The following is a 57,671-nucleotide window of genomic DNA, read 5'->3' as shown; positions in this document are numbered from 1 at the left end:
CCGTTCGCCAACCCCCGCAACGCCGCCGCCGGTTCGCTGCGCCAGAAGGACCCGCGGGTCACCGCCACCCGTCCGCTGCACATGGTCGTCCACGGCATCGGCGCCCTCGAGGGCTTCACGGGCATGACCCGCCTCTCCCAGGCCTACGACCTGCTCAAGACCTGGGGCCTGCCCACCTCTCCGCACAACCGCGTGGTCGACGACCTCGACGGCGTACGCGAGTTCATCGCCCACTACGGCGAGAACCGCCACTCCGTGGAGCACGAGATCGACGGTGTGGTCGTGAAGCTGGACGAGATCCGCCTCCAGGGGCGCCTCGGCTCCACCGCGCGTGCGCCGCGCTGGGCGATCGCCTACAAGTACGCGCCGGAAGAGGTCAACACCAAACTCGTCGACATCAAGGTGGGCGTCGGCCGCACCGGCCGGGTCACGCCGTACGCCCAGGTCGAGCCGGTCACGGTCGCCGGCAGCGAGGTCGAGTTCGCCACCCTGCACAACCAGGAGGTCGTCAAGGCCAAGGGCGTCCTCATCGGGGACACGGTCGTGCTGCGCAAGGCCGGTGACGTCATCCCGGAGATCCTCGGCCCGGTGGTCGACCTCAGGGACGGCAGCGAGCGGGAGTTCGTGATGCCGAGCGAGTGCCCCGAGTGCGGCACGGCGCTGCGGCCCATGAAGGAGGGCGACATCGACCTCCGGTGCCCCAACGCCCGTACCTGCCCGGCCCAGTTGCGCGAGCGCGTGTCGTACCTCGCCGGCCGCGAGTGTCTGGACATCGAGCACTTCGGCGCGGTGGCCGCCGCCGCGCTCACCCGCCCGCTGGAACCGGCCGACCCGCCGCTGGTGGACGAGGGCGACCTGTTCGACCTGACGGTGGAGAAGCTGCTGCCCATCAAGGCCTATGTCCTCGACCCCGACAGCGGTCTGCCCAAGCGGGACCCGAAGACGGGCGAGGAGAAGGTCGTCACGGTGTTCGCCAACCAGAAGGGCGAGCCGAAGAAGAACACCCTCGCGCTGCTGGAGAACATCGAGGCGGCCAAGTCCCGCCCGCTCGCGCGCTTCCTGAACGGCCTGTCCATCCGGCACGTCGGACCGGTCGCCGCGCAGGCGCTCGCCCGCGAGTTCCGTTCCATCGACCGCATCGAACAGGCCACCGAGGAAGAGCTCGCGACCACCGACGGCGTCGGCCCGATCATCGCCGCCGCCCTCAAGGAGTGGTTCGCCGAGGACTGGCACCGCGAGATCGTCCGCAAGTGGAAGGCCGCCGGAGTCCCGCTGGAGGACGCCTCGACCGGCGCGGACGAGGGCCCGCGGCCGCTCGCGGGGCTCACGGTCGTCGTCACCGGCACCCTGGAGAACCACACCCGCGACGGCGCGAAGGAGGCCCTGCAGAGCCGGGGCGCGAAGGTGACCGGATCGGTCTCGAAGAAGACCTCGTTCGTCGTCGTGGGCGACAACCCCGGTTCGAAGTACGACAAGGCCATGCAATTGAAGGTCCCGGTCCTGAACGAGGACGGTTTCGGCGTCCTCTTGGAGCAGGGCCCCGAAGCGGCGGCCGAAGTCGCGCTTACGACCGAGTAGTAGCGGTTGAAGGCCACCCGATCGGCGCATATCAGTTGCATACGGGTGGCCCGGGCGCTTTCGGGCAACCGTCGACGACCGGTGCCCGTGGAAGCCTTCCGCGGCCTACTGTTGAGATGTGCACCTGCCGTGCCCAGCTGCGGTTGGGGCATCCCCGTGCGCTCCCGGCGTGCGGGGAAGGTTTCTTCAACGCGGAGCTGCTGATGGCCGTCGGACATCGGGCCGCGTGGCGTGGGCACCGCCGGCTGTGAGAGGGACGGGAATGGAACCGACCGAGAGCGTCGCCCCCGACTCACGGCTGCGCCTGCGCCGTCGCGCGGGCACCTGGCGCGCCACCCGATGGACGGCGCGGGGCCACGGGCGCACGGGCGGCCAGGCCCGCGCGGCCGGACCGGGCACCGCCACCGACGCCCACCCGCCCATACCCGTGGCCATCGAGCCCGTCCCGGCCCTGACCGGTGCCGACGCCGATCCCGAACGGCACCTGACCTGGCCCACCCTGCCCGCGGTCGTCGTGGCCGCCTCCGCGTTCGTCCTCGGTGCCGGTTTCTACCGCGCCTTCACCGGCCACCACGCCCTCTTCCCGAGCGGCACCGTCGGCTGGTCGCTGGCCCTGCTCACCGGTGTCATCGTCGGCCACCTGGTCATGCTGGGCCGCGCCCGCTGGTGGCGCGGCACCGGCTCCGGCGCCGCCCTCACCCTCGCCGTCCTGCTGCTCTACGGCTGGGTGCCGGCCGGCATGGTCAGCCTCACCGTCGTCGTCCTGGTCGGCATCGCCCGGCGCCACCACGTGCGGCAGGGCGTGCTGCACGGCGCGGTGGACATCCTGGGCATCGGCACCGGCGCGCTGCTGCTCGGCCTGTTCGGCCGCGTCCCGAGCGTCGAGACGCCCTGGCGGCCCGACAGCTGGACCTTCGCCACCGCGCCCGAGGTGATCCTCGCCGCCGTCGCCTACCTCGCCGTCAGCCGCGGCCTGCAGTGGTACCTGTACGCCCCGCGCGTCGGCAAGGTGCCCACCGTGGCCCGCACCGCCCTGGTGAGACAGGGCCTGGTCGCCGTCGCGCTGCTCGGCATCGCACCGCTGCTGTGCGTCGTCGCCGTCGCTCAGCCGGTCCTGCTCCCGCTGTTCGCCATCCCGCTCATCGCCCTGGACTCCACCCTGTGGATGGCACGCGCGCGTGCCGAGGAGCAGCTGCGCGACCCGCTGACCGGGCTGCCCAACCGGCAGTGGCTGCTGGAGCGGATCTGGACGGCCCTCGACGACGCCGAACGCATCGGCGCCCGTTCCGCCCTCATGCTGATCGACCTCGACCGTTTCCGGTCGGTGAACGACACCCTCGGCCATCTCGCCGGTGACCGGCTGCTGCTCCAGATCGCCGACCGGCTGCGGCTGGCCCTGCCGCGCGGAGCGGAGGCCGCGCGGCTCGGCGGCGACGAGTTCGCCGTCTTACTGCCCGTAGCCGACTCCACCACGTCGGCCACCCGCGTCGCCCGCGGCCTCGTCGCCGCGCTCAGCTCCCCGCTGGACCTCGACGGCCTCACGCTCGTCCTGGAGGCCAGCGCCGGCGTCGCCGTCTTCCCCGACCACGCCCTGGACGCCGAAGGGCTGCTGCGCCGGGCCGACGTAGCGATGTACCAGGCGAAAAGGGACCGTACGGGCGTCGAGGTGTACGAGTCCAAGCGGGACTCCAACACCCCCGACCGGCTCGGTCTGCTGGGCGATCTGCGCCGGGCGCTGGACGCGCACGAGGTGCAGCTGCACTACCAGCCCAAGGTCCGCTTCGACGGTCAGGTGGCCGGCCTGGAGGCGCTGGTGCGCTGGGTGCACCCCGAGCGCGGGAAGGTTCCGCCGGACGAGTTCATAGCGATCGCCGAATCCTCCGGCCTGATGCCCCATCTCACCGAGTACGTGCTGGAGACCGCGCTCGGGCAGGTCGCCAAGTGGCGCGCGCAGGGGCTGCGGGTCCCGGTCGCCGTCAACGTCTCCCCGCGCGATGTCCACACGCCCGGCTTCGCGGGGTCGGTCGCCGCGCGACTGGCCCGGCACGGGGTCCCCGCGGGGGCCCTGCAGCTGGAGATCACCGAGCATGTGCTGCTGGAGGATCCGCAGCGGGCCGCGGACACCCTCGCCGGGCTGACCGGGCACGGCGTGAAGATGTCGCTGGACGACTTCGGCACCGGGTATTCGTCGCTGGTGCATCTGCGGCGGCTGCCGGTGAGCGAGCTGAAGATCGACCGGTCGTTCGTGGCGCGGTTGGCGGTCGACACCGAGGACGCGGAGATCGTGCGGTGCACGGTGGATCTCGCGCATTCGCTCGGTCTTCTCGTCGTCGCCGAGGGCGTGGAGGACGACGAGACCTGGGAGCGGCTGCGGGACCTCGGGTGCGACGCCGTTCAGGGGTGGCTCGTGGCCGCGGCGATGCCGCCCGAGGAGACGACGGCGTGGTTGCGGGCGCGGGGGTCCCGTGGCTGGCAGCGACCGCGCGCCGCGTTGCCTGCGGCCGAGTAGTTTTTCCCCACCGCCCGTGCGACTTCGCCGGACAGCGGGCGTCTGCCGCGCGTGGCTCGTCGCCGCCGGCGGGTGCAGGTCCGCGTCTGCCGTAGCTCCGTCGCCATGTCGGCGCAGCCCTGCCCTGGCTTTCGCCGGAGCCCACGCGGAGGCGTGGTTCATGGCCGCCGTGGCACTCGTACCGTTCGGCGACATCGTGACGGTCCTGCGCAACGGCGGCACGAAGGCCGTCGCGTTCGGGATCCACTTCGCCACCGCGATCGTTGTACTGATCAGTGCCGGACTGCTCTTCGCGGTCTGACGGCATCCGACAGGGGGAAACGCATCATGTCGCTGTTCGTTCCGAAGTTCGACGACACCGTTCTCGTCCGGGACGCGGAGGCCGAGGTGGTCGGCCGGGCGCCCACCACCGTCAGGCTGCTCGCGGACAGCAGCGCCAGCGGGGGCGCGCTGTCCACCGTCCGGGTCACCCTCGGCGAGGGCGCGGACGGCGCCCACCCGCACGTGCACCACAACTCCGCCGAGATGTTCTTCCTGCTCGACGGCGAGGCGGAGGTGTTGTCCGGCGACGACGTGGTCACCGCCCGGCGCGGCGACCTGGTCATCGTGCCGCCGGACCGGCCGCACGCCTTCGCCGCCGCCCCCGGCAGCCCGGCCGACATCCTGATCGTGATCACCCCGGGCGTCGAGCGCTTCGAGTACTTCCGCCACCTCCAGCGCATCCGCCTCGGCGAGGTCACCCCGGAGAGCATCCTCGAAGTCCAGGACCTGTACGACAACCACTTCCTGAAGAGCGCGGCCTGGGAGGGGCGACACCGTTGAGCGGCGGGGCGCGGGGAAACCGTTTCACGGCCACCCGGCGCTGCCCCATAGGATTGGCCCCAAACCACACACACTCACCCCAGAGGAACGCTGCATGCCTGGCATCACGCGCGAGGAGGTCGCCCACCTCGCCCGGCTGGCGCGTCTGGAGCTGAAGCCCGAAGAGCTCGATCACTTCGCTGGCCAGCTGGACGACATCATCGGCGCGGTCGCCCGCGTCAGCGAGGTCGCCGACCAAGACGTACCGCCGACCTCGCACCCGCTCCCGCTGACGAACGTCATGCGCCCGGACGAGGTCCGTCCCTCGCTCACCCCCGAGCAGGCGCTCTCCGGCGCCCCGGCCCAGGAGCAGCAGCGTTTCAAGGTGCCGCAGATCCTGGGGGAGGAGTGACCACCATGACGGACAGCAACATCATCAGGCTCACCGCCGCGCAGATCGCCGAGAAGATCGCCTCCGGCGAGCTCACGGCCGTCGAGGTCACCGAGGCCCACCTCGCCCGGATCGAGGCCGTCGACGAGAAGGTGCACGCCTTCCTGCACATCGACCGCGAGGGCGCCCTCGCCCAGGCCCGTGCCGTGGACGAGAAGCGCGCCCGTGGCGAGAAGCTCGGCCCGCTGGCCGGCGTCCCGCTCGCGCTCAAGGACATCTTCACCACCGAGGGCGTGCCCACGACCGTCGGCTCGAAGATCCTCGAGGGCTGGATCCCGCCGTACGACGCGACGCTCACCAAGAAGCTGAAGGCGGCCGACGTCGTCATCCTCGGCAAGACCAACATGGACGAGTTCGCCATGGGGTCCTCCACCGAGAACAGCGCGTACGGGCCGACCGGCAACCCGTGGGACCTCACCAAGATCCCCGGCGGCTCGGGCGGCGGTTCCTCCGCCGCGCTCGCCTCCTTCCAGGCCCCGCTCGCCATCGGCACCGACACCGGCGGCTCCATCCGCCAGCCGGCCGCCGTCACCGGCACGGTCGGCGTCAAGCCGACGTACGGCGCCGTCTCCCGTTTCGGCATGGTCGCCTTCTCGTCCTCCCTGGACCAGGGCGGCCCCTGCGCCCGTACGGTTCTCGACGCGGCCCTGCTGCACGAGGTGATCGCCGGGCACGACCCGCTCGACTCCACCTCCATCGACGCCCCGGTCCCGCCGGTCGTCGAGGCCGCGCGCAACGGCAGCGTGCAGGGCATGCGCGTCGGCGTGGTCAAGCAGTTCCGCGGCGAGGGCTACCAGGCCGGTGTCATCCAGCGCTTCGACGAGTCGGTCGAGCTGCTGAAGGAGCTGGGCGCCGAGATCGTCGAGCTGGACTGCCCGTCCTTCGACCTCGCCCTGTCGGCGTACTACCTGATCGCGCCCTCCGAGTGCTCCTCCAACCTCGCCCGCTTCGACGGCCTGCGCTACGGCCTGCGGACCGGCGACGACGGCAGCCACTCGGCCGAGGAGGTCACCTCCCTCACCCGCGAGGCCGGCTTCGGCCCCGAGGTCAAGCGCCGCATCATGCTCGGCACGTACGCCCTGAGCTCCGGCTACTACGACGCGTACTACGGCTCCGCGCAGAAGGTCCGCACGCTCATCACGCGTGACTTCGAGAAGGCCTTCGAGCAGGTCGACGTCATCGTCTCGCCGACGACGCCGACCACCGCCTTCGCGATCGGCGAGCGCGCCGACGACCCGATGGCGATGTACCTCGCGGACCTGTGCACCATCCCGACCAACCTGGCGGGCAACGCGGCCATGTCCCTGCCCTGCGGCCTCGCCCCGGAGGACAACCTCCCGGTGGGCCTGCAGATCATCGCCCCCGCGATGAAGGACGACCGCCTGTACAAGGTGGGCGCCGCCGTCGAGGCCGCCTTCGTGGAAAAGTGGGGACACCCGCTGCTGGAGGAGGCACCGTCGCTGTGAGCAAGCTGTCGAAGGCCAAGGACTTCAAGAAGTCCAAGTCCGGTACGTACCTGTCCATGGCCACCACCGCGTTCGGCGCGTTCGGTGTCGCCAAGCAGATCAAGAAGGCCCGCGCCGAGCACGACACGCTGCGGCTGATCGACGCCACGGTCTCCGCCGTGGCCATCGTGACCGGCCTCGCGATCCTCTGCCGCGAGCTGAAGCGGCTGGGCGACGACGACGTCCTGCTGGGCTGAGAGGGAAGTTTTCACCGTGACCACCACGACCGACCTGGTGTCGTACGAGGACGCGCTGGCGTCGTACGACCCCGTCATGGGCCTTGAGGTCCATGTCGAACTCGGCACCAAGACCAAGATGTTCTGCGGCTGTTCGACGGCGCTCGGCGCCGAGCCGAACAGCCAGACCTGCCCCGTCTGCCTCGGCCTGCCGGGCGCGCTCCCGGTCGTCAACGCGACCGGAGTCGAGTCCGCGATCAAGATCGGTCTCGCCCTGAACTGCGAGATCGCCGAGTGGTGCCGCTTCGCCCGGAAGAACTACTTCTATCCGGACATGCCGAAGAACTTCCAGACCTCCCAGTACGACGAGCCGATCGCCTTCAACGGCTACCTCGACGTCCAGCTGGAGGACGGCGAGACCTTCCGCGTGGAGATCGAGCGCGCCCACATGGAGGAGGACACCGGCAAGTCGACGCACGTCGGCGGCGCCACCGGCCGTATCCACGGCGCGCAGCACTCCCTGCTCGACTACAACCGCGCCGGCATCCCGCTCATCGAGATCGTCACCAAGCCGATCGTCGGCGCCGGCGAGCGCGCCCCCGAGGTCGCGAAGGCCTACGTCCGTGAGCTGCGCGAGCTCATCCGTGCCCTCGGCGTGTCCGAGGCCCGCATGGAGATGGGCCAGATGCGCTGCGACGTCAACCTGTCGCTGATGCCGAAGGGCGCCGAGAAGTTCGGCACCCGCAGCGAGACCAAGAACGTCAACTCGCTGCGTTCGGTGGAGCGCGCGGTCCGCTTCGAGGTGAGGCGCCACGCCGCCGTGCTGAACGACGGCGGCAAGGTCGTCCAGGAGACCCGCCACTTCCACGAGGACACCGGCTCCACCACCTCCGGCCGCACGAAGGAGGAGGCCGAGGACTACCGGTACTTCCCGGAGCCCGACCTCGTGCCCATCGCGCCCTCGCGCGAGTGGGTCGAGGAGATCCGCGCGGCGCTGCCCGAGATGCCGCTGGCCCGCCGCACCCGGCTGCTCGCCGAGTGGGGGATCTCCACCACCGACATGCAGGCGATCCTCAACGCCGGTGCGCTGGAGCCGATCGTCGCCACGATCGACGCCGGTGCCGACGCGGCCTCCGCCCGCAAGTGGTGGATGGGCGAACTGGCGCGCAGCGCCAACGAGTCCGGCAAGGCGCTGGACGAGCTGGCGATCACGCCCGCGCAGGTGGCCCGGGTCACCGAGCTGGTCGCGAAGGGTGACCTGAACGACAAGCTGGCCCGGCAGGTCATCGAGGGCGTCCTCGCGGGCGAGGGCACCCCGGACGAGGTCGTCGACAAGCGCGGTCTGAAGGTCGTCTCCGACGAGGGCGCGCTGACCGCCGCCGTCGACGAGGCGATCGCCGGCAACCCGGGCGTCGCGGACAAGATCCGCGGCGGCAAGGTGGCCGCGGCCGGTGCCCTGGTCGGCGCGGTCATGAAGGCGACCCGGGGTCAGGCCGACGCGGCCCGCGTCAAGGAGCTGATCCTTCAGAAGCTGGGCGTCAGCGAGGGCTGAGCGGCAGCGCGGAGCGATCCCGAGGGGCAGTGCACCGAACCCGGTGCACTGCCCCTTTTCTCGCTTACAAAAACCTTATGAGGCGACAGAGTTCGCCGGAGTGTCCTGTGATGTCGCTCCCACTCCTGTGATTAAGCCCATGATCGTCGCAAACGATCACTTTCGCCTGCAACAGTGTCTTCTGATTGCTCATACCTTCTTTGCGGGCTGTTCAGTTTATGGACGATCGTTCCCGGCCAAAGATCCAAAAATTCGCACTTCTGGGAGCACGTCCGTGGCAGACCTCGCCCGTTGGTGTGTCCGGCATCGGCTGATCGCCGTGCTGCTGTGGCTCCTCGCCTTCGGCGGAGTCACCACGGCCGCGGCCGTGGCCGGATCGTCGTACTCGAACGCCTACGACGTCCCCGGCACCGAGGCGGGCCGTGCCGCGCAGCTGCTCAAGGAGGGCTTCCCGGGCCTGGGCGGGGACAGCGACACCGTCGTCTGGCACACCGCCACCGGCACCGTCCGTGCCGCCGGCGTCGAGCAGACCATGACCCGCACCCTGGACCGGATCGCCTCGCTGCCCGGCGTCGCCTCGGTGACCGGCCCGTACGGCGGCCAGGGCGCCCACCGGATCAGCGCCGACGGCCACACGGCCTACGCCACCGTCACCTTCACGCAGGAAGCCGAGCACATCGGCAAGGCCCAGGCCCAGGCCGTGGTGAACACCGCCAAGGCCGCCGAGAGCGGCGGGCTCCAGGTGGAACTGGGCGGCAGCGCCATCGGGCTCACGGCGTCCCCGCGCGAACACACCGCCGAGTTGGTCGGCGTGCTCGTCGCCGCGGTCGTACTGTTCCTCGCCTTCGGCTCGCTCGCCGCCTCGGCCCTGCCCATCGCCACCGCCCTGGTCGGCGTCGGCACCGCCTACTCCGGCATCGGCCTGCTCGGCCACGCCATGACGGTCGCCGACTTCGCGCCCATGCTCGGCATGCTCATCGGCCTCGGCGTCGGCATCGACTACGCGCTGTTCATAGTGACCAGACACCGGCGCGGACTGAAACGCGGCCTGAGTGTCACCGAGGCCGCCGTGAACGCGGTGGCCACCACCGGACGCGCGGTCGTCTTCGCGGGTGCGACGGTGTGCATCGCCCTGCTGGGGATGCTGATACTGAGGCTGAGCTTTCTCAACGGGGTCGCCGTGGCCGCCTCGTTGACGGTCGTGCTCACCGTCGCGGCCTCCGTCACCCTGCTGCCCGCTCTGCTGTCGTACATCGGCCCCCGGGCGCTCAGCCGCCGCGAGCGGCGCCGGCTCGCCGAGCACGGGCCGAGCCCGGAGCTGCCCACCGGTCTCGCCGCCCGCTGGTCGGCGCTGGTCGAGCGTCGCCCCAAGCTGCTCGGCTCGCTCGCCGTCGCCGTCGTCGCCCTGCTCGCCCTGCCCACCCTCTCCCTCCACCTCGGCACCTCCGACCAGGGCAACGACCCGCGCACCGCCACCACCCGCAAGGCCTACGACCTGCTCGCCGAGGGCTTCGGGCCCGGAGTGAACGGGCCGCTCACCCTGGTCACCCGCGTGGACGGTGCCGCCGACAGGCTCGCCCTGGACAACCTCGACACGACCCTGCGCTCGACGCCGGGCGTCGCCTCCGTCACTCCGGCGACCTACGACACCGGCGGCGGCACCGCCTACCTCACCGTCGTCCCCGACTCCGCGCCGCAGTCGCAGCGCACCAGCGACCTCGTGGACCGGCTGCGCACGAAGGTGCTGCCGCGCGCGGAAACCGGCACCTCCCTCGACATCCAGGTCGGCGGGGTCACCGCCGGCTACGACGACTTCGCGGGTGTGATCGTCGGTAAGCTGCCCCTGTTCGTCGGCGCAGTCATCGGACTGGGCTGTCTGCTGCTGCTCGTCGCGTTCCGCTCGCTCGGCATCCCGCTCAAGGCCGCCGTGATGAACATCGCCGCCGTGGCCGCCGCGTTCGGCGTGGTCGTCGTGGTCTTCCAGTGGGGCTGGGGCAGTGAACTGCTCGGCCTCGGCCGGGCCGGGCCCATCGAGCCGTTCCTCCCCGTGATCATGGTGTCCGTCCTCTTCGGGCTCTCCATGGACTACCAGGTCTTCCTGGTCAGCCGGATGTACGAGGAGTGGCTGGAAACGGGTGACAACCGGCGCGCCGTCCGCGTGGGCCTCGCCGAGACCAGCCGGGTCATCAACTCCGCCGCGATCATCATGATCTCGGTCTTCCTCGCCTTCGTGCTCAGCGGCGACCGCGTGATCGCCATGTTCGGCATCGCGCTCGCCGCCGCCGTCGCCCTGGACGCCTTCGTTCTGCGCACCCTCCTCGTGCCCGCGCTGATGCATCTGCTCGGCGCCGCCAACTGGTGGCTGCCCGCCTGGCTCGAGCGCCGCCTGCCCCGCCTCAGCATCGAGCCGCCCGAGTGCCGCGCCGCGCATGAGAGGCTCGGCAGGGTGTCGGTGGAGGAACTGCGGAAGGAAGAGCAGCGCGATGTACGCGATATCCCTGGGTGACGACGGCGCCGAACTGCGGCCCCTGGAGGTGTGGCACGCGGAGGAGTTCCTCGCCCACCTGGACCGGGGCAGGGAGTTCATCGGGCAGTTCATCCCGTTCGGCTCGCAGGTCACCGACCTGGCCTCGGCCCGGGAGACGCTCCGCCGGTACGCCGATCTGCGCGCCGCCGACAGCGCCTCCTACCACGGCATCTGGCTGGACGGGAAGCTCGTCGGCGGGGTGCTGACGCTGAACTTCGACGCCGAGCGGGGCAACTGCGAGGTCGGCTGCTGGCTGGAGCCCGCCGCGACCGGACGCGGACTGATCACCCGGGCGATGCGCCTGCTCATCGACTGGGCGGTCGAGGAGCGGGGCATCCACCGCGTGGAGTGGCACGCGGCCTCCGGCAACCTGCCGAGCATCAACGTCGCCCGGCGGCTGGGGATGACCCGGGACGGCGTGCTCCGGGAGAACCATCTGCACCGGGGGGTCCGGCACGACACCGAGATCTGGTCGGTGCTCGCCCCCGACTGGCGCGCGGCACGCGCGCGTACCGCGCACGACGCTCGCTGACCATCACTGTTTGCGATCATTAAGGGACCTCTCAGACAGGGTCCGTACGGTGCCGGGCATGGCTACGAAGACAGCGGAAGGCGCCACGGCCGGCACCGGGGCGCAGGGCGACGAGACGGCGGTGGAGGCCGCCACCACCGAGGAGGGAGCCGCGCGGGCCAAGGCCCTTGAGGACGGCTCGGGACAGGCGGACGCCGTCGAGGAGGAGTCCGTCGAGGAGGCAGCCTCCGGGGAGGAAGCCGCCGGGGAGCAGGAACCCGCGCCGGACAAGGCGCCCTCCGGAGTGGGCCAGGGCGCCGGTGCCGTCGTCTCTGCCGCCCTGGGGCTCGTCTCGCTCAGCGGCGGCTGGATCGGCACCGTCGCCGGCGCCCGCGAGCAGCTCATCGGCCAACTGCGGACCTCCTCCACGGCGAGCGTCGCCACCCAGATCAAGGCGGTCTACGGCAACGCCTGGCACAGCACCGCCCTGTGGGCCGGCCTGTTCGCGCTGGCCGCGCTGCTCACCGGCGTGGTCGTGCTCGCCCGGCCCGCCTTCGGCGCTCCCGGCCGCCCGCAGGCGAGCTGGATCAAGTCGGTCGCGTGGGCCGGCGTCGCGCTCGGGGGCATCGGCCTGCTGCTGGCCGTTCTGAAGTACTCCGACGCCCTGCTCGCACTGCCCTCGACCGGCTGAGAAACCGCAGGTCCCAGGGGCCTTAGGGCATCCGAGAGCACCTTACGGATGTCCTAAGGCCCCTTACGCGTGCGTGCGTGCCCGTACGCCGCCCGAAGATGCGGAACTCTCCCGATGTGGCGCACCCCCCTGGGAGACGAAGGTGGAGGCATCGCAGAAAGCGATGCACGACACCGGCTCTCCTCGAAGGACACGTCATGATCGAGTTCGATTACCACAAGATGCGCTCCGCCCAGCTGATCCACGAGGCCGAACAGGTGCGCCTGGCCAGCGAGGCCGTCCGGGCCCGCCGCGCCGCCCGCCGCGAGGGCTCCGCCGGCCACGCCGGCGCGGTCGCCGAGTCCCATACCGCCCGGCCCCGCCGGCGCCGCGTCCCGCGCACCGCGTGAACACCGGACCGACGGGCGGGGCCGGGGCGAACGGGGCCGGGGCGAACGGGGCCGGGACGGAGGGTGGCCGTACGGGGGTCGGCCGCCTTCCGGACCTTCCCAACCTTCCGGACCTTCCTGATCGTCCTGACCTCCCGGACCAGGGTCGTACGACTGCCCATCCCGGCCGTACGACCCTTCCGTCTGTTGGCACGACCTTCCCGGCCACCGGTACGACGATCACACCGGACCTGTGGAAAACCGCTGCCGTGCCGTCCGCACCCCGTGCGATGCTCGGGCCCGTGGAGACCAGGTCCGTCAGCCCCGTGTTCGTCGGCCGCACCGACGAGCTGAACACCTTGAACGACGCGCTCGCCCGCGCCCGCGCCGGCGAGCCCCAGGCGCTGCTGCTCGGCGGCGAGGCGGGGGTCGGCAAGACCCGCCTCGTCGAGGAGTTCGCCACCGCCGCGGGCCGGCACGCCGTCGTCGCCGTCGGCGGCTGCGTGGAGATCGGCGCCGACGGCCTGCCGTTCGCGCCCTTCTCCACCGCGCTGCGCGCCCTGCGCGACGCCCTGCCCGCTCAGTTCGCCGCGGCCGCGCAGGGACAGGAGGAGGAACTGGCCCGCCTCCTGCCCGACCTGGGCGAGGCCGGCGCCGGCCGCCACGACGAGCAGGGCATGGCCCGCCTGTTCGAGCTCACCGCCCGGCTGCTGGAGCGGGTCGCCGCCGAACACCCGGTCGTGCTCGTCCTGGAGGACCTGCACTGGGCCGACGCCTCCACCCGCCACCTCCTCGCCTACCTCTTCCGCACCCTGCGCACCGGCCGCCTCCTCGTCCTCGCGAGCTACCGCTCCGACGACATCCACCGCCGCCACCCGCTGCGCCCGCTGCTCGCCGAACTCGACCGGCTGCGCACCGTCCGCCGCATCGAACTCGCCCGCTTCACCCGCGAGGAGGTGGGCCGCCAGATCGCCGGCATCCTCGCCGCCGAACCGGACCCCGCCCAGGTCGACGAGATCTTCGAACGCTCCGACGGCAACGCCTTCTTCGTCGAGGAACTCGCCGTCGCCGCCTGCGACGGCTGCTGCACCGGCCTCACCGACTCCCTGCGCGACCTGCTCCTGGTCCGGGTCGAGGCGCTGCCCGAGAGCGCCCAGCAGGTCGCCCGGGTCGTCGCCGAGGGCGGCTCCACCGTGGAGTACCGGCTGATCGCCGCCGTCGCCCAACTCGCCGAGGACGACCTCATCGAGGCGCTGCGGGCCGCCGTCGGCGCCAACATCCTCACCGTCACCCCGGCCGGCGACGGCTACCGCTTCCGGCACTCCCTGGTCCGCGAGGCCGTCGCCGACGACCTGCTGCCCGGCGAACGCTCCCGGCTCAACCGCCGCTACGCCGAAGCCCTGGAGGCCGGTCCCACGCTCGTCCCGGCCGACGCCCGGGTGATGCGCCTGGCCAGCTACTGGTACCACGCCCACGACGCCGCCAAGGCCCTGCCCGCCGTCCTGGACGCCTCCGTCGTGGCCCGCCGCCGGCACGCCTACACCGAGCAACTCGGGCTCCTGGAGCGGGCGATGGAGCTGTGGGACAGCGCCCCCGAGGAGGTGCGCTCCGCCCTGCGCCCGGTCGACTACACCGAGGTCTACCCCCCGTGCGGCTGCGACCCGGCCACCACTCCGCTGCGCTATCTCGACCTGATGGCCGAGGCGGCGGTCGCGGGCCGCTTCGGCGGGGAACGCGAACGCGCGCTGAAGATCACCAAGCGGGCGCTGCGTCTCCTGGAGGACGAGCCGGACCCCCTGCGCGCCGCCTGGTTCTGGGTGCAGCGCTCCCGGCTCGTCCAGGCACTGGCCCGCGGCGACGGCTGGCAGGAACTGGCCACCGCCCAGGACCTGGTGCGCGGCCTGCCGCCGTCCGAGGTGCACGCCGAGGTGCTGGCCCTCGCCGCCGGCTGGTCCATGCTGCACCGGCCCGGAAGCGAGGCCTTCGCCGCCGCCGAGCGGGCCGTGGAGTACGCGCGCATGGTCGGCGCCCGCGACACCGAACTGCACGCCCGCCTCACCCTCGGCGGCCTCAGGGTGGACGCGGGCGACACCGAGACCGGCCTGGCGGAGATGCGGCAGGTGCTGCGGCACACCCTCGCTGAGGGTGTGCACCATGTCGCGGGCCGCGCCTATGTGAACCTGCCGTCCGAGCTGCAGAGCATCGGGCGTGACCGGGAGGCCGTCCCTCTCCTGCGCGAGGGCATCGTCTTCGCCCGCGCCCACGGGCAGATGGACGCCGAGTCATGGATACGGGGCAACCTGTCCGAGGCGCTCTACTCGCTCGGCGACTGGGCGGAGGCCGCCGAGACCGCCACCCACGCGACCCGGGTCGGCCACAGTGCCAAGCCGCGCGGCCAGGGCGCCCTGGGCCTGGCCCATCTCGCCCTGGCCCGGGGCGACCTCGCCGAGGCGGGCCGCCAACTCGCCGCCGCCCGCGCCCACTACGGCACCCACGACCCCATGCCCCAGCTCTCCCTGCCCCTGGCCCGGGTCGCCCTCGGTGTCGCCGCCGAGGAGGGCCGCATCGCCGACGCCCGCGCCGAACTGCACCGGGCCCTGGACGACGGCTTCCCGCCCGGCACCCAGCGCTACGGCTGGCCGCTGCTGCGGGCCGCCGCCACCGCGGAGGCCGAGGCCCGTGCCCTGCCCGCCGCCGAACCCGGCCGCGCCGAGACCCTCGACCGCCTGCGTGAAGCCGTACGCACGCTCACCACCGGGGTCCCGCTCTGGCAGGCGTACGACCAGTGGACCCGCGCGGAGCTGCGCCGCGCGGAGGGCGCGGACACGGCCGAGGACTGGTCGCCGGTCGTCACCGCCTTCGAGTGCCTGGACCGCCCCTACGAGCTCGCCCGGGTCCGTCACCGTCTCGCCGGAGCGCTCCTGGCCGGCGGCGGCGACGACGAACGCGACCGCGCGGTGGAACTGCTCCGGCTGGCCGCCGCCGTCGCCGCCCACCTCGGCGCCCGCTCTCTCGCGGACACCGTCGCGCGGCTCGCCCAGCGGGCCCGCCTCCCCCTGACCCGCCCGCCCCGGCAGGCCCTCGCCTCCGCCGACCCGGCCGCGGCCCTCGGCCTCACCAGCCGGGAGCGGGACGTGCTGCGCCTGGTCTCGGCCGGCCGCACCAACCGCCAGATCGCCGAGGAGCTGTTCATCTCACCGAAGACCGCGAGCGTCCACGTCTCCAACATCCTCGGCAAGCTCGGCGTCTCCGGTCGGGGCGAGGCGGCGGCGATGGCGCACCGGCTGGGCCTGTTCCCGGCCGAGACGCTCACTGCCGGAACGGCGGGCTGAGATCTACGCTGAAGAAAAGCCGCAAGGGGGAGAAAGCGGGGGAGGGGCCGTGTTCAACGCCTTCGAGGAACTGTTCGCACCCGGCCGCAAACACACCCGGGACGAACAGAACCGCCTGGAGCTGACCCGCGAGGACGTCGGCGACAACGACCCCGGACGGGGCCCGATAGACCTGGCCTCGGGCAAGGCGGTCATACGTCTGCCGGAACCGGCGCCGGCCGGGACGGAGCCCGATCCGGCGCGGGACAGCGAGCGCCCGGGAAGCGGGGAGGGGGATGGCACCGCCGCGCCATAGTGGTGGCAGGCGACGCGGGAGGAGTCATGTTGTACCAGATCGAGTTCACGGAGCGCGCTGCGGCGCAGCGGGACGCGCTTCCGGAGGAGCGGCGCAAGCTGCTGGAGCGCGGCCTCCTCAAGCTGGCCGAGGACCCGTTCACGCCGGTGTCGCAGGCCGTCAGCGGCGAGGACATCCGCGTCGTGTCCGTGGCCCCCGGGCTGACGGTCGACTACATGGTCCACCGGGCCTTCCTGATCCTCGTCTCGGTGGCGCTCCTCGAACAGTCCCTCATCGAAGCCGAGGACGTGTAACGGCGCTCCTCACCTCACCGCCACCTCCAGCACCCGGTCGTCCCCCTGCTTCGGCCGGCCCCGGCCGTCCGTGTTGCTGGTCACCAGCCAGACCCTGTCGCCGCCCGCCGCGACCACCGTGCGCAGTCGGCCGTACTCGCCGGTGAGGAAGGCCTGGGGTGCCGCCGAGACCTCCGTGCCCTTCAGCGGGATGCGCCACAGGCGCTGTCCCTTCAGGCCCGCCATCCAGATCACACCCTTGACGTAGGCGATGCCGCTGGGGGAGGCGTCGTCGGTGTGCCACTGGGCGATCGGGTTCTGGAAGGCGGCGTTCGCGGACCTGCCCTCGGCCTTCGGCCAGCCGTAGTTCCCGCCCGGCTTGATCGCGTTCAGCTCGTCCCAGGTGTCCTGCCCGAACTCCGAGGCGAACAGGCGCTGTCGGTCGTCCCACGCCAGACCCTGGACGTTGCGGTGGCCGTAGGAATACACCGGGGAGCCGGGGAACGGATTGCCCGGCGCCGGTTCGCCCTCCGGGGTCAGGCGCAGGATCTTGCCGCCCAGGGACTTCCTGTCCTGCGCCAGTCCGCGCTCGCCGCTCTCGCCGGTGCCCGCGTACAGCATGCCGTCCGGGCCGAACGCGATCCGGCCGCCGTTGTGGACCTGGCCCTTGGGTATGCCCTTGAACACCGTGTCCGGAGCGCCCAGTTGCTCACCGGGCGGCTTCCGCTCGTCGTACAGCACGCGGACGACGCGGTTGTCCGAGGCCGAGGTGAAGTAGGCGTAGATCATGTGGTCCGCGGCGTAGTCGGGGGACAGGGCGATGCCCAGCAGACCGCCCTCGCCGGCCGGGGAGACCCCGGAGACCGTGCCCAGCTCGGTCCTGCGGCCCGTCTTCTCGTCGATCCGGGTGATCGTGCCGTCGTCGCGGGAGGAGACCAGGAGACCGCCGCCGGGCAGCGGGGCCAGACCCCACGGTGTCCTCAGGCCCTCGGCCACGGTGCGCAGCACCGTCACCGAGCCCTTGGCGGGCGCCGCCGGGTCGGTGGCGTGGCCGGAGGGGGCCGTGCCCGGTGCCGTACCCCTGGCGGTCGGCACCCCGAAGCCGCCAGGAGGCACTCCCCCGCCCGAGGAGCAGCCGGCCGTCAGCAGGAGGGCGGCCACGGCCAACGCGGCCGGCACAGCTCGTCGTTGCACGATCGCGGTCCCTTCGAGGCGGTCGTCCAGCACCAGGTGCACGTTCTCATACACCGCCCACCCGGGTTCCCGCCCCGGCACAACCGATCCCGGGGAGCCCTCAGTCCCAGGACCCCTGGGCCGCCGGCAGTCGCGACACCTCCCCGAGGTCGTCCTCGGTCAGTCGCAGGTCGCCCGCCGCCGCGTTCTCCACGGCCCAGCGTTCCTGCTTGGTGCCCGGAAGGGCTATCACATGGCGGCCCTGTGCCAGGACCCAGGCCAGGGCCACCTGGGCCGGGGTGACGTGATCGCCGTGGCGGCGCGCTATGCGGCGCAGGCCCGCGACGATCGGCTGGTTGGCGGCCATCATCTCGGCGGTGAAACGGGGGTGCCGGGCCCGGACGTCGTCCGGTTCGAAGCCCTCGCCGGGGGTCAGTGTGCCGGTCAGGAAACCGTTGCCCAGCGGCATGGCCGCGAGGAAACCCACGCCCCGCGCCTCGCACCACGGCAGCAGCGCCTGCAGTGCCTCCGGCGACCACACCGACAGCTCCGCCTCCACCGCGGCCACCGGGAACACCTGCTGCACTCGCCGCAACTGCCGCAACGTACCGTCGTGCAGCCCCGCCCCCGAGCGGCGGCCGCCGCGCGCGCCCACCGCGCACAGGCCCAGTGCCCGCACCTTGCCGGCCCGCACCAGCTCGGCCATCGCGCCCCACGTCTCCTCGATGGGGACCTCGGGATCGGCGCGGTGCAGCTGGTAGAGGTCGATCACGTCCGTCTGGAGGCGACGCAGGGAAGCGTCGCAGGCTCGCTTCACATACCCGGGGCGGCCGTTGGCCACGATGTGCTGCTCGCCCACCAGCAGCCCCGCCTTCGTGGACACGAAGGCCTCCGCGCGCCGCTCCTTCAGCACCCGTCCCAGCAGCAGCTCATTGGTGAACGGGCCGTACATGTCCGCCGTGTCCAGCAGGGTCGAGCCCAGGTCCAGCGCCCGGTGCACGGTCCTGAGCGATTCCTCGCCCCGCTGCCGCGACCCGCTGTACGCCCAGCTCATCGGCATGCACCCGAGTCCGACGGCCCCCACCGCGAGCGCCCCCGCGCCGATCGTCCTGCGCTCCACCTGCTCGTGAACCTCCCTCTGCCCGGCCCCCAACCTAACCTCTGCACGCGCGCGTACCTGACATAGCCTCCATGCCATGAGTGCTGACGTGTGGCTTCCCATAGCGCCGGAGGAGATCGAGGGGCTTCCCGAGGGGCTCCGGTACCTGTTCTGGGACGGCGGCGAGGACGGTGACCAGGACTTTCCCGGCGACCCGGCGGACTGCGTGCTGTACGTGGTGCCGTACATGAAGCGGTGGCCGGTCAAGGTGCGCCCGCTGGAGCACCTGACGAACGTCCGGGTGATCCAGACGCTGACGGCGGGCGTCGACGACGTCACCGCCCGGCTGTCGGTCATCCGGCCGGGCGTGCGGCTGTGCAACGCGCGCGGGGTGCACGAGGCGAGCACCGCGGAACTCGCGCTCGCCCTGACGCTCGCCTCCCTGCGCGGCATCCCCGGTTTCGTCCGTGCCCAGCAGCAGGAGCGCTGGCAGAGCGCCTTCCATCCCTCGCTCGCCGACAGGTCCGTCCTCATCGTCGGTTACGGCGCCATCGGCGAAGCCATCGAGGACCGGCTCGCGCCTTTTGAACTCGCGCGGGTGGCGCGCGTCGCGCGCTCCAAGCGCACCACGGCGCGCGGTCCGGTGCATCCGCTCACCGAATTGCCTTCTTTGCTTCCACACGCCGACGTCGTGATCCTTTCCACGCCCTTGACGGAGGAGACAAGAGGGCTGGTCGACGCCGAGTTCCTGGGGCGGATGAAGGACGGTGCCCTGCTCGTGAACGTCGCGCGCGGTCCCGTCGTGGACACCAAGGCGCTGCTCGCGGAGCTGGACAGCGGCCGTATCACCGCGGCCCTCGATGTCACCGACCCCGAGCCGCTGCCGCCCGGACACCCGCTCTGGCAGGCCCCCGGCGTGCTCATCAGCCCCCACGTGGGCGGGCCCAGCTCCGCCTTCCTGCCGCGTGCGAAGCGGCTGCTCGTCGACCAGCTGACCCGCTACGTGAACCACGAGCCGCTGCGGAACGTGATCCTGACGACAGGGGCCTAGTCCGCTTCCGGCACCCTCCGCAACCCCTCGGACGCGGCCCGTGCCCGCATCCCCGCTGGTCGTCACGGAGCGTAGAGACGCTATGTCCCTGAGTGACGATCCTGGTGTATCGTCCCGACAGGGGCTGCCGCCGAGCGTTCGGCGCCGGGGATGGACATTTCAGATTTGTGAGGGGGGCGACGGGCGATGCACGGCCTATGGACGAACGATCCGACGCGGCGGAGCCGCCGACGACCCTGGCGCACGGCCACGCGCAGACGTGGTCACCACACCAGTCACCACAGCCACCAGCAACGCAGGCCCAGCGGCCGCAGGAGGCATGCACACCCAGCGCACCGGGACCGTCGGGACCCGGGGACGGCGCGGACCGGGAGGCCCCGGTGAGCGCGCCGCCCTCGGTGACGACCGCCCTCGACACGGCGGTGCGAGCACCGCATCCGCAGCAGGCGCCGTCGCCCGGTCGGCCGGCCGCCGGTGACGGCACGCGCACGAAGGAGCAACTCGTTCTCGCCCTGGTCTGCGCGGCCTACGCCGTCGGGGCCGCCTTCGACTGGGGCACGGACGAACTGGCGCTGATCATGGGCGACTTCGGGCTGGCCGCCGCGGCGGGCACCGCCGCCGTCTCCTGCTTCCTGTACGCCCGCAGTCCGCGCATCCGCTTCCGCTCGGCCTGGCTGCTGTTCGCCCTCTCCTCGGCGATGGCGGCCCTCGGCAACGCGGTCTGGGGGTGGTACGAGGTCGTCCTCGGCCGGCCCGTGCCCAGCCCCTCGTACGCGGACCTGTTCTTCCTGTGCTTCGCGCCGCCCGCCATCGTGGGCCTGCTGGTGCTCGCCAAGCGGCCGGTGACCAAGGCCGGCTGGGTCTGTCTGGCGCTGGACGCCTGGCTGATCGGCGGCTCGCTGCTCACGCTGTCGTGGAGCCTGGCGCTCGCCCAGGCGGCCCGGTTCGACGGACCGAGCGTGGCGCACACCGCGCTGTCGCTGGCGTACCCGCTGCTCGACATCGTGCTGGTCAGCATGGTGCTCGCGCTGCACTTCCGGCGCACCCCGGGCAACCGCACCGCGGTGAACACGGCGATCGGCGCGCTCGCCCTGACCGTGATGTGCGACGCGCTGTTCACCTCGCCGCTGCTGCACAGCAGTTACCACTCCGGGCAGCTGCTGGACGCCGGCTGGTTCGCCGGTTCGCTGCTGCTCGCCTACGCCCCCTGGGCCGCGCCCCGCCGCAAGGGCGCACCGGAGGCGCACGTACCGGACGGGCACACGCGCGTGGTCCACGAGCACGTGCCCGGACAGCGCGGCACGAGCCACCACCCTGTGCCCGTGCCCGCCCCGGGAGGTGATCACAGCCGGTATCCGGCCGGCCGGCCGCTCGCCGGCTCCCTCGCCGCCCTCACCCCGTACCTCGCCGCCGCCGTGTGCACCCTGGGCATCCTGTACAACGTCCTCAACGGGCGCCGACCCGACCATGTCGTGCTGATCACCGCGGGAGCCGTCGTGCTCGCGCTCGTCATCCGGCAGGGCATCATGCTGCTGGACAACATCACCCTCACCCAGGAACTGGCGCAGAAGGAGAACCACTTCCGCTCCCTGGTGCAGGGCTCCAGCGACGTGATCATGATCGCCGCCCCCAACGGCGTCCTGCGGTACGTCTCCCCGGCCGCCGCCGGGGTCTACGGCCGCCCCGCCGAGGACCTGGTGGGCACGGAACTGGCCGGCCTCATTCACCCGGAGGACCTGGGCTGCGTGGTGCACGAGGTGCGCCGCTTCCTCGCCGCCAGTCCCCTGGAGGAACCCACCACCCGCATCGAGTGCCGCTTCCGCTCCGGCGACGGCGGCTGGCTCAACGTCGAGTCCACCGTCAACCGCCACCACGGCGGCCTGATCTTCAACAGCCGGGACGTGACCGAACGCGTCCGCCTGCAGGCACAGCTGCAGCACAACGCCGAGCACGACCCGCTGACCGACCTGCCCAACCGCGCGCTGTTCACCCGGCGCGTGCAGCAGGCCCTGTCCGGCCGCCGCGCCACCGACCGGGGCGCCGCCCTGCGGGGCACCGCCGTGCTCTTCATCGACCTGGACGGCTTCAAGGCCGTCAACGACACGATCGGGCACCAGGCCGGGGACGAGCTGCTCGTCCAGGCCGCCCGCAGACTCCAGGACGCGGTCCGGCACGGGGACACCGCGTCCCGGCTGGGCGGCGACGAGTTCGCGGCCCTGATCGTCGGGGACGGCACCCGCGACCGCGCCGCCCGGGAGCGGAACATCCTGGAGCTCGCCGACCGCCTCAGGGTGACCCTCTCCCAGCCGTACGCGATCGACGGCCAGGACGTCCGGGTCAACGCCTCCATCGGCGTCGCCTTCGCCGAGCCGGGCCTCGGCGCGGGCGAGCTGCTGCGCAACGCCGACCTCGCGATGTACCGCGCGAAAGCGGCCGGAAAGGGCCGGGTCGAGCTGTACAAGCCGCAGATGCAGCAGGACGTCGTGCGCAAGGCGGAGCTGGCCACCCGGCTGCGCGCCGCGCTGCACGACGGCGAGTTCACCCTGCTGCACCAGCCGGTGGTGTGCCTGGCGAGTGGCCGGATCACGGCGGTCTCGGCACAGGCGCGCTGGCGCTCCTCGCAGGGGGTGCTGTTCACCCCGGCCGAGTTCCTCCGGGTGGCCGAGGACGGCGACAAGACCGCAGAGCTGGACCAATGGATCCTGCAGGAGGCCGTCGAGCAGGCCGCCGAACGTGCCGCCACCGGGACCGTCGTACCGGTCGCCGTCCGGATGAGCGCCCGGCGGCTGCTGGACCGCTCGATGCCGCTCGGCTCCGTGGAGGCGCTGCTGACCCGGCACGCGCTGCCGCCCGGCGCGCTGCACCTCGAGCTGTCCGGCACCGATCCGCAGATCTCCCTGGACGAGCTGGAGCGGCGGCTGACCGCGCTCAGCCGGCTCGGGGTGCGGATCGCGCTGGACGGCTTCGGCAGCGGCCACGCGGCCATCACCGCCCTGCGACGGCTCCCCGTGGACCTGCTGAAACTCGACCGCACTCTGGTCGAGGGCGTCGTGGAGTCCGCACGGCTGCACAAGATCACCAGCGGTCTGCTGAGGATCGCCGGCGACCTCGGCCTGCAGTCCGTGGCCGAAGGCGTGGACCTGCCGGAGCAGGTCGTCGCGCTGCGCGCGATGGGCTGCACACATGGGCAGGGCATGGCGTTCGCGGGGGCGCTGGACGAGTACCGGCTGCGCCGGGCGCTCGGATCCGGCCATTATCCGGTGCCGCACGCACCGGCCGAGCCGGCGTTCGCCGGGACCGCCAGTGAACCGAAGGGGCGCTCCGGGGTGTACACAGGGGGTGTTACGGCTGTCTTCGGAGGTGGCAGTGCCCTTCGCTCACATTCTGAGACTCCCGTCCCACCCACTTGACACGTGGTGCGCGTCGGGGGGAGGGTCAGTGCCATGCGCACCCGAATTCTCGTACTTGGACAGCGCGTCGGCTGAGCTGGGGCCCACCGGAGGACGATCCGGCAACCCCAGCGACCTCACCGGCGCGCTCCCCTCGCTTGCCCTACGGCACGAGGGGTTTTTTGTTGCACGAGTGCCTTTCGTGCAGCGCTTGAACTCCGTACAAACCTCGCAAAAACCCTCAGCATCGAGAAGAGAATGCCGATGACCGAGCAGGCCACCGGGGCCCATCCGCAGCCGCGGCCCCGATCCGGAGGACAGCAGTCCGCCCCCGTCGAGCACGTGACGGGTGCGCAGTCCCTCATCCGCTCCCTCGAGGAGGTCGGCGCTGACACGGTATTCGGCATTCCCGGCGGCGCGATCCTGCCGGCGTACGACCCCCTGATGGACTCGACGAGGGTCCGTCACGTGCTGGTCCGCCACGAGCAGGGCGCCGGCCACGCGGCCACCGGCTACGCGCAGGCCACCGGCAAGGTCGGCGTCTGCATGGCGACGAGCGGCCCCGGTGCCACCAACCTGGTCACGCCGATCGCCGACGCGCACATGGACTCCGTCCCGCTGGTCGCGATCACCGGCCAGGTCGCCTCGAAGGCGATCGGCACGGACGCCTTCCAGGAGGCGGACATCGTCGGCATCACCATGCCGATCACCAAGCACAACTTCCTGGTCACCAAGGCCGAGGACATCCCGCGGGTCATCGCGCAGGCGTTCCACATCGCCTCCACCGGCCGCCCGGGCCCGGTCCTGGTCGACATCTCCAAGGACGCCCTCCAGGCGAAGACGATCTTCTCCTGGCCGCCCACCATGGACCTGCCCGGCTACCGCCCGGTGACCAAGCCGCACGCCAAGCAGATCCGCGAGGCCGCCAAGCTGATCACCTCCGCCCGGCGGCCCGTCCTCTACGTCGGCGGCGGCGTCCTCAAGGCGCGAGCCACCGCCGAGCTGAAGGTCCTCGCCGAACTCACCGGAGCGCCGGTCACCACCACCCTGATGGCGCTCGGCGCGTTCCCCGACAGCCACCCGCTGCACGTGGGAATGCCGGGCATGCACGGTGCGGTCGCCGCCGTCACCGCGCTGCAGAAGGCCGACCTGATCGTCGCCCTCGGAGCCCGCTTCGACGACCGCGTCACCGGCAAGCTGGACAGCTTCGCCCCGTACGCCAAGATCGTCCACGCCGACATCGACCCGGCCGAGATCGGCAAGAACCGCGCCGCCGACGTGCCGATCGTCGGTGACGCCCGCGAGGTCATCGCAGACCTGATCCAGGCGGTGCAGAAGGAGCACAGCGAGGGCCACAAGGGCGACTACACCGCCTGGTGGAGCGACCTGAACCGCTGGCGCGAGACCTATCCGCTCGGCTACGACCAGCCCGAGGACGGCTCGCTCTCCCCGCAGGCGGTCATCGAGCGCATCGGCCAACTCGCCCCCGAGGGCACCATCTTCGCCGCGGGCGTCGGCCAGCACCAGATGTGGGCCGCGCACTTCATCCAGTACGACAAGCCCGCCACCTGGCTGAACTCCGGCGGCGCCGGAACCATGGGCTACGCGGTCCCCGCCGCCATGGGCGCCAAGGCCGGACAGCCGGGCCGCACGGTCTGGGCGATCGACGGCGACGGCTGCTTCCAGATGACCAACCAGGAACTGACCACCTGCGCCCTGAACAACATCCCGATCAAGGTCGCCATCATCAACAACGGCGCCCTCGGGATGGTCCGCCAGTGGCAGACCCTGTTCTACAACCAGCGCTACTCCAACACCGTGCTGCACAGTGGCCCCGACGACATCAACCCGGAGGCCAAGGGCACGCGCGTGCCGGACTTCGTGAAGCTGTCCGAGGCGATGGGCTGCGCGGCCCTGCGCTGTGAGCGCCCGGAGGACCTGGACAAGGTCATCGAAGAGGCGAACTCCATCAACGACCGACCGGTGGTCATCGACTTCATCGTCCACGAGGACGCGATGGTGTGGCCGATGGTCGCCGCCGGCACCTCCAACGACGAGATCATGGCCGCCCGGGACGTCCGCCCCGACTTCGGCGACAACGAAGACGACTGAGCGAGAGAGACGTAAAAAGACCATGTCCAAGCACACGCTCTCGGTCCTGGTGGAGAACACCCCGGGCATCCTCGCCCGGATCGCCGCCCTGTTCTCGCGCCGCGGCTTCAACATCGACTCGCTCGCGGTCGGCGTCACCGAGCACCCCGACATCTCCCGCATCACCATCGTGGTGGGCGTCGAGGACCTGCCGCTGGAGCAGGTGACCAAGCAGCTCAACAAGCTCGTCAACGTGCTGAAGATCGTGGAGCTGGAGCCCGGTCAGGCCGTGCAGCGCGAACTCGTCCTGGTGAAGGTCCGCGCCGACAACGAGACCCGCTCCCAGATCGTCGAGATCGTCCAGCTGTTCCGCGCCAAGACCGTGGACGTCTCCCCGGAGGCCGTCACCATCGAGGCCACCGGATCCAGCGAGAAGCTGTCCGCCATGCTCAAGATGCTGGAGCCGTTCGGCATCAAGGAGCTGGTGCAGTCCGGCACGATCGCGATCGGCCGCGGTGCCCGTTCGATCACCGACCGCTCGCTGCGCGCTCTCGACCGATCCGCGTAAAGCTGAAGAGAGCCGAAGAGAACTGCAGTACGGCTGAAACCGGGCGGGTGGCGACACGCCGTCCGCCCGGATGCCGAGACCCCGAGACTTCCCTTCCCCTCACCGGCATACGGTGGGACGCACAACCTGCACACCAAGGAGAGAACCCAAAGTGGCCGAGCTGTTCTACGACGCTGACGCCGACCTGTCCATCATCCAGGGCCGCAAGGTCGCGGTCATCGGCTACGGCAGCCAGGGCCACGCCCACGCGCTGTCGCTGCGTGACTCCGGTGTCGACGTGCGTGTCGGTCTGCACGAGGGCTCCAAGTCCAAGGCCAAGGCCGAGGAGCAGGGCCTGCGCGTGGTGACGCCGTCGGAGGCCGCCGCCGAGGCCGACGTCATCATGATCCTGGTCCCGGACCCGATCCAGGCCCAGGTCTACGAGGAGTCCATCGCCCCGAACCTGAAGGACGGCGACGCGCTGTTCTTCGGCCACGGCTTCAACATCCGCTTCGGCTTCATCAAGCCCCCGGCCGGCGTGGACGTCTGCATGGTCGCCCCGAAGGGCCCGGGCCACCTGGTGCGCCGTCAGTACGAGGAGGGCCGCGGCGTTCCGTGCATCGCCGCCGTCGAGCAGGACGCCTCCGGAGGCGCCTTCGCGCTCGCCCTGTCGTACGCCAAGGGCATCGGCGGCACCCGCGCCGGCGTCATCAAGACGACCTTCACCGAGGAGACCGAGACCGACCTGTTCGGCGAGCAGGCCGTCCTCTGCGGTGGTACGGCCGCGCTGGTCAAGGCGGGCTTCGAGACCCTGACCGAGGCCGGCTACCAGCCGGAGATCGCCTACTTCGAGTGCCTGCACGAGTTGAAGCTGATCGTGGACCTCATGTACGAGGGCGGCCTGGAGAAGATGCGCTGGTCCATCTCCGAGACCGCCGAGTGGGGCGACTACGTCACCGGCCCGCGCATCATCACCGACGCCACCAAGGCCGAGATGAAGAAGGTCCTCGCCGAGATCCAGGACGGCTCCTTCGCTCAGCAGTGGATGGACGAGTACCACGGCGGCCTGAAGAAGTACAACGAGTACAAGCAGCAGGACTCCGAGCACCTGCTGGAGACCACGGGCAAGCAGCTGCGCAAGCTGATGAGCTGGGTGAACGAGGAGGCGTAAGCCTCACGTCAGGGGGCCGGGGCATGCTGCTCCGGCCCCCTGTTCCACAACCACCGGCGGGGCTACAAAATGTAGATTCCCGTCCGGGTGATACTTCCGCGGCGGCGCAAAACGGCGACCGCGGCGCCACTAGACTGCTGTACAACAACGCGTCAGGCCCACAGCGTCGTGCGTCTTCCGCGGCTAAGCGACCCCGAGAAATTTCCGGCACACCCCCACGCCGCCCGGCACGCACTCTCGCCGCACCGGCCAAAGGCCCTAGTAGCTCCGCTACGAGGACCTTCGTCCGGCACACCGAGAGCACGCACCGGCTGTGACATACAGCCGCTGCCGCGGCGGGCGCGGGAGCGCACCGGAAATTCCCCGGCGCCGCTCCCCTCCTCCGCCTGCGGCCGTCGGGACGGCCGTCCGCATGCTCTGGACTTGTGAGGACCTCACGTGAGCTCGAAACCCGTCGTACTCATCGCTGAAGAGCTGTCGCCCGCGACCGTGGACGCACTCGGCCCGGACTTCGAGATCCGGCACGCCAACGGAGCCGACCGAGCCGAACTGCTCTCCGCCATCGCCGATGTCGACGCGATCCTGATCCGCTCCGCGACCAAGGTCGACGCCGAGGCCATCGCCGCCGCGAAGAAGCTCAAGGTCGTCGCCCGCGCCGGCGTCGGCCTGGACAACGTCGACGTCTCCGCCGCCACCAAGGCCGGCGTGATGGTCGTCAACGCCCCGACCTCCAACATCGTGACCGCCGCCGAGCTGGCCTGCGGACTGATCCTCGCCTCCGCCCGCAACATCCCGCAGGCCAACGCCGCGCTGAAGAACGGCGAGTGGAAGCGCAGCAAGTACACGGGCGTCGAGCTGGCCGAGAAGACCCTCGGTGTCGTCGGCCTCGGCCGCATCGGCGCCCTGGTCGCCCAGCGCATGTCCGCCTTCGGCATGAAGGTCGTCGCCTACGACCCCTACGTCCAGCCCGCCCGCGCCGCGCAGATGGGCGTCAAGGTGCTGTCCCTGGACGAGCTGCTGGAGGTCTCCGACTTCATCACCGTCCACCTGCCCAAGACCCCCGAGACCCTCGGCCTCATCGGCGACGAGGCGCTGCGCCGGGTCAAGCCGAGCGTGCGCATCGTCAACGCCGCGCGCGGCGGCATCGTGGACGAGGCGGCGCTGTACGCGGCGCTGAAGGAGGGCCGGGTCGCCGGCGCCGGCCTCGACGTGTACGCCAAGGAGCCCTGCACCGACTCCCCGCTGTTCGAGCTGGACCAGGTGGTCTGCACCCCGCACCTCGGCGCCTCCACCGACGAGGCCCAGGAGAAGGCGGGCATCGCGGTCGCCAAGTCCGTGCGCCTCGCCCTCGCCGGTGAGCTGGTGCCGGACGCGGTCAACGTCCAGGGCGGTGTCATCGCCGAGGACGTCAAGCCCGGCCTGCCGCTCGCCGAGCGCCTCGGCCGTATCTTCACCGCGCTCGCCGGCGAGGTCGCGCACCGCCTCGACGTCGAGGTGTACGGCGAGATCACCCAGCACGACGTGAAGGTGCTGGAGCTGTCCGCGCTCAAGGGCGTCTTCGAGGACGTCGTCGACGAGACGGTGAGCTACGTCAACGCGCCGCTGTTCGCGCAGGAGCGCGGCGTCGAGGTCCGGCTGACCACCAGCTCCGAGTCGGCCGAGCACCGCAACGTGGTCACCGTGCGCGGCACGCTCGCCGACGGCGAGGAGGTGTCGGTCTCCGGCACGCTGGCCGGCCCGAAGCACATCCAGAAGATCGTCGCGGTCGGTGACTACGACGTCGACCTCGCCCTCGCCGACCACATGGTCGTCCTGCGCTACGAGGACCGTCCCGGTGTCGTCGGCACCGTCGGCCGCATCCTCGGCGAGGCCGGCATCAACATCGCCGGCATGCAGGTTGCTCGCGCAGCGGTGGGCGGCGAAGCGTTGGCTGTGCTCACTGTCGATGACACGGTGGGCTCCGCTGTTTTGGCCGAGGTTGCTTCCGAAATCGGTGCTACATCGGCCCGGTCGGTGAACCTGGCCTGAGTTGTTGTCCCGCCCGCCCGACTCGGCGGGCTGGAGGGCTGAACTCGTCTGCGAACGCCGGGCGGGCTGACTTTCGTCAGCCCGCCCGGCGTTCGTTCGTGGCCTACCTGTCGTCCCGCACCTCGATCCTCCGCAAGGACACCGCCGCCCCGACCGCTGCCAGCGCCAGCAGCACCGCCCCGGCGATCGCCGCGCCGTGCATCCCGGTGGTGAACGCCGCGCGGGCCGTGCCGAGCAGGGACTCGCCGGCCCGGCCCGGCAGGTGCGCGGCCGTGGCGAGGGCGTCGCCCAGGGTCTCGCGGGCCCGGGCCGGGGCGGTGGCCGGCATCTCGTGGCGGTAGACCGCCGTACCGATCGAGCCGAGGACCGCCATGCCGAGCGCGCCGCCGAACTCGGCGCTGGTCTCCAGCAGGGAGGAGGCCGTCCCCGCACGCTCCACCGGGGCACTGCTCATGGCCAGGTCGGTCAGCTGGGACATGATCGCGACGACGCCGCAGGCCAGGACACCGGCCCCGGCCAGCGCCAGCCACAGCGAGTCGGTGCCGACGAGGGCGAGCATCGCGTAACCGGCCGCCATCGCGGCGAAGCCGCCCGCGACCACGTACCCCCGGTTGACGCCCCGCTGCACGAGCTGTGCGGTGACCGGCCCGGCGAGCCCGATGAACACCGAGGGCAGCAGGCTCCACAGGGCCGCCGACAGCGGGCTGAAGCCGAGGACCGACTGCAGGTACTGCGTGGTGAAGATGGCCGAGCCCATCATGCCGAGGCTGCTGACGAGGTTCAGGACCAGCGCCGGGGTGAAGCCGTGGCCCTTCAGCAGGGCCGGCGGGATCAGCGGTGAGTCGCTGCTGCGCTGACGGTGGACGAAGAGCGCGGCGAAGAGCAGGCCGACGCTGACGGAGACGACGTACAGCGGGTGCCAGCCCTCGGAGGGGATCTCCTTCAGGCCGTAGACGACGGGGAGCACGGCCGCCATGGACAGCGGGACGCTCACCCAGTCGAAACGCCCGGGGTTCGGATCCCTGGACTCCGGCAGCAGCACCGGACCGAGGAGCAACAGCAGTGCCATCGCGGGCAGGTTGACCAGGAAGACCGAGCCCCACCAGAAGTGCTCGACCAGGATGCCGCTCATCACGGAGCCGAGCGCGATACCGCCGGTCATGACGCCGGACCACAGCCCGATCGCCTTCGCACGCTGAGCGGGGTCGGTGAACATCGTGCGCAGCAGCGCCATCGTGGACGGCATCAGGGTCGCACCGCCGACGCCGAGGATCGCGCGGGCCGCGATCAGGGTGTCGGCGCTGCCGGCGTAGGCCGCGAGGAGCGAGGCGCCGCCGAAGGCCGCGGCCCCCATGAGGAGCAGTTTGCGGCGGCCGATGCGGTCGCCGAGCGAGCCCATCGTCATCAGCAGACCGGCCAGGACGAAGCCGTAGACGTCGAAGATCCACAGCTGCTGGGTGCCGCTCGGGTGCAGGTCCGCGCTGATCGCGGGGGTCGCGAAGTACAGGACCGAGACGTCCATCGAGACCAGCAGCAGCGGCAGCATCAGCACGCCGAGAGCGGTCCATTCGCGCCGTCCGGCACGGGTGGCCGGGGTTGTGGTGGTGCTCGTCGCGTTCGTCATGACAGGGACTGTACGCACGTCTTAAACGCTTGTCTAGAACGATTGTATAAGTCACCCGTCTAGGACGCTCGTATGGATCGGCGATAGGGTGGCGCCCATGGGACACCGTGAGGATCTGCTCGAAGGCGCCAAGCGCTGCCTGATGGAGAAGGGGTTCCTGCGTACGACCGCGCGGGACATCGTCAAGGAGTCGGGGACCAACCTGGCGTCGATCGGCTACCACTACGGGTCGAAGGACGCGTTGCTGGTGCAGGCGTACATCGCGCTGATCGAGGGCGTGGGGGAGAGGTTCGACCCGGCGTTCGGCGGCGAGTTCAGCCAGTCGCCGGGTTCGCTGGAGCGCTTCCAGGAGGTGTGGGCGACGATCATCCGCACGGTGCCCGAGTCGCGGGCGGTCTGGCTGCTCAGCTTCGAGCTGATGTTCCAGGGCGACGATCGCATCGCGGAGGTGCGCAAGCTGCTGGCCGAGGCGCAGAAGGAGGGGCGCTCGGGGCTGGTGTCCCTCTTCAGCGGCGTCCCGGAAGCCGACCTCGACGAGGAGGCCACCGAAACCGAGGGCCGCTTCTACATGACCCTCCTCAACGGCCTCATGGTCCAGTGGCTCTTCGACCCGGCCTCGGCGACCAGCGCGGAGCAGTTGACGGAGGGGCTACGACGGATCATCGCGGCTAGCGCGAGTGGGAGTGGGAGTGGGAGCGCGGGCGCTCGGTGAGGTGCTGGGGCGCTGACCCTGACGCCCCGCAGCGGCGACTTTTCAGCTCGGGTCGGCGAAGCCGAAGCCCAGGCGTGCCCGTTTCAGTGCCATGTGCAGCAGCAGGCGGTCCTCGCCGTCGTCCAGGTCCAGGCCGGTCAGTTGCTCGACGCGGGAGAGGCGGTAGTAGAGGGTCTGCCGGTGGATGCCCAGCTCGGCCGCCGTACGGCCGGCCTGGCCGGCGCAGTCGAGGTAGACCTCGGCGGTGCGGGCCAGTTCCCGGTGGGCGGGGGAAAGGAGAGGGCCGGCCACGGGATCGTGCGCGGCCTGCGGCGGCAGCGCGGTCAGCAGCCGGTACGGCCCGATGTGCGCCCACTGGGCGACCGGCCCGAACCGCGGCTCGGCCAGCGCGGCGCGCGTGGCGGCGGCGGCCTCCCGCCAGAGCGTGCCCAACTCGGCGAGGCCGGTGCGGGGATCACCAACCCCGGCGGCGCATACGGCACCCCCGGCGCCCCTGGCCATTCCGGAGGGCCCCACCGCAGCCGCCGCAGCCGCCCGAGCCCCGGCCCCGCGCGCCGCGTCCCCTGGTGCCGCCGCCCCTGTCCCCGCCCCGCCCCCGTGCGGCGCGCCCCCCGGTGTCGGCGTGCCTGTTCCCGCCCCGCCCCCGCGCGTCGCGCGCGGCGCGTCCCCCACCGCGCCCTGAACCCCCTCGGCCTCCTTGAGGAGGCGGGTGGCCGCTGCCAGGGCCGGCGTGGTCACCTGCGGTGTCCGCAGTCGTACCAGCAGGGCGAGGCTCTGTTGCGAGGGGCCCCAGGGAAGCGTGCACAGGGCGGTGGCGTGGGGGATCGTGCGGGCGGCGGGGGCGTCTTCCGGGTCGGCCGAGGGCCAGGGGGCGACGCAGACGAGGGTGAGCGGGCCGTCGGCGCGGGGGCCGAGGGCGGTGCGCAGTTCCGCCACCGCCATGTCCTGCTGCCAGCCGCGCTCGGCGGTGAGCACCGCCCGCAGCTCCCGGCTCAGCCCGGCCCCGGCCTCCGCCTCGTCCGCGAGCAGCGCGCCGATCCGGCCGGCCACCTCCATCGCGGCGGCCAGCTGTGCGTCCGTCGGCCCGGGCTCGCTGTCCAGCAGCCAGACATAGCCGAGGGCGACGCCCCGATGGCGTACGGGCAGGCAGATCCGGCCCCGGTACACCCCGGCTTCCGGGGTCGGCGGGATCCGCACCGGGCCGGTCGCGCGGGTGATCCCGAAGCCCTCGAACCACGCCCGGACCGTGGCCGTGGAGCGCCGGGTCAGGATCGAGCGGGTGCGCACCGGGTCCAGCGCGGAGGGATCCAGCTCGTCGTCGCTGTCGTAGGCGCCGAAGGCGATCAGCTCGAAGTCGCGGTTCTCCAGGGTCGCCGGGGCGCCCAGCAGCTCCGAGATCTCGTCCACCAGTTCCTGGTAGTCGCCCTTGAAGGCTTTGAAGCCCTTGAAATCCGCCGCCACTCGGGCATTCTCCCTCATTTTCCGGCGGCCTTCATACACCTGTCTGAGATCCAGTGCACGGATGCGTGACAGCTGTCGATGGCCCACGATCGGAGAGATCCTTAGGTTTCACGGTGGTTCTCCGTGCCGTACCCGAATCGTCGAGTGACGGCCGAATTGGTGCTTGTCTGTGGAGGTGCCCCGTGCTGGGTCCCGTGATTCTCGCCGCGTCGCGCAGCGACCGGATGCGACGCCTGATCTCGGCGGCCCCGGTGACCAAGCAGGTCGTCGACCGCTTCATCCCGGGCGAGACCGTCGACGACATCGTGCCGATCATCAAGGACCTGACGGCCAAGGGCCTGGAGCTGACGATGGACGTCGTCGGCGAGGACATCACCACCCCCGAGCAGGCCTCCGCCGCCCGGGACGCCTATCTGCTGCTGATCGACCACCTCAAGGAGCTGGAGCTCGGCGAGCGGGTCGAGATGTCGGTGAAGCTGTCCATGTTCGGGCAGGCACTCGACGGCGGGCACGAGCTGGCGCTCGCCAACGTCCGCCCGGTCGTGGCGGCCGCCGCCGCCATCGGTACGACCGTCACCCTCGACGCCGAGGACCACACCACCCTCGACTCGATGTTCGCCATCCACGACGAGCTGCGGAAGGACTACCCGCAGACCGGCTGCGTCATCCAGGCCTACCTCTTCCGCACCGAGGCCGACGCCCGCCGCCTCGCCGCGAACGGCAGCCGTGTCCGCCTGGTGAAGGGCGCCTACAAGGAGCCCGCCGAGGTCGCCTACCAGCAGAAGCACGAGATCGACAAGGCGTACGTCCGTGTCCTGCGGATCCTGATGGAGGGCGAGGGGTACCCGATGATCGGGTCCCACGACCCGCGCCTGATCGCCATCGCCCAGGAGCTGGCCCACAAGGCCGGCCGCAAGCTCGACGAGTACGAGTTCCAGATGCTGTACGGCATCCGCGGCGACGAGCACCTGCGACTGGCCGCCGAGGGCCACCGCATGCGCGTCTACACCGCCTACGGCACCGACTGGTACGGCTACTTCATGCGCCGTCTCGCGGAGAAGCCGGCGAACCTGCGCTTCTTCCTCCGCTCGATGGTCAGCAAGGGCTGAGTCCGAACACCCGCTCACGTACAAGGAGTCAAGGAACCTATGGACGCTGTGACCCAGGTCCCCACCCCCGTCAACGAGCCGGTGCACGGCTACGCCCCCGGCTCGCCCGAGCGTGCCCGGCTGGAGGCCAAGCTCAAGGAGCTGGCCGAGAACCCGATCGACCTGCCGATGACCATCGGCGGCGAGAAGCGGATGGGCGGCGGCGAGCCGTTCCAGGTGGTCCAGCCGCACAACCACAAGGCCGTCATCGGCACCGGCCGCCACGCCACGCAAGCGGACGCGAAGGACGCCATCGACGCGGCCCTGGCCGCCGCCCCGGCCTGGCGCGCGATGTCCTTCGACGACCGCGCCGCGATCATCCTGCGCGCCGCCGAGCTGCTGGCCGGCCCGTGGCGCGAGACGATCGCCGCCTCCACCATGCTGGGCCAGTCGAAGACCGCCCAGCAGGCCGAGATCGACACGCCGTGCGAGCTCGTCGACTTCTGGCGCTTCAACGTCCACTACGCGCGCCAGATCCTCGCCGAGCAGCCCCCGGCGAACTCCCCGGGCGTGTGGAACCGCCTCGACCACCGTCCGCTGGAGGGCTTCGTCTACGCGATCACGCCCTTCAACTTCAGCGCCATCGCGGGCAACCTGCCGACGGCCCCCGCGCTCATGGGCAACGTCGTCGTCTGGAAGCCGTCCCCGACGCAGACCCACGCGGCCGTGCTGCTGATGCAGCTCCTGGAGGAGGCCGGCCTGCCCAAGGGCGTCATCAACCTGGTCACCGGTGACGGCATCGAGGTCTCCAAGGTCGCCCTGGAGCACCGTGACCTCGCCGGCATCCACTTCACGGGTTCGACCAAGACCTTCCAGTACCTGTGGAAGACGGTCGGCAACAACATCGAGAAGTATCGTTCGTACCCGCGTCTGGTCGGCGAGACCGGCGGTAAGGACTTCCTGGTCGCCCACCCGAGCGCCGACCGCGCGGTGCTGAAGACCGCCCTGACCCGGGGTGCCTTCGAGTACCAGGGCCAGAAGTGCTCCGCGACCTCCCGGGCGTACATCCCGGCGTCGATCTGGAACAGCGGTTTCAAGGAGGAGTTCGCGGCCGAGGTCGACCACCTCACCATGGGTGACGTCACCGACCTGTCGAACTTCATCGGTGCCGTGATCGACGACCGTGCCTTCGCCAAGAACAAGGCCGCGATCGACCGCGCGAAGTCCGACCCGACCTGCGAGATCGTCGCGGGCGGCAGCTACGACGACTCGGTCGGTTACTTCGTCCGCCCGACGGTCGTCGTCTCCACCGACCCGGAGAACGAGATCTTCCGCACGGAGTACTTCGGCCCGTTCCTCGGCGTCTACGTCTATGAGGACGACCAGTACGACGCGATGCTGACCCAGATGGAGTCGGTGTCGGACTACGCCCTCACCGGCTCGGTCATCGCGAACGACCGCGCGGCGGCGGCGTACACGATGGAGAAGCTGCGCTACGCGGCCGGCAACTTCTACGTCAACGACAAGTCGACCGGTGCCGTCGTCGGCCAGCAGCCCTTCGGCGGCGGCCGCTCCTCCGGCACCAACGACAAGGCCGGCGCCCCGCAGAACCTGCTGCGCTGGACCCTGACCCGCGCCATCAAGGAGACCCTGGTCCCGCCGACCGACTACTCCTACCCGCACATGGGCTGACCCTCGGCCCCCTGAGCACGGGCCGGGAAGCCTGACACCGAGCAGGCTTCCCGGCCCGTTTCCAATCCAGAGCGGAGGTATCTGACGGCACATCACCCGAACGCACGAATGCCCAGCTCAGAGCGGTGTGACGCGGTGCACTGTCTCAGATAGTAGGAAGTCCGAGTAATTGTGGAGACAGAAGCGGGCCGCTCCCTTAACTTTGTAGGAGCCGAACGTCTCGCTCGATCAAGCGAATGGCGGTCGTGAGCCGGGCCCGGTGCAGGCAACCCCTGCGGCCCTTCGGCTCCCCGCCCCTTCCGGCGTCTCGCAATCTCTCATTGCCGTGCTCCGTGTTTGCCGAAGGAGTCGATTCCCATGGCCGAGACGACCGTCCGCCGCCGAGTCCGCCGCGTGTCCCCCGCGAGCGAGTCCGACCGCAAGAACGCCGCCGCCGCGCTCCAGCGCGCCCTCGACCGCCGCGACAACGGCGGCGAGACCGGCCACTGAGACCCCGTCGGAAGCCGCCCCGGTCGTCCATATGGTGGACGGGCCGTGTCATCACCTGGGACGAGGAGTAGGGTGCCCGCATGTCTCGCAGCATCGATCTCGCAGTGATCCCCGGGGACGGCATCGGACAGGAAGTCGTGTCCGAGGGTCTCAAGGTCCTCTCCGCCGTCCTGCCGCAGGATGTGAAGCTGGAGACCAGGGAGTACGACTTCGGCGCCAAGCGCTACCACGCCACCGGTGAGACCCTCACCGACGCCGATCTCGACGCGCTGAAGCAGCACGACGCCATCCTGCTCGGCGCCATCGGCGACCCGTCGGTGCCCTCCGGCGTCCTGGAGCGCGGCTTCCTGCTGAGGCTCCGCTTCGCCTTCGACCACCACGTCAACCTGCGCCCGTCCAAGCTCCTCCCCGGTGTCGCCACCCCGCTCGCCGGCCAGCCGGAGATCGACTTCGTCGTCGTCCGCGAGGGCACCGAGGGCCCGTACACCGGCAACGGCGGCACCATCCGCAAGGGCACCGAGCACGAGGTCGCCACCGAGGTCTCCGTCAACACCGCCTTCGGTGTCGAGCGTGTCGTCCGGGACGCGTTCGCCCGCGCGCAGGCCCGCCCGCGCAAGAAGCTCACCCTCGTCCACAAGAACAACGTGCTGACCTTCGCCGGTCACCTGTGGACGAACGTCTTCAACAAGGTGGCCCAGGAGTTCCCCGAGGTCACCACCGACTACATCCACGTCGACGCGGCGACCATCTACCTGGTCACCGACCCCGGCCGGTTCGACGTGATCGTCACCGACAACCTCTTCGGCGACATCATCACCGACCTCGCCGCAGCCGTCTCCGGCGGCATCGGCGTGGCCGCGAGCGGGAACATCAACCCCTCCCGCGAGTTCCCCTCGATGTTCGAGCCGGTCCACGGATCCGCGCCCGACATCGCCGGACAGGGCAAGGCCGACCCCACCGCCACCGTTCTGTCCGTCGCCCTGCTGCTGCGCCACCTCGGCTACGACAGCGAGGCCGACCGCATCGACGCGGCGGTCGCCGCGGACCTCACCGAGCGCGCCGCGCTGGGTGCCCGCAGCACCTCGCAGATCGGCGACGCGCTCGCCACCCGAGTAGCCGGCTGACCCGGCGCTCCCGCACGAGAAGCCGCCGGGTCGGACGACCACCCGGCGGCTTCCGCATGTCCCCGCCGGGTGCCACCATCGACCCCGGGCCGCATTCACCCCCATTCCTTCCGCCGCGGGCCCCGCGCGATAATCGGACGCGGAGCCGCGGCATGAGGGAAAGCTCGGACGTCCTAACACTGGCAGGTCGCAGTGACGGGGCGTGAGCGCGGCCCGTCACAACAACCGGTGAAGGACACATCACTCATGACGACGCCCACGATCGAGCTCAAGCCCTCCGCCAGCCCCCTCGCCGCCGCAGAGCGCGAGGCGATCCTGGCCAACCCGGGGTTCGGCCGCCACTTCACCGACCACATGGTGACGATCAAGTGGACCGAGGGCCGCGGCTGGCACGACGCCCAGCTCGTCCCGTACGGCCCGATCTCCCTCGACCCCTCCACCCACGTCCTGCACTACGGCCAGGAGATCTTCGAGGGACTGAAGGCCTACCGCCAGCCCGACGGCTCGATCGCGCTGTTCCGCCCCGAGGCGAACGCCCGCCGCTTCCGCAACTCCGCCCGCCGCATGGCGATGGCCGAGCTGCCCGAGGAGCTGTTCATCGCCGCGCTGGACGCGCTGCTCACCCAGGACGCCGACTGGGTCCCGCCGCACGGCGGCGAGCAGTCGCTGTACCTGCGTCCGTTCATGTTCGCCACGGAGGCCGCGCTCGGCGTGCACCCGGCGAACGAGTACCTGTTCATGCTCATCGCCTCGCCCTCCGGCGCGTACTTCGCCGGTGGCGTCAAGCCGGTCACCATCTGGGTCTCCGAGGACCACGTCCGCGCCGTCCCCGGCGGCACCGGCGACGCCAAGACCGGCGGCAACTACGCCGCCTCGCTGCTGCCCCAGGCCGAGGCCGCCGCGCACGGCTGCGACCAGGTTGTCTACCTCGACGCGGTCACCCGCACCAAGGTCGAGGAGAGCGGCAGCATGAACGTCGCCTTCGTGTACGGCGACCGGATCGTCACCCCCGCCCTGACCGGCTCGATCCTGGAGGGCATCACCCGCGACTCGCTGCTCCAGGTCGCCCGCGACCTCGGCTACACCGCCGAGGAGGGCGTGGTCACCCTCGAGCAGTGGCGCAAGGACGCCGCCTCGGGCGCGCTCACCGAGGTCTTCGCCTGCGGCACCGCCGCCGTGGTCACGCCCATCGGGCACGTCAAGACCAAGACGGACGCCTGGACCCACGGCGACGGCACCCCCGGCGAGGTCACCCTCCGCCTGCGCGAGGCCCTGCTCGGCATCCAGCGCGGTGTGACGGACGACAAGCACGGCTGGATGCACAAGATCGGCTGAGCCTTTCGGCCGGCGGTGCCCGACGACCCAGGTCCGGTTCGGCACCGCCGGTCACCGCCGTACGGGCTGAGCGCCGTCGCAGCGGACAAAGGGGTCGGCCGACAAAGGGAACAGCGGTCGAACGGGGGCGGCGGATGGACCCGCACGGCGCCGAGGTCCGGCGTGCCGCGCACGAGATCCGGATGCGGCTCGATCCGCACCCCTCCGGCCGGCTCGACGCCAACATCCCCGTGCACGTGGGCCGCCGTCTGACGGGGCTTCAGTTCGACACCGTCCGTTCGGTCCGGATCGGCACCAAGTCGCTCGCCTTGTGGCCGTACCGCTTCCTGACCGACCGGGACGCCGACGACCTGCTGCGGCTCTTCGAGAAGGTCGTCGCCGGTGGCCGTCACCTCGCGCTCATGGCCCACTTCACCCACCCGCAGGAACTGCGCCCGCCGGTGGTGCGGGAGGCGATGCGCAGGGTGCGGGACACTGGTGCCGTGATCCGCTGCCAGGGGCCGCTGGTCGCCGGGATCAACGACAGCGCCGAGGCGTGGGCGGAGCTGTGGGAGGAGACGAACCGCGCTGGGGGCGGTGCCGTACTACCAGTTCGTGGAGCGGGACACCGGCCCGCAGGGCTACTTCGGGGTGCCGCTGGCCCGCGGCCACGCGATCTTCCGTGACGCCTACGCCCGGGTCTCCGGGCTCGCCCGCACGGTGCGCGGACCGGTGATGTCGGCGATGCCGGGCAAGGTTTGTGTGGACGGCGTCGCCGAGGTGGCGGGCGAGAAGGTCTTCGTCCTCCACCTGATCCAGGCCCGCGACCCCGAGCTGGTGGACCGGCCGTTCTTCGCCGCGTACGACGAGGGCGCGACCTGGTTCACCGACCTGAAGCCGGCGTTCGGCGCGGCCCGCTTCCTGCCGGGCCTGGAGGCGGGGTGACCGACTAGCCCCGGCTCTCGGCGCCGACCGGTTCCTGCGCGGCCTCGACGCGGGCCGATTCCGGTTGCCGGGGCGTCAGGATCAGGTAGATCAGGCCGCCTACCGCGCCCGACAGCAGGAAGCTGCAGTCCACGCCGCCGGTCAGGTGCAGCAGCGGGCCCTGGTACGACGGCAGGGACACCGCCAGCAGACCGACGCCGGCGCCCAGGGCCCAGGAGGCGGTCGCCCGGATGTTCCAGCCAGCCCGGTACCAGTAGATTCCGCCCCGCGAACGGCGGTTGAAGACCTGCAGGGCGTCGGCGTCGTACACACCGCGACAGCGGGCGAAGCCGATGAGGGTGATCACGGCCCACGGGGTGCCGACGGCGGTGAGGAGGAGGACGAAGGACGTCATCGCGGACTGGGCGTTCCAGGCGTAGTGGCCGGCGAACACGCAGGCCGTGGCCACGATCGCGACCGTGTAGGTGGCTCGGGCGCGGGACGCCCTGGGCAGGATCGCGTCCAGGTCCAGGCCCATGGAGTACAGCATCAGACCGGCGTTGCCGACCGAGCCGGCCGAGGCGGACAGCAGCAGCGGGATCAGGTACCAGGTGGGGGAGGCCTGCACCAGCGGACCGGCGTAGTCGAGGGCCGCGCGGGCGCCGTACGCCGTGAACGTGCCGAACAGCTGCGGCACCAGCAGGCCCAGGATCAGACCCAGCCAAGTGGCGCGCAGGACGCGGCGGCCCGAGTGGCGGGCGGGGGAGATGTACCGGGTGTAGTCGCCGAGCAGGGTGATGAAGGCGATGGGACCGGACAGGCCCGCGGCCACGGCCGAGAGGAACCAGGTCGGCCAGAACGAGCCGAGCAGATAGCCGCCCGTCTGGGGCATGGCCGCGGTGGAGAAGTGCGGGGCGTAGGCGAGGACGCCGAGCAGCAGCAGGACGGTCATTCCGATGGACAGGACCTTCGACATGTTCAGCAGCACCCGGTAGCCGTACACCGCGCCCGCGACCGTGGCACCGGCGAGCAGCGCGTAGACGACGGCGTACGACACCCCGTCCGCGGGCAGCCCGAACATCCGGCCGAGCACGCTGATCATCACGTCGCCGCCGATCCACACCGTCAGCGCGGTGTAGCCGAGGGCGAGCAGCAGGCCGACGACCGAGCCGACCAGCCGGCCCCGGACGCCGAACTGGGCGCCGGAGGAGGTGGAGAGGTTGGTGGCGGTGCGCAGGGAGATGAGGGCCAGCGGTGCCGTCACCGCCGTACCGACGACCGTGCCCGCCACGATCGAGCTGACCGACGCCCACCAGCCGAGCCCGAAGGACGGGGGCAGCCAGCCGAAGATGATCACTCCGAGGCAGAGGTTGGAGCCGAGCAGGATCGAGACGAGGTCGCGCGGACCGCTGGTCCGCTCCTCGTCCGGGATGGTGTCGACTCCGCGCTGTTCTATCGGCATGGCTGGTCTCCTTCGACTACCGCCGTTCCAGTTAGAGCGACGTTCAATGTCTGTGAAGCGAAGCCGAGAGTCAATGCTTCCGTCTCACGAATTCTGTGTTTAGAGTGATGTTCTAAAGTATGGAAGGCAAGGAGGTGCCGCGTCGTGAGACTGACCCCCACGGAACGTGACCGGCTGCTGCTCTTCGGAGCCGCCGAGCTGGCCCGGGCCCGCCGGGCGCGCGGCCTGAAGCTGAACGTGCCGGAGGCGACCGCGCTGATCGCGGACACCGTGTGCGAGGCGGCCCGGGACGGCAGGCGGCTCGCCGAGGCCATCGAGGCGGCCCGTTCGGTGCTCGGCCTCGAGGACGTGCTGCCCGGGGTCGCCGATGTCGTCACCGAGGTGATGGTCGAGGCGGTCTTCGACGACGGCTCCCGGCTCGCGGTGGTCTCCGACCCCATCGGCGGCGGCCTCGGCGAGCAGGCACCTGGCGCGCTGCTGCCCGGACCCCAGCACGCGGACCCGGCGCCGGTCGTCCGGCTGCCGGTCACCAACACCGCGACCGTGCCGGTCTCCGTCACCTCCCACTTCCACTTCTTCGAGGCCAACCCGCGCCTGGACTTCGTGCGGGAGAAGGCCTACGGCATGCGCCTCGCCGTCCCCGCGGGCTCCTCGGTGCGCTTCGGCCCCGGCGAGAGCGTCGAGGTGGGACTGGTGCCGATCGGCGGCGACCGGGTCGCGATCGGCTTCGCGGGACTGGTCGACGGGCCGCTGGACGCGCCCGGCGCGCGGGAAGAGGCCCTGCGCAGGGCCGCCGCCTGCGGATATCTGGGAGCGACGACGGACGGAGGCGAGAAGCGATGAGCCGCTCGAAGGGGCGCGAGGTGAGCCGGGCGATCCACATCGACCCGCACGCCTACGCCGCCACCCACGGCCCCCGCGCCGGCGACCGCATCCGGCTCGGCGACTCGGGCCTGACCATCCGCGTGGAGTCCGACTCCCAGCGCTACGGCGACGAGTTCCTGGCCGGCTTCGGCAAGACCGCCCGCGACGGACTGCACCTGAAGGCCGCCGCCGTCCGCGAGACCTGTGACGTCGTCATCAGCAACGTAGTGGTGATCGACGCCGTGCAGGGCATCCGCAAGGTGTCCATCGGCATCCGGGAAGGCCGGATCTGCGCCATCGGGCGCGCGGGCAACCCCGACACCCTCGACGGCGTGGACGTCGTGGTCGGCACCGGCACCTCCATCGTCTCCGGTGAGGGGCTGATCGCCACCGCCGGAGCCGTCGACACCCATGTCCACCTGCTGTCGCCGCGCATCATGGAGGCCTCGCTGGCCTCCGGCGTCACCACGATCATCGGGCAGGAGTTCGGCCCCGTGTGGGGCGTCGGCGTCAACTCGCCCTGGGCCCTGCGCCACGCCTTCAACGCCTTCGACGCCTGGCCGGTCAACATCGGCTTCCTGGGCCGGGGTTCGTCCTCGCACAGCGCCCCGCTGGTCGAGGCGCTGGCCGAGGGCGGCGCGTCCGGCTTCAAGGTGCACGAGGACATGGGCGCGCACACGCGGGCGTTGGACACCGCCCTGCGCGTCGCCGAGGAGCACGACGTCCAAGTCGCGCTGCACAGCGACGGGTTGAACGAATGCCTGTCCGTCGAGGACACCCTTAGGGTGCTGGAGGGCCGCACCATCCACGCCTTCCACATCGAGGGCTGCGGCGGCGGACACGTGCCCAACGTGCTGAAGATGGCCGGCGTCCCGAACGTCATCGGCTCCTCCACCAACCCCACCCTGCCCTTCGGCCGGGACGCGGTCGCCGAGCACTACGGCATGATCGTCTCCGTCCACGACCTCAAGCCCGACCTGCCCGGCGACGCCGCCATGGCCCGCGACCGCATCCGCGCCGGCACCATGGGCGCCGAGGACATGCTGCACGACCTGGGCGCGATCGGCATCACCTCCTCCGACGCCCAGGGCATGGGCCGCGCCGGTGAGACGGTCCGCCGCACCTTCGCCATGGCCGGCAAGATGAAGGCCGAGCTGGGGCCCCTTGAGGGCGACGGCGAGGGCGACGACAACGCCCGCGTCCTGCGCTACCTGGCCAAGCTGACGATCAACCCGGCCATCGCGCACGGCCTCGCGCACGAGGTCGGCTCGATCGAGACCGGCAAGCTCGCCGACATCGTGCTGTGGCGCCCGGAGTACTTCGGCGCCAAGCCGCAGCTCGTCCTCAAGTCCGGCTTCCCGGCGTACGGCGTGACCGGCGACCCGAACGCGGCCACCGACACCTGCGAACCCCTCGTGCTGGGCCCGCAGTTCGGCTCGTACGGCGCCACCGCCGCCGACCTCTCGGTCGCGTTCGTCGCCCAGGCGGCCGTCGACCAGGGGGGCGACACCATGCCGACCCGCAGGAGAAGGGTCGCCGTGCGCGGCACCCGCGGCATCGGCCCCGCCGACCTGCGGCTGAACGCCCGGATCGGCGCGGTCGACGTCGACCGGCGCACCGGCCTGGTCACCCTCGACGGCGACCCGCTCAGCTCCGAGCCCGCCGACTCCGTCTCCCTCAACCGCCTCTACTTCCTCTAACCTCCAGGGACTTCACATGACCACCCCCGCCGCCGACGGCTTCCGCATGCCCGCCGAGTGGACCCCGCACGAGCGCACCTGGATGGCCTGGCCGGGCCCCAACCCCACCTTCGACGACCCGGACGACCTCGCCGCCTCTCGCGCCGCCTGGGCCTCGGTGGCCCGCGCGATCCGCCGCTTCGAGCCCGTGACCGTGGTGTGCGGTCCCGGCCAGTCCGCCGAGGCGCAGGCGCTGCTCGGCCCGGACATCGACACCGTCGAGCGGGACCTGGACGACGCCTGGATGCGGGACATCGGCCCCACGTTCCTGACCAACAGTAAGGGTGAACTGGCCGCGGTGGACTGGACGTTCAACGGCTGGGGAGCGCAGGACTGGGCCCGCTGGGAGCACGACGCCAAGATCGCCGCGTATGTCTCGGACCTCGCGGGCGCGAAGACGTACGCCTCGAAGCTGGTCAACGAGGGCGGCGCGATCCACGTCGACGGCGAGGGCACCGTGCTGCTGACCGAGACGGTCCAGCTCGGCCCCGAGCGCAACCCGCACTGGTCGAAGGAGGAGGTCGAGGCCGAGATCCACGCCCACCTCGGCACGAGCAGGGCGATCTGGCTGCCGCGCGGCCTGACCGGCGACTATCCCCCCTACGGCTTCGGCACCCTCGGCCACGTCGACATCGTGGCCGCCTTCGCCCGCCCCGGAGTCGTGGTGGCGCACTCCCAGCCGGACCCGGCGCACCCCGACCACGAGGTCACCAAGGAGGTCCTCGGCATCCTGCGCTCCCAGACCGACGCCCGGGGCCGTGCGCTGGAGGTCGTCGAGGTCCCCGCCCCGACCGTGCTGGAGGCCGACGGCCACTGGGCCGACTACTCCTACATCAACCACTACATCTGCAACGGCGGCGTGGTGCTGTGCGGCTTCGACGACCCCCGCGACGAGATCGCCGCCGGGATCTTCCGCCGCCTGTTCCCCGAGCGGACCGTGACCCTGGTGGACGCGCGTACGATCTTTGCGGGTGGGGGCGGCATCCACTGCATCACCCAGCAGCAGCCGAAGGTCTGAGCGTGACGTAGGAGACATCGATGGCCGGTGCGGCACGGGCGCGGAAGAACGCCCCGCCCCGCGAGGAGGTACTCGCCGCCGCCATGGACATGATCGCCGAGCGCGGTCTGGAGAAGCTCACCATGGCGGCGCTCGGCCGCGAGGTCGGGATGAGCAGCGGCCATCTCCTTTACTACTTCCGCTCCAAGGACGAGCTGCTGCTGCAGACCCTGGAGTGGAGCGAGGGCAGGCTCGGCGCGGAACGGGACCGGCTGCTCACCGGCCCCGCGACCGCCGCCGAGCGCCTGGCGGCCTACGTCGACCTGTACGTCCCCGACGGCCACCGGGACCCGCACTGGACGCTGTGGCTGGAGGTCTGGAACCGCTCGCAGAACGCCGACGACGACGCGCGTACCCGGCAGGTGGCCATCGAGGGCGCCTGGCACCGCGACCTGGTCGCACTGATCGCCGAGGGCGTCTCACGGGGCGAGTTCCGCAAGGTGGACGCCGACCGTTTCGCGACGAGGCTGCGTGCGCTGCTGGACGGGTTCTCCATCCACGTCGCCATCGGGCTGCGGGGCACCGACCGCGACCAAGTGCTGGTTCATGTCAGTGAGTTCATCGCCGACTCCCTCCTGGCACCGGCCGGGTAAAGGAATCGTCTGCTCCGGTGCCGGGCATGTACCGGCCCATGGGACCACAACACTGGAAGAGGATCTGGGTCGGTTCGGCGGGGAACATGGTCGAGTGGTTCGACTGGTTCGTGTACGCGAGCTTCGCCACCTACTTCGCCGGCGCGTTCTTCCCGAGCGGCAGTCCGACGGCCCAACTCATGAACACCGCGGGCATCTTCGCGGTCGGTTTCTTCATGCGCCCCGTGGGCGGCTGGCTGCTGGGCCGGGTCGGCGACCGCAAGGGCCGCAAGGCGGCGCTGACGCTGACCGTGACGCTGATGTCGGCGTCGGCGATCCTCATCGCCGTCGCCCCGACCTACGCGGTCGCCGGCTACGGCGGCGCACTCGTGCTGCTCGTCGCCCGCCTGCTGCAGGGCCTGTCGGTGGGCGGCGAGTACGCGGCCAGCGCCACCTATCTGACCGAGGCCTCGGACCCCGGGCGGCGCGGGTTCGCCTCCAGCTTCCAGTACGTCTCCATGACCGCCGGGCAGATCGTCGGCCTCGGACTGCAGATCATCCTGCAGCGGACCATGTCCGACGGCGCGCTGCACAGCTACGGCTGGCGCATTCCGTTCGTCGTGGGCGCGCTCGGCGCGGCGGTCGTCTTCTACCTGCGGCGCAGCATGCTGGAGACCGAGGTCTACGAGGAGGACGCCTCGCACGCCGAGGAGCGCGGCACCCTGCGCGCCCTGTGGCAGCACCGGCGGGAGGCGTTCCTGGTCATCGCGCTCACCATGGGCGGCACCCTCGCGTACTACACGTACACCACCTATCTGACCAAGTACCTGTCCAACTCGGCGGGACTGCCCAAACAGACGGCGACGCTCGTCTCCTTCACCGCGCTGGTCGTCTTCGCCTGCCTCCAGCCGCTCGCGGGCGCCCTCTCCGACCGGATCGGCCGGCGCCCGCTGCTCATCACCTTCGCGATCGGCTCCACCGTCCTCACCGTGCCGATCATGAATCTGCTGGGGCACGCGGGCAGCTTCTGGCCGGCCCTCGGGCTCGCCCTGCTCGCGCTGGTCGTGGTCACCGGCTACACCTCGATCAACGCCTGTGTGAAGGCCGAGCTGTTCCCGACCGGCATCCGCGCGCTCGGGGTGGCCCTGCCGTACGCCCTCGCCAACGCCCTGTTCGGCGGCACCGCGGAATACGTCGCCCTGTGGTTCAAGAAGGCCGGGATCGAGTCCGGCTTCTCCTGGTACGTGGCGGGCTGCTCCGCCGTGTCCCTGGTCGTGTACGTCACCATGCGGGAGACGAAGGACCTGGACCTCGCCCGGGTGAGGGACCGGACGGATTCCAGTCTGACGACCGCATCCTGAGACGGGCGGCGGGCCGGGGGCGGGTTTGTGCCAGACTGCCCCCGTGCTCTCGTTCGCCATGATTATGGGCAGCAGGCGCGCCGGTCCGCAGTGACCACCTCGTACGACCAGGTGCGGGTGGCCACCGTCGTCCTCGACCCGCGCGCAGACCTCTCGCACCCGCGAGGGGTTTTTTCGTTTTCCGGCCCACCCGCAGCCGGGAGCGGTGCGCGAGGGACCATTGGGGGGACGGTGGAGCCGGTTATTCCGGTAAGACCGAAGATCCACAACAGGAGCCTTGAAACCATGACCGAGACGGCAACCAGCGAGCTCGACGACTCGTTCCACGTCTTCGACACCACGCTGCGCGACGGCGCGCAGCGCGAGGGAATCAACCTCACCGTCGCGGACAAGCTCGCCATCGCACGGCACCTGGACGACTTCGGCGTGGGCTTCATCGAGGGCGGCTGGCCCGGCGCGAACCCCCGCGACACCGAGTTCTTCGCCCGCGCGCAGGCGGAGATCGACTTCAAACACGCCCAGCTGGTCGCCTTCGGCGCCACCCGCCGCGCCCGTGCGAAAGCGGCCGAGGACCCGCAGGTCAGGGCCCTGCTCGAGTCCGGCGCCCCGGTGATCACCCTGGTCGCCAAGTCACACGACCGGCATGTGGAACTGGCGCTGCGCACCACCCTGGACGAGAACCTGGAGATGGTCCGCGACACGGTGTCGTACCTGAAGGACCAGGGCCGCCGGGTCTTCGTGGACTGCGAGCACTTCTTCGACGGCTACCGCGCCAACCCCGAGTACGCCAAGGCCGTCGTCCGTACGGCGGCGGAGGCCGGCGCCGACGTCGTGATCCTCTGCGACACCAACGGCGGCATGCTGCCCGCCCAGATCCACGCCGTCGTCTCCACGGTCCTCGCCGACACCGGCGCCCGGCTCGGCATCCACGCCCAGGACGACACCGGCTGCGCGGTCGCGAACACGCTCGCCGCCGTGGACGCGGGCGCGACCCACGTCCAGTGCACCGCCAACGGCTACGGCGAGCGCGTCGGCAACGCCAACCTCTTCCCGGTCGTCGCGGCCCTGGAGCTGAAGTACGGCAAGAAGGTGCTGCCCGACGGCAAGCTGCGGGAGACGACCCGGATCTCGCACGCCATCGCCGAGGTCGTCAACCTGACCCCCTCCACCCATCAGCCGTACGTGGGCGTGTCGGCCTTCGCACACAAGGCCGGCCTGCACGCCTCCGCGATCAAGGTCGACCCGGACCTGTACCAGCACATCGACCCCGAGCTGGTCGGCAACACCATGCGCATGCTCGTCTCCGACATGGCGGGCCGCGCCTCCGTCGAGCTCAAGGGCAAGGAGCTCGGCATCGACCTCGGCGGCGACCGCGAACTGGTCGGCCGGGTGGTCGAGCGGGTGAAGGAGCGCGAACTCAAGGGCTACACCTACGAAGCCGCCGACGCGAGCTTCGAGCTGCTGCTGCGCGCCGAGGTCGAGGGCCGCCCGCTGAAGTACTTCGACGTCGAGTCCTGGCGGGCCATCGTCGAGGACCGTCCCGACGGCACCCACGCCAACGAGGCCACGGTGAAGCTGTGGGCCAAGAGCGAGCGCATCGTCGCCACGGCCGAGGGCAACGGCCCGGTCAACGCCCTCGACCGCGCGCTGCGCGTGGCCCTGGAGAAGATCTACCCGCAGCTCGCCAAGCTGGACCTGGTCGACTACAAGGTCCGCATCCTGGAGGGCGTGCACGGCACCTCCTCCACCACCCGCGTGCTGATCTCCACCTCCGACGGCGCCGGCGAGTGGTCCACGGTCGGCGTGGCGGAGAACGTCATCGCCGCGTCCTGGCAGGCGCTGGAGGACGCGTACACCTACGGGCTGCTGCGGGCGGGCGTGGAGCCGGCTCAGTAGTCACAGTGGAGGCATGACCGACGCCGATGTGCTGTCCCGGGCCCGCGTGGCCACCCGGCTGCCCGCCGGGGACCTGGAGCGGGCCCGGCGCTTCTACGCCGAGAAGCTCGGCCTGAACCCGGTGGACGAACGCCCGGGCGGCCTGCTGTACCGGTGCGCGGGGGCCGACTTCGTCGTGTTCCGCTCCACCGGCACCTCGCCCGGCACCTTCACCCAGATGGCCTTCGAGGTGGACGACCTGGCGGCGGCCGTGGCCGAGCTGAGGCGGCGCGGTGTGGTGTTCGAGGACGTGGACGCCCCCGGCTTCCACACCCGGGACGGCATCGCCGACATCGAGGGCAACTACCCGAGCAAGGGCGCGCGCGGCGAGCGGGGCGCCTGGTTCCGCGACAGCGAGGGCAACCTGCTGGGGATCGGCCAGCCGGTCTTCTAGCTCAGGGCGCTCGCCTAGCTCAGGGCGCCCGCCAGATGTTGTCGAAGGCCGCGTTCTCGATGCGCCGCCGCTCGCGTACCGCCCCCAGCTCGGTCACCGCGTCGCCGACCGTCACCAGAACCGTGACGACCGCCTCCTCACCGGGCTCCTCCTCGGGCGGCCGCTCGCCCTGGATGCCCAGGGTGGCGCCGAGCCCGGCGAGGACCGGCTCGCGGGACCACCAGCGGTCGGCGGCATGGCGCCGGGCCGGGGTGTCGGCGGCCGCCGCCCTGTCCGCCCGGTGGGGCCAGCGGTGCCGCTTCCCGGAGAGCTGCCCGGAGGTGTCCAGTACGTCCCGGTAGGCCGTGGCCAGCCCCTCCCCCCGGCGCCACAGCCAGTCCTCCACCGTCTCGTACGGCTCCTCGCGCACGAGCGCCGCCCCCGCCTCGTCCAGCATCCGGTCACCGGTGGTCAGCACGGGCCTGGGCACGATGCGATCACCGTCCAGGGTGAGCGCCCGCGCCCCCAGAAGATCGATCAGCTCGGCCCCCGCGAGCGCCAGCGACAGATCGCCCGCCTCGACGGGGTGATCGCCGGGCACGTCGAGGCTGACGAGGAACAGATCCTGCGCTGTGGTCATACCACCACCATGGGCCGTAAGGGGCCGACGCGCAGCGCGGCACACCGTTCCCGGTCAGCAGCAGCGGGACCGCGCGGGGAGTTCTCCTGGTGTGCGTCGCCCTTCCCCTCGGGTCGACAGAACCGGTGGGCGCACAACTGACGTGCACTCTTGACGGGTTGGTGCGCCGCCAGTTAACTCACGACGTGATCTAAGACATGAGTGAACCACGAGAGCCGAGGGAAGGTCCATGCCGAGAACCGCCCTGCTCGTCTCCGGGGCCCTGCTCGCCGCCCTGTTGCCCCTGTCCGCCGCCCAGGCCGCCACCCACGCCGCCGGCGACCCCGCCCCGGTCCCCGTCGACCGCTTCGAGGGCGAGGTCCCCTTCGCCTCCCAGCCCGCCGACGGCATCTTCACCTGGGGCAGTGACGCCGACGACCCGCCCACCCTGCACCTCACCGACCGTGCGGACGCCCCCGAGGGCACCAAGGTCCTCACCGGCACCTACGACATCAGCGGCTACGGCGGCTTCACCCACGACTTCGCCGCCGACCGGCCCGCCCACGACTGGTCCGCCCACCGGGGCATCCGCTTCTGGTGGGAGGGCCGGGACAACGGCCGGAAGATCGCCTTCGAGATCAAGGACGGCGGCGCGAACGGCGAGGCCTCCGAGCTCTGGACGTCGTCCTTCACCGACGACTTCACCGGCTGGAAGCAGATCGAGATCCCCTTCACCGACTTCCAGTACCGCACCGACTACCAGCCGGTCGGCGGCATCGACCACGTCCTCGGCCTCACCCGGATGTGGGGGTACGCCGTCACGCTCCCGGCCGGCACCAAGGGCGACTTCGCCATGGACGACGTCGAGCTGTACGGCAAGGCCGACCAGTCGCTGCGCGCCTCCGTCGGCACCGATGCGCCCGTGTACCCCGTCAGGGCGGGCCGCACCGCCGAGGTCAGGGTCACCCTGGCCACGACCGGAGACCTGCCCGTCGACGAGCCGGTGACGGTCACCTACAAGGCCGAGGGGGGCACCGCCACTGCCGGTCACGACTACACGCCGGTCGAGGGCACCCTCACCTTCCCGGCCGGCACCGCCTCCGGAACGTCGAGAACGATCGAGGTGCCCACGCTCAGGGACAGGGCGCCCGCACCCGCGAAGACCATCCCCCTCAAGCTCACGGTCACCGGCGCCAAGCCGCCCGCCGAGACCCCGCAGGTCGTCATCGACGCGCACGGACTGCCGTACCTGAACAGCAAGTTGCCGGTGAAGAAGCGCGTCGCGGATCTGCTCTCCCGCATGTCCCTGCAGGAGAAGGCCGGGCAGATGACCCAGGCCGAACGCGGGGCCGTCGGGGCCGGGGCCGACATCGCGACCTACACCCTCGGCTCGCTCCTGTCCGGCGGCGGCTCCACGCCCACGCCCAACACCCCCGGGGCATGGGCGAAGATGATCGACGGCTTCCAGCTCCGCACCCGGGCCACCCGCTTCCAGATCCCGCTGATCTACGGCGTCGACGCGGTCCACGGCCACAACAACCTGGCCGGCGCCACGATCATGCCGCACAACATCGGCATCGGCGCGAGCCGGGACCCCCAACTCGCCCATGACACGGGCTCGGTGACGGCCGCCGAGGTCCGGGCCACCGGCATCCCCTGGGACTTCGCGCCCTGCCTGTGCGTGAGCCGTGACGAACGCTGGGGCCGCTCCTACGAGTCCTTCGGCGAGGACCCGGCCCTCGTGCAGTCCATGGAGACCATCATCCAGGGCCTGCAGGGCGCCCCGGACGGGCGGAACCTGAAGGACGACGACAAGGTGCTCGCCACCGCCAAGCACTTCGTCGGCGACGGCGGCACCGCGTACGGCTCCTCCACCACCGGCACCTACACCATCGACCAGGGCGTCACCACGGTCACCCGGCAGCAGCTTCAGGACATCCACCTGGCGCCGTACCAGACGGCCGTCGAGCGGGGCATCGGCACGGTCATGCCCTCGTACTCCTCCCTCGACATCGTCGGCGACGGCCAGGGAGCGGTGAAGATGCACGCCCGCGGCGACATGATCAACGGCGTGCTCAAGGACCGGATGGGCTTCGCCGGTTTCGTCATCAGCGACTGGAACGCCATCGACCAGCTCCCCGGCGACTACGCCACCCATGTCCGCACGGCGGTGAACGCGGGCGTCGACATGATGATGGTGCCGTACTCCTACAAGGACTTCAGCGGCACGCTCGCCGACGAGGTGACGGCGGGCCGGATCAGCGAGAAGCGGATCGACGACGCTGTCTCCCGCATCCTCACGCAGAAGTTCAGGCTGGGGCTGTTCGAGCACCCGTACGCCGACACGTCCGGCGCCGCCGCCATCGGCTCCCCGGCCCACCGCGCGGTCGCCCGCCGGGCCGCCGCCGAGTCACAGGTGCTGCTGAAGAACAGCGGCGGGCTGCTGCCCCTGAGGAAGAGCGAGAAGGTGTACGTCGCCGGGTCCAACGCCGACGACCTCGGCAACCAGACCGGCGGCTGGACCCTGACCTGGCAGGGCGCGTCCGGCACCCACACCCAGGGCACGACCATCCTCCAGGGCATGCGCGAGGCCGGCGGGAACGTCACCTACTCCAAGGACGCCTCGGCCCCGACGGACGGCTACGACGCCGGCGTGGTCGTCGTCGGCGAGACCCCCTACGCCGAGGGCGTCGGCGACGTCGGCAACGGCCACAGCCTGCAGTTGTCGGCCGCCGACCAGGCGGCCGTGGACAAGGTGTGCGCAGCCATGAAGTGCGCGGTGCTGATCGTCTCCGGCCGCCCGCAACTCATCGGCGACCGGCTCGGCAGGATCGACGCGCTGGTGGCCTCCTGGCTGCCCGGCACCGAGGGCGAGGGCGTCGCCGACGTCCTCTACGGCAAGCGCCCCTTCACCGGACAGCTCCCCGTCACCTGGCCGAAGTCCGAGTCCCAGCTGCCGATCAACGTCGGCGACGCGTCGTACGACCCGCAGTTCCCCTACGGCTGGGGCCTGACCACGCTCACCGGCGTGCCGCGCGGCGGTACGGCCACCCTGCACGCCCTCGCGGTGGCAGCCGCCGCGGCCGAGCGCAAGGGCGACGCCCGGGCCGGCCGCGAGCTGGTCACCAAGGCGCGGCTGCTCGTGCAGCAGCAGGCCGGTGAGCGGATGACCAAGGCCCTGGCCAAGCCCTTCGCGGACGCCGACCACCTGCTGCTGACCGGCCGGTACGGAAAGGCGGTGGAGAAGCTGATCGAGGCATACCGGGCCGCGTAGAGTCGATCTATATGACCGATTAAGGGAGGCTTCGGGTAGCTTCGAAGGATGAAGGCCGTCCTGCGGACCCGAAGCCTCCCAGCCCTGCTGCTGGCCGCCCTCGTCCTCGTCGTCGCGACCGCGTTCGCACCAGTGGCGAGCGCGGACACAAGCATCTCCGCCGTCGCCCAGGCCCTCCGCAGGAGCCCGGTCTACGTCGACCCCGCCGCCTCGGCCCAGCTGCCGAAGGCGGACGCGGACGCGCTGGCGAAACGCATCAAGGACGCGAACAGACCGCTGTTCATCGCGGTGCTCCCGGCCGGCTACCCGACCACGAACCTCTTCGCCGACCTCCGCGCGGCCACCGGCATCACCGGCCTGTACGGCATCCGACTCGGCGACCGCTTCGACGCCCGCGCCGACTCCTCCGTGATGCCGGCGACGGCCCGGCGGAACCTCGTGGCGAGCGTCCAGGGCGAGGCGGCGAGGGCCCAGCTCACCGACTTCACCGACCGCGCCCTGGCCAACATGGGCGGCCACGCCCCGAAGAGCTGGGGCGGTGCCGGCGGGGGATCCTCCGCCACGGCCCTGATCGCGGTGGCCGCGGTGCTGGTGGCGGGCGGCGCGGGCGCCTACGCACTGGTGCGCCGCAACCGTCGTCGGCACGCCGAGGAGCAGCGGGCCGCCCTGGACCGCCTCCGGGTGGTCGTGGACGAGGACATCACCGCCTTCGGCGAGGAGCTGGACCGGCTCGACTTCCAGCCGGCCGAGCCCGGCGCCGACGACGCGATGCGCGCGGACTACGAACACGCCCTGGACGCCTACGAGACCGCCAAGCAGCGGATGGCCGCCGCGAGCCGCCCGGAGGACGTCCGCACGGTCACCGAAGCCCTGGAGGACGGCCGCTTCTCCCTGGCCCGGCTGGCCGCCCGCCGCGAGGGCCGGCCCCTGCCCGAGCGCCGCCCGCCCTGCTTCTTCGACCCGCGGCACGGTCCCTCGGTGAGCGACGCCACCTGGACCCCGCCCGGCGGCGCCCCGCGCCAGGTCCCGGTCTGCGCGGCCGACGCCACCCGGCTGGCCGACGGCCGCGACCCGGTGATCCGCGAGGTCGACACGGAGTACGGCCGCCGCCCCTACTGGGACGCGGGCCCCGCCTACGGCCCCTGGGCGGGCGGCTACTTCGGCGGCGGCATCCTCCCGGGCCTCCTGGTCGGCACCCTCCTCGGCGGCATGATGGCCACCCCGTCGTACGCGGCCGACTACGGCTCCGGGTACGGCGACTTCGGCGGGGGCGATTTCGGGGGCGGCTACGAAGGCGGCGACGTCTCCGGCACGGACTTCGACGCCGGGGACTTCGGGGGCGGGTTCGGGGACGGCGGCGACTTCGGCGGAGGAGGGGGAGACGGCGGCGGCGACTTCGGCGGGGGTTTCTAGGGTGCCCCGCCCCAGCACGCGGATGGCCGCGAACGGACGTACTGCGCACGGGGGTTGAGCGGCTGGCCGGTGCGTCCTTGGGTACGCTGCCGACCGCCGAGGTGGCGGCCGTCGGCGTCAGCGGGCATACGGCCGTAAAGGTGATGCTCCTCCCGGCGGAGGTCTCGGAACCGGTTGAACTCCCGGAGGGTCACGCGTTCTTGATGGCCGAGATGTCGAAGTTCAGCTTGATCCTGTCGGAGACGAGCACTCCGCCGGTCTCCAGCGCGGCGTTCCAGGTGAGGCCCCACTCGGAGCGCAGGATCTCGGCCTTGCCCTCGAAGCCGACGCGCTCGTTGCCGAACGGGTCCTTCGCGGCGCCGTTGAACTCCAGGTCGATGGTGATCGGCCTGGTCACGCCGAGGAGGGAGAGGTCGCCGGTGATGCGGTAGGCGTCGCCGCCGAGGGCCTCCGCCCTGGTGGAGCGGAAGGTCATGGTCGGGAACTCGTCGATCTTGAAGAAGTCGGACGACTTCAGGTGGCCGTCCCGGTCGGCGTTGCCGGTGTCGATGCTCGCCATCTCGACGTCGATCGTGGCGGTGGACCTGGCGGGGTCGGCCCCGTCCAGGTGCAGCGTGCCGGTGAAGTCCTGGAAGGCGCCCTTGACGTTGGTGACCATCGCGTGGCGCGCCACGAAACCGATCGTGGTGTGCGCCGGGTCGATGGTGTAGTCACCGGTCAGCGCGGTCAGGTCGGGGCCGGTGGCGGGGGCCTGAGGGGTGCTGCTGTCCTTGCGGCTGAAGATGCCCATGACGTTTCTCCCGAAGGTTCTGTTTAACGTTCAACGAATCTGACGTCTTCGACCGTAGACTCATTCCGTTCGGTTTTCAACATCCTCGGCCCGCCGATGTGTGGCGCCGTCCGGGGGTTCCGTGTCACCCCGGAGATGGCATGTGCCAGCCACAAATGTGAGGTGGCTCGCAGGTGACGACTTTGTGGCGCCCCTACAACCCCGATGCCCTGTGAACAGTCGGAACGGCTGCACGCGGGCGTGGTTCTGTTCACTGGCACCAGGAAAACGGTCCGGAGACTGTACGGAGTCAACGGCTCGCTTTCCTTGGTGTCCTTCGTAAGGTCGCTACATGACCGTTTTGGAAGAGACGACGGGTGAGCCGACCGGCGAGCCGACGGACGCACGCGGGCGGGTCGCCGAGCTGCACGAGATTCGTGCCCAGGCGGTGGCGGGCCCCAGCGAGAAGGCGACCGAGGCGCAGCACGCCAAGGGGAAGCTGACCGCTCGGGAGCGGATCGAACTGCTCCTGGACCCGGGGTCCTTCCAGGAGGTCGAGCAGCTGCGCCGGCACCGGGCGACCGGGTTCGGCCTGGAGGCCAAGAAGCCGTACACCGACGGTGTGATCACCGGGTGGGGCACGGTGGAGGGCCGTACGGTCTTCGTCTACGCGCACGACTTCCGGATCTTCGGCGGTGCGCTGGGCGAGGCCCACGCCACGAAGATCCACAAGATCATGGACATGGCCATCGCGGCCGGTGCGCCGCTGGTCTCGCTCAACGACGGCGCGGGCGCCCGCATCCAGGAGGGCGTCAGCGCCCTGGCCGGGTACGGCGGCATCTTCCAGCGCAACACCAAGGCGAGCGGTGTCATCCCGCAGATCAGCGTGATGCTCGGCCCGTGTGCGGGCGGGGCGGCCTACAGCCCGGCCCTGACGGACTTCGTCTTCATGGTCCGTGAGACGTCCCAGATGTTCATCACCGGCCCGGATGTGGTCAAGGCCGTCACGGGCGAGGAGATCACCCAGAACGGGCTCGGCGGCGCCGACGTGCACGCCGAGACCTCCGGCGTCTGCCACTTCGCGTACGACGACGAGGAGACCTGCATCGCCGAGGTGCGGTACCTGCTGTCGCTCCTGCCGCAGAACAACCGCGAGAACCCGCCCCGGGTGGACTCCTCCGACCCGGTGGACCGCCGGTCCGACGTCCTGCTCGACCTGGTCCCGGCCGACGGCAACCGGCCCTACGACATGGCCAAGGTCATCGAGGAGATCGTCGACGACGGCGAGTACCTCGAGGTCCACGAGCGCTGGGCGCGCAACATCATCTGCGCCCTGGCCCGCCTGGACGGCCAGGTCGTCGGCATCATCGCCAACCAGCCGCAGGTCCTGGCCGGCGTGCTGGACATCGAGGCGAGTGAAAAAGCTGCGCGCTTTGTCCAGATGTGTGACGCTTTCAATATCCCGATCGTCACCTTCCTGGACGTGCCCGGGTTCCTCCCCGGTGTCGACCAGGAGCACGGCGGAATCATCCGCCACGGCGCGAAGCTGCTGTACGCCTACTGCAACGCGACCGTGCCGCGGATCTCGCTGATCCTGCGCAAGGCGTACGGAGGTGCCTACATCGTCATGGACTCCCAGTCGATCGGCGCCGACCTCACCTACGCCTGGCCGACCAACGAGATCGCCGTGATGGGCGCGGAGGGCGCCGCGAACGTCATCTTCCGCCGGCAGATCGCGGGGGCGGAGGATCCCGAGGCCATGCGCCAGAAGATGGTCAAGGAGTACAAGGCCGAGCTGATGCACCCGTACTACGCGGCCGAACGCGGCCTCGTGGACGACGTCATCGACCCCGCCGAGACCCGCGAGGTCCTGGCCAGGTCCCTGGCCATGCTGCAGTCCAAGCACGCCGACCTGCCCTCCCGCAAGCACGGCAACCCCCCGCAGTAACCCAGCGGACCCGCCGCGGCAACCCCGCGGACCTCTCTCTCACGGAGACTGACACCCATGAGCACTCCTGACATCCGCGTCGAGAAGGGCCACGCCGAGCCCGAGGAAGTCGCCGCCATCACGGCCGTCCTCCTGGCCCGCGCCGCCGCCCAGCCGGCGCCCTCGGCCCGCACCCGCCGCGGCCGCGCCAAGGCCGGCTGGCGCCGCCTGGAACGCGAAGGCGGCTTCCGCGCCCCGCACAGCTGGCACGGCTAGGCTGCGCCGCTCCACCGGTTCCTGAAGGGCCCCTCCGCTGCGGAGGGGCCCTTCTTGCCGTGCACGCAGCCGGGTAAAAGGAATCCCCGCGCCCCGTAGGGGCGCGGGGAACTGCGCGAGCAACCAGGAACCACCCGCAGACGGCGTACGACCTGCCGTGGCAGCCCAGCGCCGAACTACCGGAGCCGAGCCATCAGAGCGTGCTCCACGAGAGTGATCAGCGTCGACTTGGCGTCAGCCCGGTGGCGGGCGTCGGTCGTGATGATCGGGGTGTCGGGGCCGATCTGCAGGGCCTCACGGACCTCGTCGGGGTTGTACGGCTGGTTGCCGTCGAAGCCGTTGAGGGCGATGACGAAGGGCAGGCCCGAGTTCTCGAAGTAGTCGACGGCCGGGAAGCAGTCGGCGAGGCGCCGGGTGTCCACGAGCACCACCGCGCCGATCGCGCCGCGTACCAGGTCGTCCCACATGAACCAGAAGCGGTCCTG

The 57,671-nt window shown here is 71.2% G+C and carries 47 protein-coding genes and 1 pseudogene (1 of these 48 running past the window's edge); 40 read left to right on the top strand and 8 right to left on the bottom strand.

Annotated features, from left to right (window positions below; translation table 11 throughout):
- From ligA to ACWC2T_RS25810, 15 genes and pseudogenes are all read left to right on the top strand, one after another.
- Positions 1 to 1,578 carry the 3' portion of an NAD-dependent DNA ligase LigA gene (ligA, locus tag ACWC2T_RS25880; protein WP_450672740.1) on the top strand. Its footprint begins 615 nt before the window's first position, so 1,578 of the gene's 2,193 nt are visible here — the last part of the coding sequence; its start codon lies beyond the left edge, outside the window; its stop codon occupies positions 1,576 to 1,578.
- Positions 1,579 to 1,840: 262 nt separating this feature from the next.
- Positions 1,841 to 4,087, top strand: a complete 2,247-nt coding sequence (locus tag ACWC2T_RS25875; protein ID WP_450672739.1) for a putative bifunctional diguanylate cyclase/phosphodiesterase — start codon at positions 1,841 to 1,843, stop codon at positions 4,085 to 4,087.
- A gap of 124 nt (positions 4,088 to 4,211) precedes the next feature.
- Positions 4,212 to 4,388: pseudogene (locus tag ACWC2T_RS25870) on the top strand (DUF4267 domain-containing protein); the annotation flags it as partial.
- A gap of 26 nt (positions 4,389 to 4,414) precedes the next feature.
- Positions 4,415 to 4,909 (top strand): cupin domain-containing protein, encoded by a 495-nt coding sequence (locus ACWC2T_RS25865; protein WP_450672738.1) that lies wholly within the window; start codon positions 4,415 to 4,417, stop codon positions 4,907 to 4,909.
- 94 nt (positions 4,910 to 5,003) lie between these two features.
- Positions 5,004 to 5,300, top strand: coding sequence for an Asp-tRNA(Asn)/Glu-tRNA(Gln) amidotransferase subunit GatC (gatC, locus tag ACWC2T_RS25860; RefSeq protein WP_004925108.1), 297 nt, complete (start codon positions 5,004 to 5,006; stop codon positions 5,298 to 5,300).
- 5 nt (positions 5,301 to 5,305) lie between these two features.
- A complete protein-coding gene (gatA, locus tag ACWC2T_RS25855) occupies positions 5,306 to 6,805 on the top strand; it encodes an Asp-tRNA(Asn)/Glu-tRNA(Gln) amidotransferase subunit GatA (protein ID WP_450672737.1) in 1,500 nt (499 codons plus the stop codon).
- On the top strand, positions 6,802 to 7,041 hold the full coding sequence (locus ACWC2T_RS25850) for a hypothetical protein (protein ID WP_351212758.1): 240 nt from the start codon (positions 6,802 to 6,804) through the stop codon (positions 7,039 to 7,041). Before gatA ends, ACWC2T_RS25850 begins: the two co-directional genes overlap by 4 nt.
- 16 nt (positions 7,042 to 7,057) lie before the next feature.
- Entirely contained in the window at positions 7,058 to 8,572 is a 1,515-nt protein-coding gene (gene gatB, locus ACWC2T_RS25845; RefSeq protein WP_450672736.1) for an Asp-tRNA(Asn)/Glu-tRNA(Gln) amidotransferase subunit GatB, read from the top strand.
- 274 nt (positions 8,573 to 8,846) lie between these two features.
- Entirely contained in the window at positions 8,847 to 11,078 is a 2,232-nt protein-coding gene (locus ACWC2T_RS25840; RefSeq protein ID WP_450672735.1) for an MMPL family transporter, read from the top strand.
- Positions 11,056 to 11,631 (top strand): GNAT family N-acetyltransferase, encoded by a 576-nt coding sequence (locus tag ACWC2T_RS25835; RefSeq protein ID WP_450672734.1) that lies wholly within the window; start codon positions 11,056 to 11,058, stop codon positions 11,629 to 11,631. Before ACWC2T_RS25840 ends, ACWC2T_RS25835 begins: the two co-directional genes overlap by 23 nt.
- A 58-nt stretch (positions 11,632 to 11,689) precedes the next feature.
- On the top strand, positions 11,690 to 12,301 hold the full coding sequence (locus ACWC2T_RS25830) for a hypothetical protein (RefSeq protein WP_450672733.1): 612 nt from the start codon (positions 11,690 to 11,692) through the stop codon (positions 12,299 to 12,301).
- 197 nt (positions 12,302 to 12,498) lie between these two features.
- A complete protein-coding gene (locus ACWC2T_RS25825; RefSeq protein WP_450672732.1) occupies positions 12,499 to 12,690 on the top strand; it encodes a hypothetical protein in 192 nt (63 codons plus the stop codon).
- A gap of 269 nt (positions 12,691 to 12,959) precedes the next feature.
- Entirely contained in the window at positions 12,960 to 16,001 is a 3,042-nt protein-coding gene (locus ACWC2T_RS25820; protein ID WP_450672796.1) for a helix-turn-helix transcriptional regulator, read from the top strand.
- A gap of 49 nt (positions 16,002 to 16,050) precedes the next feature.
- Positions 16,051 to 16,296 (top strand): DUF6191 domain-containing protein, encoded by a 246-nt coding sequence (locus tag ACWC2T_RS25815; RefSeq protein WP_450672731.1) that lies wholly within the window; start codon positions 16,051 to 16,053, stop codon positions 16,294 to 16,296.
- A gap of 26 nt (positions 16,297 to 16,322) precedes the next feature.
- Complete coding sequence (locus ACWC2T_RS25810) at positions 16,323 to 16,589, top strand: type II toxin-antitoxin system RelE family toxin (protein ID WP_450672730.1); 267 nt, start codon at positions 16,323 to 16,325, stop codon at positions 16,587 to 16,589.
- A gap of 9 nt (positions 16,590 to 16,598) precedes the next feature.
- On the opposite strand, the gene ACWC2T_RS25805 is transcribed toward ACWC2T_RS25810, so the two are convergent.
- Together ACWC2T_RS25805 and ACWC2T_RS25800 are read right to left on the bottom strand one after the other, a co-directional pair.
- Positions 16,599 to 17,747, bottom strand: coding sequence for a PQQ-dependent sugar dehydrogenase (locus ACWC2T_RS25805; RefSeq protein WP_450672795.1), 1,149 nt, complete (start codon positions 17,745 to 17,747; stop codon positions 16,599 to 16,601).
- A gap of 115 nt (positions 17,748 to 17,862) precedes the next feature.
- Positions 17,863 to 18,861, bottom strand: a complete 999-nt coding sequence (locus tag ACWC2T_RS25800; protein ID WP_450672729.1) for an aldo/keto reductase — start codon at positions 18,859 to 18,861, stop codon at positions 17,863 to 17,865.
- 76 nt (positions 18,862 to 18,937) lie between these two features.
- On the opposite strand from ACWC2T_RS25800, the gene ACWC2T_RS25795 reads away from it, so the two are divergent.
- From ACWC2T_RS25795 to serA, 6 genes are all read left to right on the top strand, one after another.
- On the top strand, positions 18,938 to 19,891 hold the full coding sequence (locus tag ACWC2T_RS25795; protein ID WP_450672728.1) for a 2-hydroxyacid dehydrogenase: 954 nt from the start codon (positions 18,938 to 18,940) through the stop codon (positions 19,889 to 19,891).
- 380 nt (positions 19,892 to 20,271) lie between these two features.
- The gene (locus ACWC2T_RS25790; protein ID WP_450672727.1) at positions 20,272 to 23,301 is read left to right on the top strand and encodes an EAL domain-containing protein; all 3,030 of its coding nucleotides are present in this window, start codon (positions 20,272 to 20,274) and stop codon (positions 23,299 to 23,301) included.
- A 243-nt stretch (positions 23,302 to 23,544) separates the two neighbouring features.
- Positions 23,545 to 25,392, top strand: a complete 1,848-nt coding sequence (locus ACWC2T_RS25785; RefSeq protein ID WP_450672726.1) for an acetolactate synthase large subunit — start codon at positions 23,545 to 23,547, stop codon at positions 25,390 to 25,392.
- 22 nt (positions 25,393 to 25,414) lie between these two features.
- The gene (ilvN, locus tag ACWC2T_RS25780; protein ID WP_055708145.1) at positions 25,415 to 25,939 is read left to right on the top strand and encodes an acetolactate synthase small subunit; all 525 of its coding nucleotides are present in this window, start codon (positions 25,415 to 25,417) and stop codon (positions 25,937 to 25,939) included.
- A 151-nt stretch (positions 25,940 to 26,090) separates the two neighbouring features.
- Positions 26,091 to 27,089, top strand: coding sequence for a ketol-acid reductoisomerase (gene ilvC, locus ACWC2T_RS25775; RefSeq protein WP_450672725.1), 999 nt, complete (start codon positions 26,091 to 26,093; stop codon positions 27,087 to 27,089).
- 438 nt (positions 27,090 to 27,527) lie between these two features.
- Complete coding sequence (serA, locus tag ACWC2T_RS25770; protein WP_450672724.1) at positions 27,528 to 29,117, top strand: phosphoglycerate dehydrogenase; 1,590 nt, start codon at positions 27,528 to 27,530, stop codon at positions 29,115 to 29,117.
- A gap of 103 nt (positions 29,118 to 29,220) precedes the next feature.
- Here serA and ACWC2T_RS25765 read toward each other — a convergent pair whose 3' ends face one another.
- Positions 29,221 to 30,741, bottom strand: coding sequence for an MFS transporter (locus ACWC2T_RS25765; RefSeq protein WP_450672723.1), 1,521 nt, complete (start codon positions 30,739 to 30,741; stop codon positions 29,221 to 29,223).
- Between the two features lie 97 nt (positions 30,742 to 30,838).
- Here ACWC2T_RS25765 and ACWC2T_RS25760 point away from each other — a divergent pair, with 97 nt between their 5' ends.
- The gene (locus tag ACWC2T_RS25760) at positions 30,839 to 31,453 is read left to right on the top strand and encodes a TetR/AcrR family transcriptional regulator (protein ID WP_450672722.1); all 615 of its coding nucleotides are present in this window, start codon (positions 30,839 to 30,841) and stop codon (positions 31,451 to 31,453) included.
- A 42-nt stretch (positions 31,454 to 31,495) separates the two neighbouring features.
- Here ACWC2T_RS25760 and ACWC2T_RS25755 read toward each other — a convergent pair whose 3' ends face one another.
- The gene (locus tag ACWC2T_RS25755) at positions 31,496 to 32,932 is read right to left on the bottom strand and encodes a PucR family transcriptional regulator (RefSeq protein WP_450672721.1); all 1,437 of its coding nucleotides are present in this window, start codon (positions 32,930 to 32,932) and stop codon (positions 31,496 to 31,498) included.
- A 164-nt stretch (positions 32,933 to 33,096) separates the two neighbouring features.
- Between ACWC2T_RS25755 and ACWC2T_RS25750 the strand changes: the two genes are divergently transcribed.
- From ACWC2T_RS25750 to ACWC2T_RS25720, 7 genes are all read left to right on the top strand, one after another.
- Positions 33,097 to 34,023: a proline dehydrogenase family protein gene (locus ACWC2T_RS25750; RefSeq protein ID WP_450672720.1), complete on the top strand. Its 927-nt coding sequence runs from the start codon at positions 33,097 to 33,099 to the stop codon at positions 34,021 to 34,023.
- A gap of 39 nt (positions 34,024 to 34,062) precedes the next feature.
- Entirely contained in the window at positions 34,063 to 35,694 is a 1,632-nt protein-coding gene (gene pruA / locus ACWC2T_RS25745) for an L-glutamate gamma-semialdehyde dehydrogenase (RefSeq protein WP_450672719.1), read from the top strand.
- Positions 35,695 to 36,051: 357 nt separating this feature from the next.
- Positions 36,052 to 36,183, top strand: a complete 132-nt coding sequence (locus ACWC2T_RS25740) for a hypothetical protein (RefSeq protein WP_450672718.1) — start codon at positions 36,052 to 36,054, stop codon at positions 36,181 to 36,183.
- Between the two features lie 80 nt (positions 36,184 to 36,263).
- On the top strand, positions 36,264 to 37,307 hold the full coding sequence (locus ACWC2T_RS25735) for a 3-isopropylmalate dehydrogenase (RefSeq protein WP_450672717.1): 1,044 nt from the start codon (positions 36,264 to 36,266) through the stop codon (positions 37,305 to 37,307).
- Between the two features lie 246 nt (positions 37,308 to 37,553).
- The gene (locus ACWC2T_RS25730) at positions 37,554 to 38,642 is read left to right on the top strand and encodes a branched-chain amino acid aminotransferase (RefSeq protein ID WP_450672716.1); all 1,089 of its coding nucleotides are present in this window, start codon (positions 37,554 to 37,556) and stop codon (positions 38,640 to 38,642) included.
- Positions 38,643 to 38,776: 134 nt separating this feature from the next.
- Positions 38,777 to 39,307 carry a hypothetical protein gene (locus tag ACWC2T_RS25725; RefSeq protein ID WP_450672715.1) on the top strand — a complete coding sequence of 177 codons (531 nt, stop codon included), beginning with the start codon at positions 38,777 to 38,779 and terminating at the stop codon, positions 39,305 to 39,307.
- Positions 39,237 to 39,566: a hypothetical protein gene (locus ACWC2T_RS25720; protein ID WP_450672714.1), complete on the top strand. Its 330-nt coding sequence runs from the start codon at positions 39,237 to 39,239 to the stop codon at positions 39,564 to 39,566. The genes ACWC2T_RS25725 and ACWC2T_RS25720 overlap by 71 nt, the downstream gene beginning before the upstream one ends.
- 4 nt (positions 39,567 to 39,570) lie before the next feature.
- Here ACWC2T_RS25720 and ACWC2T_RS25715 read toward each other — a convergent pair whose 3' ends face one another.
- Positions 39,571 to 41,007, bottom strand: coding sequence for a cytosine permease (locus ACWC2T_RS25715; protein ID WP_450672713.1), 1,437 nt, complete (start codon positions 41,005 to 41,007; stop codon positions 39,571 to 39,573).
- A gap of 144 nt (positions 41,008 to 41,151) precedes the next feature.
- Here ACWC2T_RS25715 and ureA point away from each other — a divergent pair, with 144 nt between their 5' ends.
- From ureA to ACWC2T_RS25680, 7 genes are all read left to right on the top strand, one after another.
- On the top strand, positions 41,152 to 41,850 hold the full coding sequence (gene ureA / locus ACWC2T_RS25710; protein WP_450672712.1) for an urease subunit gamma: 699 nt from the start codon (positions 41,152 to 41,154) through the stop codon (positions 41,848 to 41,850).
- On the top strand, positions 41,847 to 43,571 hold the full coding sequence (locus ACWC2T_RS25705; RefSeq protein ID WP_450672711.1) for an urease subunit alpha: 1,725 nt from the start codon (positions 41,847 to 41,849) through the stop codon (positions 43,569 to 43,571). Before ureA ends, ACWC2T_RS25705 begins: the two co-directional genes overlap by 4 nt.
- Positions 43,572 to 43,587: 16 nt before the next feature.
- Positions 43,588 to 44,628, top strand: a complete 1,041-nt coding sequence (locus ACWC2T_RS25700; protein ID WP_450672710.1) for an agmatine deiminase family protein — start codon at positions 43,588 to 43,590, stop codon at positions 44,626 to 44,628.
- 20 nt (positions 44,629 to 44,648) lie between these two features.
- Entirely contained in the window at positions 44,649 to 45,260 is a 612-nt protein-coding gene (locus ACWC2T_RS25695; protein WP_450672709.1) for a TetR/AcrR family transcriptional regulator, read from the top strand.
- Between the two features lie 38 nt (positions 45,261 to 45,298).
- Positions 45,299 to 46,600 (top strand): MFS transporter, encoded by a 1,302-nt coding sequence (locus ACWC2T_RS25690; RefSeq protein WP_450672708.1) that lies wholly within the window; start codon positions 45,299 to 45,301, stop codon positions 46,598 to 46,600.
- A gap of 285 nt (positions 46,601 to 46,885) precedes the next feature.
- Positions 46,886 to 48,496 (top strand): citramalate synthase, encoded by a 1,611-nt coding sequence (gene cimA / locus ACWC2T_RS25685; protein ID WP_450672707.1) that lies wholly within the window; start codon positions 46,886 to 46,888, stop codon positions 48,494 to 48,496.
- Between the two features lie 13 nt (positions 48,497 to 48,509).
- A complete protein-coding gene (locus tag ACWC2T_RS25680; protein ID WP_450672706.1) occupies positions 48,510 to 48,929 on the top strand; it encodes a VOC family protein in 420 nt (139 codons plus the stop codon).
- Between the two features lie 19 nt (positions 48,930 to 48,948).
- Here the strand turns inward: ACWC2T_RS25680 and ACWC2T_RS25675 are convergent, their stop codons facing one another.
- Positions 48,949 to 49,548: a GOLPH3/VPS74 family protein gene (locus tag ACWC2T_RS25675; RefSeq protein ID WP_450672705.1), complete on the bottom strand. Its 600-nt coding sequence runs from the start codon at positions 49,546 to 49,548 to the stop codon at positions 48,949 to 48,951.
- A gap of 229 nt (positions 49,549 to 49,777) precedes the next feature.
- Between ACWC2T_RS25675 and ACWC2T_RS25670 the strand changes: the two genes are divergently transcribed.
- Both ACWC2T_RS25670 and ACWC2T_RS25665 read left to right on the top strand, forming a co-directional pair.
- Positions 49,778 to 52,801: a glycoside hydrolase family 3 N-terminal domain-containing protein gene (locus ACWC2T_RS25670; protein WP_450672704.1), complete on the top strand. Its 3,024-nt coding sequence runs from the start codon at positions 49,778 to 49,780 to the stop codon at positions 52,799 to 52,801.
- A gap of 48 nt (positions 52,802 to 52,849) precedes the next feature.
- Positions 52,850 to 54,214: a hypothetical protein gene (locus tag ACWC2T_RS25665; RefSeq protein WP_450672703.1), complete on the top strand. Its 1,365-nt coding sequence runs from the start codon at positions 52,850 to 52,852 to the stop codon at positions 54,212 to 54,214.
- Positions 54,215 to 54,404: 190 nt separating this feature from the next.
- Here the strand turns inward: ACWC2T_RS25665 and ACWC2T_RS25660 are convergent, their stop codons facing one another.
- Positions 54,405 to 55,004, bottom strand: a complete 600-nt coding sequence (locus ACWC2T_RS25660) for a YceI family protein (RefSeq protein WP_450672702.1) — start codon at positions 55,002 to 55,004, stop codon at positions 54,405 to 54,407.
- 331 nt (positions 55,005 to 55,335) lie between these two features.
- On the opposite strand from ACWC2T_RS25660, the gene ACWC2T_RS25655 reads away from it, so the two are divergent.
- Positions 55,336 to 56,931 carry an acyl-CoA carboxylase subunit beta gene (locus ACWC2T_RS25655; protein ID WP_450672701.1) on the top strand — a complete coding sequence of 532 codons (1,596 nt, stop codon included), beginning with the start codon at positions 55,336 to 55,338 and terminating at the stop codon, positions 56,929 to 56,931.
- Positions 56,932 to 56,988: 57 nt separating this feature from the next.
- Entirely contained in the window at positions 56,989 to 57,186 is a 198-nt protein-coding gene (locus tag ACWC2T_RS25650; protein WP_450672700.1) for an acyl-CoA carboxylase subunit epsilon, read from the top strand.
- A 176-nt stretch (positions 57,187 to 57,362) separates the two neighbouring features.
- Here the strand turns inward: ACWC2T_RS25650 and ACWC2T_RS25645 are convergent.
- Positions 57,363 to 57,671, bottom strand: a 309-nt coding sequence (locus ACWC2T_RS25645; protein ID WP_450672699.1) for a GTP-binding protein, incomplete at its 5' end; no start/stop codon positions are given.

This window comes from Streptomyces sp. NPDC001393 (assembly GCF_053597455.1).
This window is presented reverse-complemented; position numbering and strand designations above follow the sequence as displayed.

Coding starts and splice junctions, on each gene's coding strand:
- ACWC2T_RS25875 (WP_450672739.1), top strand. CDS start 1,841: ATGGAACCGACCGAGAGCGTCGCCCCCGACTCACGGCTGCGCCTGCGC.
- ACWC2T_RS25865 (WP_450672738.1), top strand. CDS start 4,415: ATGTCGCTGTTCGTTCCGAAGTTCGACGACACCGTTCTCGTCCGGGAC.
- gatC (WP_004925108.1), top strand. CDS start 5,004: ATGCCTGGCATCACGCGCGAGGAGGTCGCCCACCTCGCCCGGCTGGCG.
- gatA (WP_450672737.1), top strand. CDS start 5,306: ATGACGGACAGCAACATCATCAGGCTCACCGCCGCGCAGATCGCCGAG.
- ACWC2T_RS25835 (WP_450672734.1), top strand. CDS start 11,056: ATGTACGCGATATCCCTGGGTGACGACGGCGCCGAACTGCGGCCCCTG.
- ACWC2T_RS25830 (WP_450672733.1), top strand. CDS start 11,690: ATGGCTACGAAGACAGCGGAAGGCGCCACGGCCGGCACCGGGGCGCAG.
- ACWC2T_RS25825 (WP_450672732.1), top strand. CDS start 12,499: ATGATCGAGTTCGATTACCACAAGATGCGCTCCGCCCAGCTGATCCAC.
- ACWC2T_RS25820 (WP_450672796.1), top strand. CDS start 12,960: ATGCTCGGGCCCGTGGAGACCAGGTCCGTCAGCCCCGTGTTCGTCGGC.
- ACWC2T_RS25810 (WP_450672730.1), top strand. CDS start 16,323: ATGTTGTACCAGATCGAGTTCACGGAGCGCGCTGCGGCGCAGCGGGAC.
- ACWC2T_RS25795 (WP_450672728.1), top strand. CDS start 18,938: ATGAGTGCTGACGTGTGGCTTCCCATAGCGCCGGAGGAGATCGAGGGG.
- ACWC2T_RS25785 (WP_450672726.1), top strand. CDS start 23,545: ATGACCGAGCAGGCCACCGGGGCCCATCCGCAGCCGCGGCCCCGATCC.
- ilvN (WP_055708145.1), top strand. CDS start 25,415: ATGTCCAAGCACACGCTCTCGGTCCTGGTGGAGAACACCCCGGGCATC.
- ACWC2T_RS25765 (WP_450672723.1), bottom strand. CDS start 30,741: ATGACGAACGCGACGAGCACCACCACAACCCCGGCCACCCGTGCCGGA.
- ACWC2T_RS25760 (WP_450672722.1), top strand. CDS start 30,839: ATGGGACACCGTGAGGATCTGCTCGAAGGCGCCAAGCGCTGCCTGATG.
- ACWC2T_RS25755 (WP_450672721.1), bottom strand. CDS start 32,932: ATGAGGGAGAATGCCCGAGTGGCGGCGGATTTCAAGGGCTTCAAAGCC.
- pruA (WP_450672719.1), top strand. CDS start 34,063: ATGGACGCTGTGACCCAGGTCCCCACCCCCGTCAACGAGCCGGTGCAC.
- ACWC2T_RS25740 (WP_450672718.1), top strand. CDS start 36,052: ATGGCCGAGACGACCGTCCGCCGCCGAGTCCGCCGCGTGTCCCCCGCG.
- ACWC2T_RS25735 (WP_450672717.1), top strand. CDS start 36,264: ATGTCTCGCAGCATCGATCTCGCAGTGATCCCCGGGGACGGCATCGGA.
- ACWC2T_RS25730 (WP_450672716.1), top strand. CDS start 37,554: ATGACGACGCCCACGATCGAGCTCAAGCCCTCCGCCAGCCCCCTCGCC.
- ACWC2T_RS25725 (WP_450672715.1), top strand. CDS start 38,777: ATGGACCCGCACGGCGCCGAGGTCCGGCGTGCCGCGCACGAGATCCGG.
- ACWC2T_RS25715 (WP_450672713.1), bottom strand. CDS start 41,007: ATGCCGATAGAACAGCGCGGAGTCGACACCATCCCGGACGAGGAGCGG.
- ACWC2T_RS25705 (WP_450672711.1), top strand. CDS start 41,847: ATGAGCCGCTCGAAGGGGCGCGAGGTGAGCCGGGCGATCCACATCGAC.
- ACWC2T_RS25700 (WP_450672710.1), top strand. CDS start 43,588: ATGACCACCCCCGCCGCCGACGGCTTCCGCATGCCCGCCGAGTGGACC.
- ACWC2T_RS25695 (WP_450672709.1), top strand. CDS start 44,649: ATGGCCGGTGCGGCACGGGCGCGGAAGAACGCCCCGCCCCGCGAGGAG.
- ACWC2T_RS25690 (WP_450672708.1), top strand. CDS start 45,299: ATGGGACCACAACACTGGAAGAGGATCTGGGTCGGTTCGGCGGGGAAC.
- cimA (WP_450672707.1), top strand. CDS start 46,886: ATGACCGAGACGGCAACCAGCGAGCTCGACGACTCGTTCCACGTCTTC.
- ACWC2T_RS25680 (WP_450672706.1), top strand. CDS start 48,510: ATGACCGACGCCGATGTGCTGTCCCGGGCCCGCGTGGCCACCCGGCTG.
- ACWC2T_RS25675 (WP_450672705.1), bottom strand. CDS start 49,548: ATGACCACAGCGCAGGATCTGTTCCTCGTCAGCCTCGACGTGCCCGGC.
- ACWC2T_RS25670 (WP_450672704.1), top strand. CDS start 49,778: ATGCCGAGAACCGCCCTGCTCGTCTCCGGGGCCCTGCTCGCCGCCCTG.
- ACWC2T_RS25665 (WP_450672703.1), top strand. CDS start 52,850: ATGAAGGCCGTCCTGCGGACCCGAAGCCTCCCAGCCCTGCTGCTGGCC.
- ACWC2T_RS25660 (WP_450672702.1), bottom strand. CDS start 55,004: ATGGGCATCTTCAGCCGCAAGGACAGCAGCACCCCTCAGGCCCCCGCC.
- ACWC2T_RS25655 (WP_450672701.1), top strand. CDS start 55,336: ATGACCGTTTTGGAAGAGACGACGGGTGAGCCGACCGGCGAGCCGACG.
- ACWC2T_RS25650 (WP_450672700.1), top strand. CDS start 56,989: ATGAGCACTCCTGACATCCGCGTCGAGAAGGGCCACGCCGAGCCCGAG.